Source organism: Variovorax sp. J22P240 (assembly GCF_030316855.1).
Classification (GTDB): domain Bacteria; phylum Pseudomonadota; class Gammaproteobacteria; order Burkholderiales; family Burkholderiaceae_C; genus Variovorax.
The window spans coordinates 55,937-106,140 of the sequence record NZ_JASZYR010000018.1; the positions used below are offsets into that span (position 1 = coordinate 55,937).

Annotated in this window: 43 protein-coding genes and 1 riboswitch (1 of these 44 cut by a window edge); of the genes, 30 read left to right on the top strand and 13 right to left on the bottom strand. The window is 67.3% G+C overall.

Features of this window, described 5'->3' with window-relative positions; all coding sequences use genetic code 11:
* The 7 genes in view from QTI24_RS27565 to QTI24_RS27595 are tightly spaced (at most 55 nt apart) and all read right to left on the bottom strand, a layout consistent with a single transcriptional unit that may run on beyond the window.
* Nucleotides 1-707, bottom strand: the 5' portion of a protein-coding gene (locus tag QTI24_RS27565) for a cyclase family protein (protein WP_286604779.1). It extends 250 nt beyond the left edge of the window; 707 of the gene's 957 nt are visible here — the first part of the coding sequence; the start codon lies at nt 705-707; its stop codon lies beyond the left edge, outside the window.
* Nucleotides 708-762: 55 nt separating this feature from the next.
* Nucleotides 763-2,340, bottom strand: a complete 1,578-nt coding sequence (locus QTI24_RS27570; protein ID WP_286604780.1) for a class I adenylate-forming enzyme family protein — start codon at nt 2,338-2,340, stop codon at nt 763-765.
* The gene (locus tag QTI24_RS27575) at nt 2,337-2,990 is read right to left on the bottom strand and encodes an ABC transporter ATP-binding protein (RefSeq protein WP_286604783.1); all 654 of its coding nucleotides are present in this window, start codon (nt 2,988-2,990) and stop codon (nt 2,337-2,339) included. The genes QTI24_RS27570 and QTI24_RS27575 overlap by 4 nt, the downstream gene beginning before the upstream one ends.
* Before the next feature lie 7 nt (nt 2,991-2,997).
* The gene (locus tag QTI24_RS27580; RefSeq protein WP_286604785.1) at nt 2,998-3,750 is read right to left on the bottom strand and encodes an ABC transporter ATP-binding protein; all 753 of its coding nucleotides are present in this window, start codon (nt 3,748-3,750) and stop codon (nt 2,998-3,000) included.
* Complete coding sequence (locus QTI24_RS27585) at nt 3,747-4,733, bottom strand: branched-chain amino acid ABC transporter permease (RefSeq protein WP_286604786.1); 987 nt, start codon at nt 4,731-4,733, stop codon at nt 3,747-3,749. The genes QTI24_RS27580 and QTI24_RS27585 overlap by 4 nt, the downstream gene beginning before the upstream one ends.
* A gap of 4 nt (nt 4,734-4,737) precedes the next feature.
* Nucleotides 4,738-5,634 (bottom strand): branched-chain amino acid ABC transporter permease, encoded by an 897-nt coding sequence (locus QTI24_RS27590; RefSeq protein ID WP_286604788.1) that lies wholly within the window; start codon nt 5,632-5,634, stop codon nt 4,738-4,740.
* Nucleotides 5,635-5,649: 15 nt separating this feature from the next.
* The gene (locus tag QTI24_RS27595) at nt 5,650-6,972 is read right to left on the bottom strand and encodes an ABC transporter substrate-binding protein (protein WP_286604791.1); all 1,323 of its coding nucleotides are present in this window, start codon (nt 6,970-6,972) and stop codon (nt 5,650-5,652) included.
* 373 nt (nt 6,973-7,345) lie between these two features.
* On the opposite strand from QTI24_RS27595, the gene QTI24_RS27600 reads away from it, so the two are divergent.
* From QTI24_RS27600 to QTI24_RS27660, 13 genes are all read left to right on the top strand, one after another.
* Nucleotides 7,346-8,311 (top strand): ABC transporter substrate-binding protein, encoded by a 966-nt coding sequence (locus QTI24_RS27600; protein WP_286604793.1) that lies wholly within the window; start codon nt 7,346-7,348, stop codon nt 8,309-8,311.
* A 27-nt stretch (nt 8,312-8,338) separates the two neighbouring features.
* Nucleotides 8,339-9,184 (top strand): ABC transporter permease, encoded by an 846-nt coding sequence (locus tag QTI24_RS27605; protein WP_286604846.1) that lies wholly within the window; start codon nt 8,339-8,341, stop codon nt 9,182-9,184.
* On the top strand, nt 9,184-9,963 hold the full coding sequence (locus QTI24_RS27610; protein WP_286604794.1) for an ABC transporter ATP-binding protein: 780 nt from the start codon (nt 9,184-9,186) through the stop codon (nt 9,961-9,963). The genes QTI24_RS27605 and QTI24_RS27610 overlap by 1 nt, the downstream gene beginning before the upstream one ends.
* 22 nt (nt 9,964-9,985) lie before the next feature.
* Nucleotides 9,986-10,804, top strand: coding sequence for a histidine utilization transcriptional repressor HutC (hutC, locus tag QTI24_RS27615; RefSeq protein WP_286604795.1), 819 nt, complete (start codon nt 9,986-9,988; stop codon nt 10,802-10,804).
* A 63-nt stretch (nt 10,805-10,867) separates the two neighbouring features.
* The gene (hutH, locus tag QTI24_RS27620) at nt 10,868-12,424 is read left to right on the top strand and encodes a histidine ammonia-lyase (protein ID WP_286604797.1); all 1,557 of its coding nucleotides are present in this window, start codon (nt 10,868-10,870) and stop codon (nt 12,422-12,424) included.
* A 39-nt stretch (nt 12,425-12,463) separates the two neighbouring features.
* The gene (gene hutU, locus QTI24_RS27625; RefSeq protein ID WP_286604798.1) at nt 12,464-14,185 is read left to right on the top strand and encodes a urocanate hydratase; all 1,722 of its coding nucleotides are present in this window, start codon (nt 12,464-12,466) and stop codon (nt 14,183-14,185) included.
* A 28-nt stretch (nt 14,186-14,213) separates the two neighbouring features.
* Complete coding sequence (locus QTI24_RS27630) at nt 14,214-14,786, top strand: HutD/Ves family protein (RefSeq protein ID WP_286604799.1); 573 nt, start codon at nt 14,214-14,216, stop codon at nt 14,784-14,786.
* Nucleotides 14,783-16,036 (top strand): imidazolonepropionase, encoded by a 1,254-nt coding sequence (gene hutI, locus QTI24_RS27635; protein WP_286604800.1) that lies wholly within the window; start codon nt 14,783-14,785, stop codon nt 16,034-16,036. The genes QTI24_RS27630 and hutI overlap by 4 nt, the downstream gene beginning before the upstream one ends.
* A 12-nt stretch (nt 16,037-16,048) precedes the next feature.
* Entirely contained in the window at nt 16,049-17,449 is a 1,401-nt protein-coding gene (locus QTI24_RS27640) for a formimidoylglutamate deiminase (protein ID WP_286604801.1), read from the top strand.
* A 5-nt stretch (nt 17,450-17,454) separates the two neighbouring features.
* Nucleotides 17,455-18,273: an N-formylglutamate deformylase gene (gene hutG, locus QTI24_RS27645; RefSeq protein ID WP_286604803.1), complete on the top strand. Its 819-nt coding sequence runs from the start codon at nt 17,455-17,457 to the stop codon at nt 18,271-18,273.
* 39 nt (nt 18,274-18,312) lie between these two features.
* Complete coding sequence (locus QTI24_RS27650; RefSeq protein ID WP_286604804.1) at nt 18,313-19,449, top strand: histidinol-phosphate transaminase; 1,137 nt, start codon at nt 18,313-18,315, stop codon at nt 19,447-19,449.
* A gap of 58 nt (nt 19,450-19,507) precedes the next feature.
* Nucleotides 19,508-20,554 carry a homocysteine S-methyltransferase family protein gene (locus QTI24_RS27655; RefSeq protein ID WP_286604806.1) on the top strand — a complete coding sequence of 349 codons (1,047 nt, stop codon included), beginning with the start codon at nt 19,508-19,510 and terminating at the stop codon, nt 20,552-20,554.
* A 163-nt stretch (nt 20,555-20,717) separates the two neighbouring features.
* Nucleotides 20,718-21,533, top strand: a complete 816-nt coding sequence (locus QTI24_RS27660) for an SH3 domain-containing protein (RefSeq protein WP_286604807.1) — start codon at nt 20,718-20,720, stop codon at nt 21,531-21,533.
* On the opposite strand, the gene QTI24_RS27665 is transcribed toward QTI24_RS27660, so the two are convergent.
* On the bottom strand, nt 21,534-22,421 hold the full coding sequence (locus QTI24_RS27665) for a LysR family transcriptional regulator (protein ID WP_286604808.1): 888 nt from the start codon (nt 22,419-22,421) through the stop codon (nt 21,534-21,536).
* Nucleotides 22,422-22,521: 100 nt separating this feature from the next.
* On the opposite strand from QTI24_RS27665, the gene QTI24_RS27670 reads away from it, so the two are divergent.
* From QTI24_RS27670 to QTI24_RS27690, 5 genes are all read left to right on the top strand, one after another.
* A complete protein-coding gene (locus tag QTI24_RS27670; protein WP_286604809.1) occupies nt 22,522-22,959 on the top strand; it encodes a PACE efflux transporter in 438 nt (145 codons plus the stop codon).
* Between the two features lie 8 nt (nt 22,960-22,967).
* Nucleotides 22,968-23,063, top strand: a riboswitch (S-adenosyl-L-homocysteine riboswitch).
* A gap of 22 nt (nt 23,064-23,085) precedes the next feature.
* Nucleotides 23,086-25,836, top strand: a complete 2,751-nt coding sequence (metH, locus tag QTI24_RS27675; RefSeq protein WP_286604810.1) for a methionine synthase — start codon at nt 23,086-23,088, stop codon at nt 25,834-25,836.
* Between the two features lie 55 nt (nt 25,837-25,891).
* A complete protein-coding gene (locus QTI24_RS27680; protein WP_286604811.1) occupies nt 25,892-27,661 on the top strand; it encodes an ArnT family glycosyltransferase in 1,770 nt (589 codons plus the stop codon).
* On the top strand, nt 27,645-28,607 hold the full coding sequence (locus QTI24_RS27685) for a glycosyltransferase family 2 protein (protein WP_286604812.1): 963 nt from the start codon (nt 27,645-27,647) through the stop codon (nt 28,605-28,607). Before QTI24_RS27680 ends, QTI24_RS27685 begins: the two co-directional genes overlap by 17 nt.
* Nucleotides 28,604-29,002, top strand: a complete 399-nt coding sequence (locus QTI24_RS27690) for a GtrA family protein (RefSeq protein WP_286604814.1) — start codon at nt 28,604-28,606, stop codon at nt 29,000-29,002. Before QTI24_RS27685 ends, QTI24_RS27690 begins: the two co-directional genes overlap by 4 nt.
* 195 nt (nt 29,003-29,197) lie before the next feature.
* On the opposite strand, the gene QTI24_RS27695 is transcribed toward QTI24_RS27690, so the two are convergent.
* Genes QTI24_RS27695 through QTI24_RS27705 form a run of 3 tightly spaced genes read right to left on the bottom strand, consistent with a single transcriptional unit; the run spans nt 29,198 to nt 31,910 of the window.
* Nucleotides 29,198-30,397, bottom strand: a complete 1,200-nt coding sequence (locus QTI24_RS27695) for an amidohydrolase family protein (protein WP_286604815.1) — start codon at nt 30,395-30,397, stop codon at nt 29,198-29,200.
* The gene (locus QTI24_RS27700; RefSeq protein WP_286604817.1) at nt 30,343-31,122 is read right to left on the bottom strand and encodes a TetR/AcrR family transcriptional regulator; all 780 of its coding nucleotides are present in this window, start codon (nt 31,120-31,122) and stop codon (nt 30,343-30,345) included. Before QTI24_RS27700 ends, QTI24_RS27695 begins: the two co-directional genes overlap by 55 nt.
* Before the next feature lie 14 nt (nt 31,123-31,136).
* Nucleotides 31,137-31,910: a ferredoxin--NADP reductase gene (locus tag QTI24_RS27705; protein WP_286604819.1), complete on the bottom strand. Its 774-nt coding sequence runs from the start codon at nt 31,908-31,910 to the stop codon at nt 31,137-31,139.
* 244 nt (nt 31,911-32,154) lie between these two features.
* Between QTI24_RS27705 and QTI24_RS27710 the strand changes: the two genes are divergently transcribed.
* The 12 genes from QTI24_RS27710 to QTI24_RS27765 all read left to right on the top strand — a co-directional run bounded on the left by QTI24_RS27710 (nt 32,155) and on the right by QTI24_RS27765 (nt 47,019).
* Nucleotides 32,155-33,780 carry a 6-hydroxynicotinate reductase gene (locus QTI24_RS27710; protein ID WP_286604820.1) on the top strand — a complete coding sequence of 542 codons (1,626 nt, stop codon included), beginning with the start codon at nt 32,155-32,157 and terminating at the stop codon, nt 33,778-33,780.
* Between the two features lie 15 nt (nt 33,781-33,795).
* The gene (locus QTI24_RS27715) at nt 33,796-34,719 is read left to right on the top strand and encodes a UPF0280 family protein (RefSeq protein WP_286604822.1); all 924 of its coding nucleotides are present in this window, start codon (nt 33,796-33,798) and stop codon (nt 34,717-34,719) included.
* 21 nt (nt 34,720-34,740) lie between these two features.
* Nucleotides 34,741-35,382 carry an amino acid synthesis family protein gene (locus tag QTI24_RS27720; RefSeq protein WP_286604823.1) on the top strand — a complete coding sequence of 214 codons (642 nt, stop codon included), beginning with the start codon at nt 34,741-34,743 and terminating at the stop codon, nt 35,380-35,382.
* A gap of 136 nt (nt 35,383-35,518) precedes the next feature.
* Entirely contained in the window at nt 35,519-36,103 is a 585-nt protein-coding gene (locus QTI24_RS27725; RefSeq protein ID WP_286604824.1) for an amino acid synthesis family protein, read from the top strand.
* Nucleotides 36,104-36,146: 43 nt separating this feature from the next.
* Nucleotides 36,147-37,358 carry an ABC transporter substrate-binding protein gene (locus QTI24_RS27730; RefSeq protein ID WP_286604826.1) on the top strand — a complete coding sequence of 404 codons (1,212 nt, stop codon included), beginning with the start codon at nt 36,147-36,149 and terminating at the stop codon, nt 37,356-37,358.
* A 17-nt stretch (nt 37,359-37,375) separates the two neighbouring features.
* A complete protein-coding gene (locus QTI24_RS27735; RefSeq protein ID WP_286604827.1) occupies nt 37,376-39,295 on the top strand; it encodes an ABC transporter permease in 1,920 nt (639 codons plus the stop codon).
* Nucleotides 39,292-40,095 (top strand): ABC transporter ATP-binding protein, encoded by an 804-nt coding sequence (locus QTI24_RS27740; RefSeq protein WP_286604828.1) that lies wholly within the window; start codon nt 39,292-39,294, stop codon nt 40,093-40,095. Before QTI24_RS27735 ends, QTI24_RS27740 begins: the two co-directional genes overlap by 4 nt.
* Complete coding sequence (locus QTI24_RS27745; protein WP_286604830.1) at nt 40,092-40,826, top strand: ABC transporter ATP-binding protein; 735 nt, start codon at nt 40,092-40,094, stop codon at nt 40,824-40,826. Before QTI24_RS27740 ends, QTI24_RS27745 begins: the two co-directional genes overlap by 4 nt.
* Before the next feature lie 37 nt (nt 40,827-40,863).
* Nucleotides 40,864-41,589, top strand: coding sequence for a bifunctional nicotinamidase/pyrazinamidase (gene pncA, locus QTI24_RS27750; protein ID WP_286604832.1), 726 nt, complete (start codon nt 40,864-40,866; stop codon nt 41,587-41,589).
* Nucleotides 41,589-42,074 (top strand): (2Fe-2S)-binding protein, encoded by a 486-nt coding sequence (locus tag QTI24_RS27755; RefSeq protein WP_286604834.1) that lies wholly within the window; start codon nt 41,589-41,591, stop codon nt 42,072-42,074. Before pncA ends, QTI24_RS27755 begins: the two co-directional genes overlap by 1 nt.
* On the top strand, nt 42,071-45,775 hold the full coding sequence (locus tag QTI24_RS27760; RefSeq protein ID WP_286604835.1) for a molybdopterin cofactor-binding domain-containing protein: 3,705 nt from the start codon (nt 42,071-42,073) through the stop codon (nt 45,773-45,775). The genes QTI24_RS27755 and QTI24_RS27760 overlap by 4 nt, the downstream gene beginning before the upstream one ends.
* 59 nt (nt 45,776-45,834) lie before the next feature.
* Nucleotides 45,835-47,019 carry a fumarylacetoacetate hydrolase family protein gene (locus QTI24_RS27765; protein WP_286604837.1) on the top strand — a complete coding sequence of 395 codons (1,185 nt, stop codon included), beginning with the start codon at nt 45,835-45,837 and terminating at the stop codon, nt 47,017-47,019.
* A gap of 97 nt (nt 47,020-47,116) precedes the next feature.
* On the opposite strand, the gene QTI24_RS27770 is transcribed toward QTI24_RS27765, so the two are convergent.
* Both QTI24_RS27770 and QTI24_RS27775 read right to left on the bottom strand, forming a co-directional pair.
* Entirely contained in the window at nt 47,117-48,349 is a 1,233-nt protein-coding gene (locus QTI24_RS27770) for an MFS transporter (RefSeq protein ID WP_286604838.1), read from the bottom strand.
* A 25-nt stretch (nt 48,350-48,374) separates the two neighbouring features.
* A complete protein-coding gene (locus tag QTI24_RS27775; RefSeq protein WP_286604840.1) occupies nt 48,375-49,916 on the bottom strand; it encodes a YifB family Mg chelatase-like AAA ATPase in 1,542 nt (513 codons plus the stop codon).
* Nucleotides 49,917-50,204: the final 288 nt, after the last annotated feature.

The following is a 50,204-nucleotide window of genomic DNA, read 5'->3' on the forward strand; positions in this document are numbered from 1 at the left end:
TTGGACACGAGGTAGCGTGCGCCTTCGCGACCGAGGCCCGGTTCCACCGAGCCGAAGCGCTTGGGGTCCTTGTCGATCAGGCTGAGCCAGCCGGTGTGGAAGATCACCACGTCGCCCTGCCGGATATCGACACCCTGCTTCTTCGCGACGGCATCGATCTCCGCCTGATTGAACGCCGTGCCTTCCTTGACAACCTCGACGCCGTAGTGCGCCGCCATGTCGAGCATCACGCCGCGCGCGACCATGGGCGGGATCTTCTCGATACCGAGCTTCTTCAGGCCGCCGATGGTCGCGAACTCGCCCCACTTCGCGCCGTTGTAGTAGCGGTCGCCCACGCCGATGTGGCCCAGTCCGTCCAGCTGTGTGCCGATGCCGGTCCAGCAATTGAGGATGTCGTCGTTGTAGGTGGTGTGCGTGGGGCCGAGGCCGTCCGCCGTGCCGGTCTGGCCCGGCTGCACGATGTAGATGGAGCAGGTGCGCGGCGGAAAGGCCGGCGTCGTCGTGCTCACCGTGATGCCGAGCGAGTAGACCTTGCCCGTCTTGACCAGTTTCGCGGCCTGCAAGGCCGTGGCCGCCGTCATGTAGTTGGCCGCCCCGATCTCGTCGTTCGGCCCCCATTTGCTGGGATACCAACTCGTCTGCGCCGTGGCAGCAAGACCCAAGCCCAGCGCCGCCGCGCTGATCAATCCCATCCGTATCCGCTTCATGCTCTTCTCCTGGTAGGTGTGAAAACCACTCCCTGATCAAGCAAAGCCGTGAAATTCAGATCCTCGCGCGCAGCAAGCGCTTCAGCAGCTTGCCGTTGGGGTTGCGCGGCAGTGGCTCGGGGCTCCATGTGAAGCTCTCGGGCACCTTGTAGTCGGCCAACCGTTGCGCGCAGTGCTGCCGCAGCGCAGCCTCGTCGATGGTGATGCCGGGCGCATGGACGAATGCGTGAACCCGCTCGCCGAGCACCGGGCAGGGCTTGCCGATGACCGCGGCCTCGACCACGCCGGGCCAGGCCATGAGCACGTTTTCCACCTCGACCGAATAGACCTTGTAGCCGCCCCGATTGAGCATGTCCTTCTTGCGATCGAAGATGCGCACGAAGCCTTCCGCATCCACCGATCCGAGGTCGCCCGAATGCCAGAAGCCGGCGGTGAACGAATCGGCCGTGGCCTGCGGATTGGCCCAGTAGCCAGGCACCACCATCGGGCCGCCGATCCAGAGTTCGCCGGTTTCGCCGGGCGCGACTTCGCGGCCCTCTTCGTCCATCACGCGGATCTCCGCCGCTGGCAGCGCCACGCCCACCGAATCGATGTGCGCGCGGGTCAGGCCGGCCGGCATCATCGTCACCGGCGAGGTGGTTTCGGTGGCGCCGTAGGCATTGAGCAGCGTGAGGCCGGGCAAGCGCGCGGCGAGCGCGTCGATCGTCGCCACCGGCATCGGCGCGCCGCCGAACCCTCCGATGCGCCAGCTCGACAGATCCTCGCGGTCGAAGCCTTCGCTCAGCAGGCACAGCTTGTACATGGCCGGCACCATCAGCGTGTGGCTGACACGCTCGCGCGCCACCAGTTGCACGAAGGCATTGGCCTTGAACTCGGGCACGACGATCACCGCCCCGCCGACTTGCCACATCGACGCGATGATCGCGATCAGCCCCGTCACGTGGCTGGCCGGCACCGCCAGCGCCGAGCGGTCGTCGGGCCGCAGGTCCATGCACGACTGGAAATGCAGCGCGGAGTGCGCGATCGACAAGTGCGTGAGGAGGGCGCCCTTGGGATGGCCCGTGGTGCCGGAGGTGTAGAGGATTACCGCGACGTCGGTTTCGCGCGTTGCCGCCGCGGGTGGTGGCGTTGGCGCGGATGCGGCCAGCGCCGCCAAGCCCGATGCAGCAAGGCGCAAGGTCAGTGCCGGCGCCTCGACAGCATCGGGTAGCCGTTCGCCGAGTTCGTCATCGAAGGCAATGGCCTTTGCACCGCACTGCACGGCGATGTAGGCCAGGCCGGGCCGCTGTTCGCGAATACCCACCGGCACCGTGATGGCGCCCAGCCGCTGCAGGGCCAGCAGCACCAGCAGGAATTCCGGGCGGTTGCCCATGAGCATCAGCACCCGCTCGCCGGCTTCGATGCCTTGTGCCGCGAAGGCTGCCGCCAAGCGGTCGGCTGCGTCGCCTGTCTCGGCATAGCTCCATCGGCGGCCCTCGAAGACCATCGCGTCGTGCTGCGGTCGCATGGCGCGTGCGCGCTCGAACATCGCATGCAGCCTGGCCGGTCGCTCGGCGAAGCAACGCACGATGCGGTCGCCGTACAGCGCCTCATGCCGCATCGCCGGCACCGGGAAGTCGCGCCAGTGGTTCATGCCGCCACCTTCGCCAGATTGGCGCCGCGCTCGATGACGACTTCGCTGTCGACGATGCGCCGCGAGTGGTTGAGGTCGCTCTGGGCCATCAGCACGGAAATCTCGCTGCCCTTCAGCCCGGCGATCACTTCGCCCAGCCGCCTGGAAAGCACGGGCGCCACGCCCTCGAAAGGCTCGTCGAGCAACAGCAGGCGTGTGCCCACCGCGAGCGCGCGTGCCAGGGCCACCAGCTTCTGCTGGCCGCCGGACAGCAGCAGCGCGCGGCGCGTCCGCATTTCGAGCAATTCCGGCAACACGCGGTAGACGAGGGCCAGCCGCTCGGATTCAACCAGGGACTTGTTCACCCACACCGGCACCAGGATGTTTTCTTCCACCGTCAATTCCGGCACCAGGCCGCGGTCCTCCGGCATGTAGCCGATGCCGAGCGCGGCGCGCGCGTGAGGCGGGAGTTCCGTCAGGTCGCGGCCGTGAAAGAGGATGCGGCCGCGCGACGGCTTGAGATGGCCCATCACGGCGCGCATCAGCGTCGTCTTGCCCGCGCCGTTGCGCCCGACCAGCCCGACCATGCGGCCGCTGCCGACGGCAAGCGACAGTCCGCGCAAGGCCTCGACCGCCTGGATCGAGACATGCAGGGATTCGATCTGCAGCATCGCTTGCCTACTCCTGCAACAGTTCGCCGGTGACATAGCGGCGCACGTCGTCGGTGGCCAGCGCCGCCAGCGGCGTGTCGTCCGCAATGATGCGGCCGCTGTAGAAGGCCACCACGCGGCTCGCGTAGCGCTCGACGATGTCCATGTCGTGCTCGACGAAAAGCACCGTCATCGCTTCCTGGCCGAGCGCCGCCATGATGGTTTCCATCATCGGGAACTTCTCTTCGGCCGACACGCCGCTCGTGGGCTCGTCGAGCAGCAGCAGCTTCGGCGCAGCCGTCAGCGCCATCGCGATGTCCAGCAGCTTGCGCACGCCGCCCGGCAACTCCGCGACACGGCGCTGCCGGTGCTCCGTGAGCCGGAAGCGCTCCAGCAGCGCATCCGCGCGGTCGAGTGCTTCGCTGCGGCGTGCCGGCTGCCAGAAGCTCAGCCGCTGGTCGTGGCAGGCGTTGGCGACAAGCATGTTGTCCAGCGTCGTGAGATCGCCGTAGAGCTGCGGAATCTGAAAGGAGCGCGCCACGCCCAGCCGGGTGATCGCGCGCGGCGCCAGCGCCGTGACGTCCTGGCCGTCGAGCGTGATGCGTCCCTCGTCGGGCTTCAGGTAGCCGGTGATCATGTTGACGAAGGTGGTCTTGCCGGCCCCATTGCTGCCGATCAGGCTCACGCGCTCGCCCGCGGCGATCGCGATGCGGATGTCCGCCGCGGCCACCACCGCGCCGAAGCGCTTGCTGACGCCGTGTGCCTCCAGCATCGCGCTCATCGGCCGGCACCCTTCGTCCACAGCGAACCGAGGCCCCTCGGCAGGAAGCGGATCACGAACAGCAGGAACAGGCCCAGCGCGAGCTGCCAGGTGTTGGGGAAGTAGGCGCTGGAGAAGGAGCGCACCACTTCGAGCACCGTGCTCGCCAGGAACACTGCGGCCACGCTCTGCCAGCCGGCCAGGATGGCGACGAAGACGAACTCGCCCGAGGTGGTCCAGTAGCTGAAGTTCGGCTCGACGTGGCCCAGCGACATCACCGCTAGCGCACCGCCCAGCCCGCCGCAGAAGGCCGCGAGGATGAAGTTGATGGTCATCGCCTGGCGCACCGAGCCGCCCAGGTACTCGACGCGCAACTCGTTCTCGCGCACGGCGAGCGTCACCAGTCCGCGCGTGCTGTCGAAGAACACCCGCGCCAGCAGCGCCATCGCGGTGGCGATGCCGATGGTCACGAGATAGAGGATGTAGCCCACGCGCGCATCGGGCAGCTTCCGGCCCAGCAGCGTAGGGCGGCCCATGTTGAAACCGTCGGAGCCGCCCAGCGCGTCGAGTTTCATCAGCAGGCCGTAGGTCACCATCGACAGGGCCAGCGTCAGCATCGCGAAGAAGATGCCGCGATAGCGCGACAGCAGCGGCGCGAAGGGCGCCGCGATGACCACTGCCGCGACCCCTCCGGCCAGCGCCAGACCGAGCGCATCGGTGAACCCGAGCTTGTTATAGGCCAGCGCCGCCGTGTAGCCGCCGGCCGCGAAGAGCATGCCTTGGCCGAAGGGCACCACGCCGCCGCGCATCAGGCAGACGATGCCCAGGGAGACCAGCCCGTTGGCGGCCGACATGGTGACGAGGAAGGTCAGCCAACGCGGGCTGAACCATCCCGCGACGGCCAGCAGTGCGAAAGCGCCGAGGCCGAGCGCGGCGCCACGCCAGGCGCTTGCCGGGGCGCGGCGCATCTGGGCGGTGGCGGACGGTTTCAGGATCGCTGCCATCCGCTCAGATCCTGCGCGCTTGCGTGCGCTGGAACAAGCCTTCGGGCCGGAACATCAGCACCACGGCCATGACGATGTAGATGGAGAACAGCTCGGCCACCGGCACCACGTGCACCGCGAAGGACCGGGCCAGCCCGACGATCAGCGCGCCGATCGCTGCGCCCTCGATGCTGCCCAGGCCGCCGATGATGACCACCGCGAAGGACACGATGATCACTCCCACCGACACGCCCGGCTGCACCGAGATCATCGGCGCGGTGAAGGCGCCGCCGAGCGCCGCGAGGAAGATCCCGACCGTGAAGGCGAGCATGTACACGCGCGACACGTTCACGCCCATGCTCGATGCCACCTCGGCGCTGTGGATCACCGCCAGCATGATCTTGCCCTGCCGGGTGCGGTTCAGCCCCCACCACACCGCCATGCCCACCACGACCGCCAGCGCCACCAGTGCGAAGTCATAGCCGACCCAGCTCTGTACGCCCAGGTCGAGATTGCCGAACAGGCCGTAGGGCTCCGAGACGTAGTACGGATTCGCGCCCCAGATCAGCTTGGTCAGGTCCTCCATGATCAGGAACATCGCGTAGGTCACCAGCACCAGCAGCACCTCGTCGCGGCCGTAGAAGAAGCGCAGCAGCCCGCGCTCGGTGAGCGGCGCCAGCACCACGGCCACCGCCACTGCGGCCAGCAGCATCGCCACCAGCGACAGTGCTGGCGCCCACTTCAGGCTGGCACCCCAGCCGACGAAACTGGCCGCCGCATAGGCGCCCACCGCGTAGAAGCTCCCGTGCGCGATGTTGAGGATCTTGAGCACGCCGAACACCAGCGTGAGCCCGAGCGCGACGATGAACAGCCATGACGCGTAGGTCAGGCCGTCGATCAGGATCGTGGCGGCGGTGTGCACGTCAGGCGCCGCGTGTCAGGGGCAGCCCTTGGCGCCGGGGAAGCCGGCCTTGATCCATTCCTCCGCCTTCATGTTCGCCGGCGGATTCACGCACTCGGCCGGGAAGCGTTGGATGTCCTCGAGCACCACCATCTTCTTGGCCGCGTCGTAGCGTGTCTTGCCGATCGCGGTCTCCTGCACGGCCTGGTGCCCGTCGCCCAGCGCCATGCGGATGCGGCCCGCGGGCGAATCCCACTCCAGCCCCTTGAGCGCGGCGGCGAGTTGCTCGGGGGAGGGCTTCTTGCCGCCGTTCGCCGCGATCGCCCTCTCGGCCGCGAGCTTCAGGCCCAGCAGCGACTGCGCCATGCGGTACGGAGCCTGCACCGGGTAGGTGTTGTAGGCCTTGGAATACAGATCCCACCACCAGTCATTGAGCGCCGACTTCGGCGACATCAGGCCGTAGGCGCCGCGCGCGCCGAGGATGGTGCCGTCGGGCACCTTCTCGCCCAGGCCCGGCAGCACGTGGTCGGCCGCAGACAGCACCACCTGCGTGCGTTTGAAGAGGCCACGCGGACCGGCCTGCAGGATGAAGGCCTGCAGATCGCCGCCCCACAGGCTGGAGTGCGTGACGTCGGCCGGCTTGGCCATCAGCGCCGAGATCTCGGTGCCGTACTGGCCCGCGCCGAACTTCGGCAACTGGTCTTCACCCACCTTGGCGTTGGGGTAGAGCTTTTCCATCGACAAGGTGAAATCCTTCTTCGAGTCCTGGCCCCAGGCGTAGTCCTGGTTGATCAGGTTGAAGGAGTCGGCCTTCACGTTGCGCGCCTTCAGGTAGCGCGCCAGCGCGACGTTGTCCATGGCCCCGTGCGAGGCGGTGCGGAACACGTACTCGAACTTGTTGTCCTCGAAGATGCGCGGCGTGCCGCAGTCGTAGAGCACGAGGAACTTCTTCATCTCCTCCGCTGCCGGCGCCACTGCGAGGCAGTCGCCGGAGCCCACGTAGCCCACCACCGCATCGACCTTCTCGCGGTCATACAGATTGCGCAGTTCCTGCACCTGCTTGGTGGCGCCGCCGTTCTCGTCGACGTACACCGCCTCGATCTTCATGCCGCCGAAGCCGGTCTTGTTGTAGGGCGCCGGTGCCGCGCCCTTGTTGAAGGCATCCACCAGCACCTTCGCGCCATTGACCGCCGGAATGCCGAAACTCTCGGCCGCCTGGCCGGACAGGAAGCTGACGATGCCGATCTTGAAGGTCTCCTGTGCCTGCGCGCCCGAGGCACAAAGAATGCCGGCCATGCCCACTGCGGACAACGCCGCCGCACGATGCAGATACCGCTTCACTCGGATGGCCTGGGTCATGTCGTGTCTCCTGTTGAAGGAACGCGATCTTTGACCGGGCAGCGGGCCGACGAATCCTCGATAACCCGCAGGGCGAGGCGAGATCGCCTGGACGCTGCATGGCGTCCGCCACGGCGTCGTCTTCATGCTGGCACGTCGCTTGCAAACTTCCCTGGCATTCGCTGCTTTGAATCCTGTCTAGACAGCTTTTGGTGCGTGAAACCGCTTCCACGCACTGAGCAAGTGCAGAGCGGCACTTGATTCCGGCAGCGGTTTCGGGTTAACCTGTATATACAGGTGCATCGCAGCGAATGAAACTCGGCGTCCCTGCTGGCATCCGCCCCTTTGCGGGCCCAGCGAGCCGAACTTTTTGAAACGCAACAGGAGAACCTTGATGGTCATGACGGTCGGAAAAATCGCCTCGCTGGTGGCGGCAGGTGCGTGCATCGCGGGCATGGCGGCGAGCGCCCATGCCGAGGAAACCAAGATCACCCTCGGCATGTCCGGCTGGACTGGCTTCGCGCCGCTCACGCTGGCCGACAAGGCAGGCATCTTCAAGAAGAACGGACTGGACGTCGAACTGCGCATGATCCCGCAGAAGGACCGTCACCTCGCGCTGGCATCGGGCGCCATCCAGTGCGCGGCTACCACCGTCGAGACGCACGTGGCCTGGAACGCCAACGGCGTGCCGATCGTGCAGATCTTCCAGATGGACAAGTCCTACGGCGCCGACGGCCTGGCCGTGCGCAACGACGTCAAGAGCTTCGCCGATCTCAAGGGCAAGGCGATCGGCGTGAGCGCACCGGGCACCGCGCCTTACTTCGGCCTCGCCTGGATGCTCAACAAGAACGGCATGACCATGAAGGACGTGAAGCTGGTCTCGCTGGAGCCGCAGCCCGCCGCCCAAGCCTTCGTCTCCGGCCAGAACGACGCCGCGATGACCTACGAGCCCTACCTCTCGACCGTGCGCGCCAACCCGGCCGCCGGCAAGATCCTCGCGACCACGCTCGACTACCCGATGGTGATGGACACGGTCGGTTGTGCGCCGACCTGGCTCAAGTCCAACGCCAAGGCCGCGCAGGCGCTGGCCAATTCGTACTTCGAAGCCATCGAGATGATCAAGGCCGACCCGGCCAAGTCCAACGAGATCATGGGCACGGCCGTCAAGCAGACCGGCGAGCAGTTCGCCAAGTCCTCGGCCTACCTGCGCTGGTCGGACAAGGCGGCCAACCAGAAGTTCTTCGCCACCGACATCGTGCCCTTCATGAAGGACGCGCAAGCCATCCTGCTGGAGGCCGGCGTGATCCGCAAGGTGCCGGACGACCTCGCGGCCACCTTCGATACCAGCTACATCAAGTAAGAGACCGCCATGGACGCGACGCCTGTCATGAACTCTCCCAAGCCGGTGATCTCCGCCGGGCCGGTCGCGTCGTCATCGGCGCCGCGCCGGCGCCGCGCGCTGGCCCCGCTCGAACCCGTCAGCGCGCGTGCGCGCTGGCTGCTCGGGCTTGGCTTTTTCGTGCTCTTCGTGGTGGTCTGGGCCTTCTTCACGCTCGGCGGCTTCGTGTCGCCGACCTTCCTGGCCAGCCCGATCACGATGGTGAAGGAGGGCGTGCTCCTCTTCACCCAATACAACTTCATCCACGACATCGGCATGACGGTGTGGCGCGTGTTCGGCGGCTTCGTGCTGGCGACAGTGATCGCCGTGCCGCTGGGCATCGCGATGGGTACATGGAAGAGCGTCGAAGCCTTCTTCGAGCCCTTCGTCTCCTTCTGCCGCTACCTGCCGGCCTCGGCCTTCATTCCGCTGCTGATCCTGTGGGCCGGCATCGGCGAGGCGCAGAAGCTGCTGGTGATCTTCATCGGCTCGGTGTTCCAGATCACGTTGATGGTGGCCGTCACCGTCGGCAGCGCGCGCCGCGACCTGGTCGAGGCCGCCTACACGCTGGGCGCGAACAGCCGCGGCATCGTCATGCGGGTGCTGATTCCGGGCGCCGCCCCGGGCATCGCCGAGACGCTGCGCCTCGTGCTGGGCTGGGCGTGGACCTACGTCATCGTGGCCGAGCTGATCGGCTCGTCCTCCGGCATCGGCCACATGATCACGGACAGCCAGGCGCTGCTGAACACCGGGCAGATCATCTTCGGGATCATCGTCATCGGCGTGATCGGGCTCATCTCCGACTTCGCCTTCAAAGCCCTGAACCGCCGCCTCTTCGCCTGGAGCGCCCTGTGATGAACCAGCTTTCCGTTCGCGGCGTGTCCCGCACCTTCACCGGCACGCGCGGCCAGACCACGCAGGCGCTGCTGCCGATCGACTTCGAAGTGCGCGAGAACGACTTCGTCACCATCCTCGGCCCCTCGGGCTGCGGCAAGTCCACCTTGCTGCGCATCGTCGCCGGCCTCGACTACCCGACCGAAGGCCGCGTGCTGCTCGACGGCCAGACCATCGAAGGTCCCGGCGCCGACCGCGGCGTGGTGTTCCAGAGCTACACGCTCTTCCCCTGGCTGACGATTGCGCAGAACATCCGCTTCGGCCTGCGCGAGCGCGGCATGAGCGAGGTCGAGCAGAAGGAGCGCAGCGATTTCTTCATCGCCAAGGTGGGGCTGCGCGGCTTCGAGAACCACTTTCCCAAGCAGCTTTCGGGCGGCATGCAGCAGCGCACCGCGATCGCGCGTGCACTGGCCAACGACCCCAAGATCCTGCTGCTCGACGAGCCCTTCGGCGCCCTCGACAACCAGACCCGCGTGCTGATGCAGGAACTGCTGCTCGGCATCTGGGAGTCGGCCCGCAAGACGGTGCTCTTCGTCACCCACGACATCGACGAGGCGATCTTCATGGCGAACCGCGTCGCGGTGTTCAGCGCGCGGCCCGGCCGCATCAAGACCGAGATCGCAGTGGACTTCCCGCATCCGCGCCACTACACGATCAAGACCTCGCCCGAGTTCATGGAAATCAAGGCCCGCCTCACCGAAGAGATCCGGGCCGAATCCATGGCCGCAGCCGAACACTGAACCGCCTCGCCAGAAAGATCGCATGACCGCAGCCAGCCTTCGCAAAGCCAACGACGGACGCCAGCCCGCGCGCAAAGCCGCAGGTGCGGAATCGCGCGAGGCGGCCAATTCGGCGTTGCCAGCGCTGGCGCTGTACGAGCAGGTCAAGGCTTTCATCACGCACAAGATCCAGGACGGCTCCTGGCAGGCCGGTCATCGCCTGCCCTCGGAGAGCGAACTGGTTGCGCAGTTCGGCGTCGCGCGCATGACGGTCAACCGCGCGCTGCGCGAGCTGGTGGAGCAGGGTCGAATCGTGCGGGTCGCGGGCGTGGGCAGCTTCGTGGCCGAAGACAAGCCGCAATCGACGCTGCTGCAGATCGCCAACATCGCGAGCGAGATTCGCGCACGCGGCCACGACTACCGCTGCGAATTCCTCGTGGCCGAGCGCATCGCCGCGTCGCCCGACGTCGCGGTGTGGCTCGACCTGCGGCCCGGCGAGTCGGTGTTCCATACCGTGTGCCTGCATCTGGAGAACGACATCCCGGTGCAGCTCGAAGACCGCCATGTCAATCCGCGCGTGGTGCCGAACTTCCTCGAACAGGATTTCTCGGTCATTCCGCCGAGCGAATACCTGGTCCGCAACGTGCCCTTCGACCAGATCGAGCACGTGGTCGATGCCGTGCTGCCGACGCCCGAACAAGCGGAGCGCCTCGACATGCCAGTGACGGACCCGTGCCTGCTGCTCACGCGACGCACCTGGACGCGCACCACGCCGGTGACGATGGTGCGCTGCCTGCATCCCGCGTCGCGCTACCGGCTCGGCAGCCGGTTTCGCGCCGACGGCAATCCTTCCTTCGGCTGACCGGGGACGAACACACTTTCTTGGCCTCGTGCCGCAACCACTTGTATAGACAGGGAGCCCTTCATGAACAACAACGCATCTCGCACCGCGCCCGTGTCGATCGTCCTCACGCCCGGCGATGTCGACCTGGCCACGCTGCGCCGAGTGCATGCCGGTGGCGTGCAGCTCGCGCTCGACCCGTCCGCGCGTACGGGCCTGTTGGCCGCGCAAGCCACGGTGCGCAAGATCGTCGAGTCCGGTGACGTGGTCTACGGCATCAACACCGGCTTCGGAAAACTCGCGCAGACCATCATCCCGGCCGAGCGCCTCGCCGAACTGCAGCGCAACCTCGTGCTCTCGCACAGCGCCGGCACCGGCGAGCCGCTGGCGGCGGGCGTGGTTCGGTTGGTGCTTGCGACCAAGGCCGTGAGCCTCGCGCGCGGCCACTCCGGCGTGCGGCCCGAGATCGTCGACGCGCTGATCGGCCTGTGCAATGCGGGACTGCTGCCGCGCATCCCGTCCAAAGGATCGGTGGGCGCATCGGGCGACCTCGCCCCGCTCGCACACTTGGCTTGCGTGCTGATCGGCGAGGGTGAAGTCACGACGCCGCAAGGCGAGGTGATCGGCGGTGCCGATGCCCTGCGCCTCATCGGCATGACGCCCTTTGTGCTCGGCCCCAAGGAAGGTCTCGCACTGCTCAACGGCACGCAGGTGTCGACGGCGCTCGCACTGGCCGGACTCTTCGGCGCCGAAGACGTGTTCGCAGCAGGCCTGATGGCCGGCGCGCTGTCGCTCGAAGCCATCCAGGGTTCGATCAAGCCCTTCGACGCCCGCATCCACGCCGCGCGCGGACAGCCGGGGCAGATCGCCGTGGCCGGCGCGGTGCGCGCGCTGCTCGACGGCAGCGAGATCGTGCCGTCGCACGCCGACTGCGGCCGCGTGCAGGACCCGTATTCGATCCGCTGCGTGCCCCAGGTGATGGGCGCCTGTCTCGACAACCTCGCCCATGCGGCACGCGTGCTGCGCACCGAAGCCAATGCGGCATCGGACAACCCGCTGGTCTTCGACAACGGCGACGTGATCTCCGGTGGCAACTTCCACGCCGAGCCGGTGGCCTTCGCGGCCGACATCATCGCGCTGTCGATCAGCGAGATCGGTGCGATCTCCGAACGCCGCATGGCGCTGCTGCTCGACAGCGGCCTCTCGGGCCTGCCGCCTTTCCTGGTGCGCGACGGTGGCGTCAACTCCGGCTTCATGATCGCGCAGGTCACGGCGGCGGCGCTGGCGTCGGAGAACAAGTCGCTCGCGCACCCGGCCAGCGTCGACAGCCTGCCGACTTCCGCCAATCAGGAAGACCACGTCTCGATGGCGACCTTCGCGGGTCGTCGTCTGGCCGACATGGTCGAGAACACGGCCGTCGTAGTGGGCATCGAAGCGATGGCCGCGGCGCAGGGCATCGAACTCAAGCGTGGCCCCAAGAGCTCGCCGCTCGTCGAAGCCGAATTCGCCGCCATCCGCGAGCGCGTTCCCTTCATCGACCAGGACATCTTCTTCGCCCCGACCATCGAAGCCATGCGCACATGGGCGCGCCAGGACAGCTGGCCCGAAGCCGTGCGCTCCATCCTCCCCAGCCACGCCTGAATCAACGATCACGTTCCGCCATCGAAAGGACACTCCGCCATGAACGCACCCGACAAATTTCTCGCCGCCAAGGCCGCCGATCCCCGCCATGACGCGAGCCGCGTGATCCGTTCGCCGCGCGGCAGCGCGCTCACCTGCAAGAGCTGGCTGACCGAGGCGCCGTTCCGCATGCTGCAGAACAACCTCGACCCCGAGGTGGCGGAGCGTCCGCAGGATCTCGTGGTCTACGGCGGCATCGGCCGTGCGGCGCGCGACTGGGCCTGCTTCGACCAGATCCTCGAGTCGCTCAAGGAACTGAACGACGACGAGACGCTGCTCATCCAGTCGGGCAAGCCGGTGGGCGTGTTCAAGACGCACGAGAACGCACCGCGCGTGCTGCTCGCCAATTCGAACCTCGTGCCCAAGTGGGCGACCTGGGAACACTTCAGCGAACTGGACCGCAAGGGCCTGATGATGTACGGCCAAATGACTGCTGGCAGCTGGATCTACATCGGCAGCCAGGGCATCGTGCAGGGCACCTTCGAGACCTTCGTCGAAGCGGGGCGCCAGCACTACAACGACGACCTCTCGGGCAAGTGGATCCTGACTGCCGGCCTCGGCGGCATGGGCGGCGCGCAGCCGCTGGCCGCGACGCTTGCCGGCGCGGTGTCGCTCAACATCGAATGCCAGCAGGCCAGCATCGACTTCCGCCTGCGCACGCGCTACCTCGACAAGCAGGCGAAGGACATCGACGACGCGATCGCGCTCATCCAGCAGCACACGGCCGCGAAGGAAGCGGTGTCGATCGGCCTGCTCGGCAACGCGGCCGAGATCCTGCCGGAGCTGGTGAAGCGCGCGAAGGCCGGCGGCACCAAGCCCGATCTCGTGACTGACCAGACCTCCGCGCATGACCTCGCGAGCGGCTACCTGCCGATCGGTTGGACGCTCGCGCAATGGGAAGCCGCCAAGGCTGACACGACGCAGCACCCGACCCTGCGCAAGGCGGCCGCAAAGTCCTGTGCGATGCACGTGCAGGCCATGCTGGACTTCCAGGCCATGGGCATTCCGACCGTCGACTACGGCAACAACATCCGCCAGGTCGCGTTCGACGAAGGCGTGACGAACGCCTTCGACTTCCCCGGCTTCGTGCCGGCCTACATCCGCCCGCTGTTCTGCGAAGGCAAGGGCCCGTTCCGCTGGGTGGCGCTCTCCGGCGATCCGGAAGACATCTACAAGACCGACGCCAAGATCAAGGAGCTGTTCCCCGAGAACAAGCACACGCATCGCTGGCTCGACATGGCGCGCGAGCGCATCGCCTTCCAGGGCCTGCCGGCGCGCATCTGCTGGCTCGGCCTCGGCGAGCGCCACAAGGCCGGTCTCGCGTTCAACGAGATGGTGAAGAACGGCGAGCTGAAGGGCCCGATCGTGATCGGCCGCGACCATCTGGACACCGGCTCGGTCGCCAGCCCCAACCGCGAGACCGAATCGATGAAGGACGGCAGCGATGCCGTCTCCGACTGGCCACTGCTCAACGCACTGCTCAACACCGCGGGCGGCGCGACCTGGGTCAGCCTGCACCACGGCGGCGGCGTCGGCATGGGCTACTCGCAGCACTCCGGCGTGGTGATCGTCTGCGACGGCACCGATGCGGCGGCCAAGCGCGTCGAGCGCGTGCTCTGGAACGACCCGGCCACCGGCGTGATGCGCCATGCCGATGCCGGTTACGACATCGCGATCGAGACCGCGAAGAAGCAGGGCCTGAACCTGCCGATGATCAAGTAAGCATTGCGAGGCGCCGAAGAGAGTGACAGTGCATCGCTTCGACATCGCCTCGCTGTCCGCGGCCCCGTGGAAGAACGGTGGCGGCGTGACGCGCGAGATCGTCTGCTCGCCGGCGGGTGCGGGCATGGAGGGCTTCGACTGGCGCGCGAGCATCGCGACCATTGACAAGCCCGGGCCGTTCTCGGCTTTTGCCGGGGTGGATCGCGTGATCATGCTGCTGGACGGCGCGGGCGTTCGGCTTCGCTCGCAGGATGGCCGTGTCGACCATCGACTGGAAGTGCCCCATGCGTCCTTCGCCTTCGCAGGCGATGTGGCGGTGCATTGCGAACTCTTGGGCGGTGCGTCGACGGACTTCAACGTGATGTCGCGTCAAGGCCGCCTGAAAGCGGATGTCCGCGTGCTGCGCGAGAGCGGGGACGTGGAACCCGTCGAACGTGGTCTCCTGCTGGCGCTGGCCGGGCGGTGGCGATTCAACGATATCGATTGCGAGTCGGGCTCGGGCGTCTGGTGGGACGGCGAGATCCTGCAATGGCAAGCAACAACAAGCGACGCCGCCGCCGCCATGGTCGCGGTACGGCTCGAACCCACGGCAACACCATGACCCATTCCGAATTGCCTTCCGCCGACGGCGTCTGGGACCACATCCGGATCGCTCCCGGTGCGCTGGCAGAAGAGCAGGAGATCGATGCCGATGCGGCCATGGTCGTGTTCGGCGGAAAGATCGCCTGGATCGGCGCCAGCGCCGCCGTGCCTGGCGAGTTCGCCAAACTGCCGCGTTTCAACGGCCACGATGCGCTGGTGACACCCGGTCTCATCGATTGCCACACGCATCTGGTCTACGGCGGTCAACGCGCGAACGAGTTCGCGATGCGCCTGGCCGGGGCGACGTATGAAGAAGTCGCGAAGGCCGGCGGCGGCATCGTCTCCTCGGTGCGCGCGACGCGCGAAGCCGACGAGGACACGCTGTATGCGCAGGCGGCGAAGCGGCTGGAACAGTTGCTCGCCGATGGCGTGTGCGCCATCGAGATCAAGTCGGGCTATGGACTCGCGCTGGAACACGAGCGCAAGCAACTGCGCGTGGCGCGGCGGCTGGGTGAAGCCCATGGCGTCACCGTGCGAACGACCTTCCTCGGCGCGCACGCGCTGCCGCCCGAATACGCGGGCCGTAGCGGCGACTACATCGATCTCGTCTGCAACGAGATGTTGCCCGCGCTGGCCGCCGAAGGGCTGGTCGATGCGGTGGACGTGTTCTGCGAGCGCATCGCCTTTTCGCTGGCGGAGACGGAACGTGTGTTCCAGGCAGCCAAGGCATTGGGCCTGCCGGTCAAGCTGCACGCCGAGCAACTTTCCGACATGGGTGGCGCCGCGCTGGCGGCACGCTACGGCGCGCTGTCCTGCGACCACATCGAGCACCTCTCGGCCGAAGGCATCGCCGCGATGCGCGCGGCTGGCACAGTGGCTGTGCTGCTGCCCGGCGCCTACTACACGCTGCGCGACACGCACCTGCCGCCCATCGAGGCGCTGCGCGCAGCGGGCGTGCCGATGGCCGTCTCCACCGACCACAACCCCGGCACCTCGCCGGCGCTGAGCCTGCTGCTGATGGTCAACATGGCCTGCACCCTGTTCCGCCTGACCGTGCCCGAGGCGCTGGCCGGCGTGACGCGCCATGCCGCACGCGCGCTGGGCTTGCAGGACACGCACGGCGCGCTGGCCGTCGGCCGGCCTGCGAACTTCGTGCTCTGGCAGCTTCGCGAGAGTGCCGAACTGGCCTACTGGTTCGGCCAGCGGCCGGCGCGCACCATCGTGCGGCAAGGACGCGTCGCGTCCGTGTCTCAAGTGACCCAACGTTGAGCCGCGACCGCCATGCCCTTGCCTGAAGCCCAACGCTCTCTCTTCGCTGCCGATACCTTGTTACCCACTGGCTGGGCGCGCAACGTGCTGCTCGAATGGAATGCGAGCGGCCAACTGTTGGCCGTCACACCCGACAGCACCCCGGCAGCAAACGCGTCGCGCGCGGCCGGGCCGGTGCTGCCCGGCATGCCCAACCTGCATTCGCACGCCTTCCAGCGCGCCTTCGGCGGACTGACGGAATTCCGCGGCGCGGCACAGGACAGCTTCTGGAGCTGGCGCACGCTGATGTACCGCTTCGCCGCGAAGATATCCCCCGAGCAGGTCGAAGCGATCGCAACCTGGCTCTACATCGAGATGCTCGAAGCGGGCTACACCTCGGTGTGCGAGTTCCACTACCTGCACCACGACGCCGACGGCAAGGCGTATGCCGATGACGCGGAACTCGCGTTGGCGCTGCTGCGCGCGGCACGTCGGGCGGGCATCGGGATGACGCTGCTGCCGGTGCTCTACCAGACGAGCGGCTTCGGCGCGTTGCCGCCCAGTGAAGGCCAGCGGCGCTTCATCCGCTCGACCGATTCGATGCTGCGCCTGCTGGAGCGGCTGCATCCGTTGTGCAAGGCGCAGGGCGCGGGGCTCGGGCTCGCGCCGCACTCGCTGCGGGCGGTGCCGCCCGCAGCGCTTCGCGATGCACTCGCGGGCCTGGACGCCATCGACGCGACCGCGCCCATCCACATCCACATCGCGGAGCAGACGGGCGAGGTCGAAGCGTGCCTCGCATGGAGCGGCCAGCGGCCGGTCGCATGGCTGCTCGACCACGCGGCGGTCGATGCGCGCTGGTGCCTTGTTCATGCCACCCACATGGATGCGGACGAATACCGGCGGGCAGCGGCCAGCGGGGCCATTGCCGGCCTGTGCCCGACGACCGAGGCCAACCTGGGCGACGGCATCTTCGATTTCAGCGCCTGGCGCGCGGCCGGCGGGCGCTGGGGCATCGGCTCCGACAGCCACGCCTGCGTCAATGCCGCAGAGGAACTGCTGGTGCTGGAGTACGGCCAGCGTCTCGCCACGCGGCAGCGCAACGTGGGCGCCGACACCGCGCACCGCGAGGTCGCGACCGCGCTCACGCTGGGCGCCGCGGAAGGCGGTGCACAGGCCGCAGGTCGCGCCATCGCCGGTCTCGCCGCGGGCCAGCAGGCCGACTTCGTCGTGCTCGACTCCGCGCACGTCGCGCTGCAAGGCCTTGCAGCGCCGGAGATGCTCTCGTCGCACGTGTTCGCGAGCCACCGCACCTCCGCCATCGATGGCGTGCGGGTCGCCGGCCAGGCGCGCGTCTCATGCACCCGCCACGATCTGCACGACGAGGCCGCAGCAGCCTTCGTCGCCGCGCGCAGCCAACTTCTATCCAAGGACTGAGCCCCATGCCTTTCACGACCACCGAGCCCCCTTTCCGCTTTCGCCGCGGCACGCGTCCGTTGCTGATCTCGATGCCGCACGTCGGCACCCACGTGCCGCCGCAGTTGGCAGCACGCCTGAGCGACGAGGCACGCCACGTGCCCGACACCGACTGGCATCTGGAGCGGCTGTACGACTTCGCCGATGAACTCGGCGTCTCGGTGCTGGTCGCGACGCACTCGCGCTATGTGGTCGACCTCAACCGTCCGCCCGATGGCGCCAGCCTCTATCCGGGGCAGAGCGTCACCGGCCTGTGCCCGGTCGACACCTTCGACGACACGCCGCTCTATCCGGCCGGCGACGTGCCCGACGATGCCGAGATCGCCGAGCGCCGCGAGGCCATCTGGCAGCCCTACCACCAGCAACTCGCCGAAGAGCTCGCGCGCATCAAGGCGCAGCATGGCATTGCCGCGCTGTGGGACGCGCACTCGATCCGCTCGGTGCTGCCGCGCTTCTTCGAGGGCAGGCTGACCGACCTCAACCTGGGCACGGCCCAGGGCGCGAGTTGCGATCCGGCGCTCGCGCAGACCCTGCTGGGCATCGCCAAGGAAGCGACCGGCTTCACCAGCGTGCTCAACGGCCGCTTCACTGGCGGCTACATCACGCGTCACCATGGGCAGCCCGCGCAGGGCGTGCATGCCGTGCAGCTCGAAATGACGCAGTGCAGCTACATGCAGGAGGCGTTGCCCTTCGACTACCTGCCTGAAGTCGCGGCGCGCGTGCAGCCGCACGTGCGGCGCATGCTCACTTCGGTACTGGACTTCGTCGAATCTCGCCGCGGCTGAGCTTCATCGTCTCTGAATCCACGGGAAAGAATTCAATCCATGAACGCAGCCGCCATCCGCGAACTCGTGCGCCCCGAGGTGCCCGGCCTGCCGCCCTACAACGCGGGCCTGTCATCGGACGCAGTGCGCTCGCGCTACGGTGTCGATCGGATCGCGCGCCTAGCGAGCAATGAGAACCCCTTCGGCGCGAGCCCGGCCGTTGCGCGCTCGCTGGCGGGCCTGGCCATGCGCGTCGGGACATACCCCGATGCGAACTGCACCGCGCTGCGGGCCGCCATTGCCGAACGCACCGGCGCCAGCGCCGAGCAGGTCGTGATCGGCAACGGCTCCGAGTCCATCCTCCAGATGCTGTGCCAGGCCTTTCTGTCGCCCGGCGACCGCGTGCTGACGCAACGTCCCGCTTTCGGTCTGCACGAGATCTATCCGCGCATGATGGGCGCCCGGGTCGAACTGCTGGCGCTGACGCCCGCGCTGGAATTCGATGTCGATGCGTGGTGCGAAGCTCTGGCGCGCGGGCCGAAGATCGCAATGCTCGCCAATCCGTCCAACCCGGTCGGTTGCATGTTCGATGCGCAAGCCTTCGGGCGACTGCTCGACGCTACGCCGGCCGGAACGCTGCTGGTGATCGACGAGGCCTACTACGAGTACGCGCAGCGCGCGCGCGGCTTCCCCGATGCGCTGGCGGCGTTGCGTGCGCAACGGCGTCCCTGGATCGTGCTGCGCACCTTCTCGAAGGCCTGGGGACTGGCGGGACTGCGCGTCGGCTACGGCATTGCGTCGGATGCCTCGCTGATCCAGTGGCTGGACCGGGTGCGTACGCCGTTCAATGTCAACGAGGCCGCGCAGGCCGCTGCGCTGGCCGCGTGGGGTGACGAGGTCTTCATGACACAGACGGTCGCAGAGACCGTGAAGCTGCGCGACGCGCTCGCGCGGCAGTTGCGCGCCATGGCGCTGCCGGGCCTGCGCATCGCGCCATCGGCAGCCAACTTCCTGTTCATCGACCTGGGCCGGCCGAACGGCCCGGTCAACGAGGCGCTGCTGGCGCGCGGCATCATCGTCAAGCCGTGGAAGGAGCCCGGCTTCGAGAACTTCATCCGCGTGTCGATCGGCACGGCCGAAGACAACGCGCGCTTCCTGCGCGCGCTGGGCGAGATCGTCGGGGCGTCGCAAGCGTAGGGCGCCGACAAGACCCGACACTGCGGCGGGACGGGAGGCGCTTTCTACAATCGGCGCCATGAAGCCCATCGCCTATACCCGCGCGCAGCAGCTGCCCGCCATCCTCGCCCAACGCATCGCCATCCTCGACGGCGCGATGGGCACGATGATCCAGCGCTTCAAGCTCACCGAAGCGCAGTACCGCGGCGAGCGGTTCAAGGACTTCCCGCGCGACGTCAAGGGCAACAACGAACTGCTCTCGCTGACCCGGCCCGACGTGATCCGCGACATCCACGAAGGCTATCTCGCCGCCGGCGCCGACCTGATCGAGACCAACACTTTCGGCGCGACCCGCATCGCGCAGGAGGACTACAAGATGGCCGATCTCGCGCGCGAGATGAACCTCGAATCCGCCAAGCTCGCCCGCGCGGCCTGCGACAAGTTCAGCACTCCCGACAAGCCCCGCTTCGTCGCCGGCGCCCTCGGCCCGACGCCCAAGACCGCGAGCATCAGCCCGGACGTGAACGATCCCGGCGCGCGCAACGTGAACTTCGAGGAACTGCGCGCTTCCTATTACGAGCAGGTCGAGGCGCTGGTCGAAGGCGGGGCCGACGTGATCCTGGTCGAGACCATCTTCGACACGCTGAACGCGAAGGCCGCCCTGTTCGCGGTCGACGAATACTTCGAAGCCAGCGGCGAGCGCCTGCCGCTGATCATCAGCGGCACCGTGACCGACGCTTCGGGCCGCATCCTCAGCGGCCAGACCGTCACGGCCTTCTGGCACAGCGTGCGGCATGCACAACCGCTGGCCATCGGCCTCAACTGCGCGCTCGGCGCCGCACTGATGCGGCCCTACATCCAGGAACTGGCGCGCGTGGCGGACGACACCTTCATCAGCTGCTACCCCAACGCCGGCCTGCCCAACCCCATGAGCGAGACCGGCTTCGACGAAACGCCCGACGTCACCTCGCGGCTGCTGCACGAATTCGCGGCCGAGGGGCTGGTCAACATCGTGGGCGGCTGCTGCGGCACCACGCCGGAGCACATCGCGGCCATCGGCCAGGCGGTCGCGCCGATCGCGGGCCGCAGCCTGCATCGCGCCGCCTTCTACAGCGAAGCGGCCTGAGCGCCGAGCATCCCCGGGCGCGCACGTGAAGCCGGGGTGAAGAAGCTCTCCAAACGTTGGACCGGTCCTCGCGGCGGTGCGCTTTGCCGTTATCAGGGAAGGCCGTGGCTGATTGACAACGGCTCAGCAGCCCTCCTACCCTGATCCGCAAAGGAATTCCTACATGCACACACTCACCCGGCGATGGATCGGCATCGGCACCATCGCCCTGGCGCTTCCGTTGGCTGCAACGGCCCAGCAGGCTTTCACCCGGGGGGGCGTCAACCTGCGCGCCGGCCCCGGCGACAACTATCCGCTGGTCGCCTCGCTGCCACCCGGACAGCCGCTGCAGGTGATGGGCTGCACTTCGGGCTACGGCTGGTGCGACGTGGTGCTGCCGGACGGTCTTCGCGGCTGGTCCTACGCGTCGAGCCTCGACTACGCCTACCAGGATCAGCGGGTGCCGCTGGCGACCTACGGGGCGGTGATCGGCGTGCCCCTCGTGACCTTCGCGATCGGCAGCTATTGGGGCAACTATTACCGCGACCGCCCCTGGTACAACCAGCCGCGCTGGTGGGGCGGACGTCCGCCGCCGCCCCCGGGGCCCGGTTGGCGCCCGCCGCCACCGCCGGTCCCGGGCTGGCGTCCCAATCCGTGGCCGGGCTATTCGCCGCATCCGCCTGGGTTCAGGCCGCCGCCCGCGCCGGGGTTCCGCCCGCCCCCGAACAATGGCATCCGCCCGCCGCCGCCTTCAGGTGTTCGTCCTCCGCACGGCGGCGGTCCCCGGCCTCCCGGTCCACCGCCAGGTGTGCGGCCGCCGGGGCAGGGCTTCCAGACCGACGGAAGGCCGCCGGGGCAGGGGGGCGGTGGTGGAGGACGCGGCGGTGGGCACGGTGGGGGACACGGCGGCGGCCAGGGCGGTGGGAACCACGGAGGGGGTCATGGCGGGGGCCATGGGGGTGGCCATGGGGGTGGTCAGGGCGGTGGCCGCGGGGGCTAGTCAGTCCTTCTTGCGGGCGATCAGCGCGACGAAGCGCTGCGCGCCCAGGCCCAGCGGCCGTTCGCGCGACCACACCACGTCGACCCACAGGTCCAGCCCGTTCGAGAGGTTCTCGAACGGGATCTCGACCAGCGCGCCCGCCGCCACGTGCGGCCGCGCGAAATTGCGCGGCAGCCAGCCCCAGCCGAGGCCGGCGGTGATCAGGCTCAGCGCGGCGAGCGCGTTGTCGGTGCGCCAGACGTGCCGCGCGAAGACGAAACGTGGATCGCTGGTCGCGAGATCGCGCCCCGCGACCACGATCTGCCGCGTGGTCGTCAGGTGCTCTTCGCGCAGGCGGCCGCCTGCCGCGGCCAGCACGGGATGGTCGGGCGCCATCACGGCCACCATGGTGTCGCTCGCTACTTCCTGAAAGCCTTCGCGTCCGTCGAGGCTGGGCCGTTCGAACACCAGCGCCAGTTGGGCCCGCCCGCTGTGCAGCAGCGTCAGCGCATCGGCCTGCGGCGCGGCGAGTACTTCCACCTCCAACAACGGGTATTCCTGCGCCAGCGCGGCCAGCGGACCGCTCCAGGGCGCTGCGAGAAGCTCGGGCGCAATGGCGAGGGTGAGCCGGTTTTCCAGTCCTTGGGTGAGCGCGAGCGCCTGCACCTGAAGCTGCTTGAGTTGCGCCGCTAGTAAGCGCGCCTGCGGTTCCAGCGAGCGCGCAGCGGCTGTCGGCTGTGGCTCGCGACCGCTGCGGTCGAAGAGTTGCAAGGCGAGTTCGGCCTCGAGGTTGGCGATCGCCATGCTCACGGCCGAGGGCACCCGGCCCAAGGCGCGTGCGGCCGCTGAAAAAGAGCCATGGTCGATCACGGCAAGCAAAACCTCCACGTTGTCGCTGGAAAGGCTCATGGCGGCACCAACCTGTCAATTGAATTGATAGAAGATGACTTTATATATCAGCATGACAAACATAAAGTACGGCCCTCAGCAACCTCTCCGGATTGATTTCATGCAAGGGCTCAAGCGCCGCGTCGTCTACATCACGCTCTACGAAGGCATCGCCATCGTCGCGGCAAGCGCAGGCCTGGCGGTGATGTCGGGCCAAGGGCTCGGTCACTCGGGTGTGCTGGCCGTCATCGCATCTGTCATCGCGGTGCTCTGGAACCTGAGCTTCAACGCCCTGTTCGAGCGCTGGGAATCCCGTCAGCCGGTGCGTGGCCGCAGCGTGAAGCGCCGGATCGCCCATGCCATCGGCTTCGAGGGCGGCCTCGTCGCCTTCCTCGTGCCGGTCTTCGCCTGGTGGCTGGACGTGAGCCTGTGGGAAGCGCTCGTGATGGATCTGGGGCTGGTCGTGTTCTTCCTGATCTACACCTTCGTCTTCAACTGGGCTTTCGACATGCTGTTCGGCCTGCCTGCATCGGCCACGGGCGCGGCGCAGCCGGCGTAAAATCCGCGGCTCCCAAGGAGCGTTGCAGCGCCGCCGTTCTCACCCGAGACGGCCGCGTCAGGCTTGGGCTTCCAGCCATTGGATTGCAACGACGCTCGCCTGATCCGACGTTCCGCAGGTGAGCCCATGTCCTCCGATTCCTCTCCAGTCCTCGTTCCCCCGATGAAGCTGTCCGGCCTCGAGCCGGTGCAGATCGGCGAGGGCGCCCTGTTCGTCAACATCGGCGAGCGCACCAACGTCACCGGCTCCAAGGCCTTCGCGCGGATGATCCTCAACGGGCAGTTCGAGGAAGCGCTCGCGGTCGCGCGCCAGCAGGTCGAGAACGGTGCGCAGGTCATCGACATCAACATGGACGAGGCCATGCTCGACAGCAAGGCCGCGATGGTGCGCTTCCTGAACCTGATCGCCAGCGAACCCGACATCGCGCGCGTGCCGATCATGGTCGACAGCTCCAAGTGGGAAGTGATCGAGGCCGGCCTGCGCTGCATCCAGGGCAAGGGCATCGTCAACTCGATCAGCATGAAGGAAGGCGAGGACCAGTTCCGCCACCATGCCCGGCTGCTGCGCCGCTACGGCGCGGCGGCGGTCGTCATGGCCTTCGACGAAAAGGGCCAGGCCGACACCTACGAACGCAAGATCGAGATCTGCGAACGGGCCTATCGCATCCTGGTCGACGAGATCGACTTTCCGCCCGAGGACATCATCTTCGATCCGAACATCTTCGCGATCGCCACCGGCATCGAGGAGCACAACAATTACGCGGTCGACTTCATCAACGCCACGCGCTGGATCAAGGAGAACCTGCCGGGCGCGAAGGTGTCGGGTGGCGTCTCGAACGTGAGCTTCAGCTTCCGCGGCAACGACCCGGTGCGCGAGGCGATCCACACCGTGTTCCTATACCACGCGATCAAGGCCGGCATGGACATGGGCATCGTCAACGCCGGCATGGTGGGCGTCTACGACGACCTCGAACCCGAGCTGCGCGAACGCGTCGAAGACGTGGTGCTGAACCGTCGCCCCGATGCCGGCGAGCGCTTGGTCGAAGTGGCAGAGACCGCGAAGAGCGGCGCCAAGGACGAGAGCAAGAAGCTCGAATGGCGCGGCACGCCGGAGCAGCCGGTGACGGTCGAGCAGCGGCTGTCGCATGCCATGGTGCACGGCATCACCGACTTCATCGTCGATGACACCGAGGAGGCCTACCAGGCCATCCTGGCCAAGGGCGGCCGGCCGCTGCACGTGATCGAAGGCCCGCTGATGGACGGCATGAACATCGTGGGTGACCTGTTCGGCCAGGGCAAGATGTTCCTGCCGCAGGTGGTGAAGTCGGCGCGCGTGATGAAGTCGGCCGTGGCCCACCTCATCCCCTACATCGAGGAAGAAAAGCGCCAGGACGAGGCCGCGGGCCGCGACGTGCGGACCAAGGGCAAGATCGTCATCGCCACCGTCAAGGGCGACGTGCACGACATCGGCAAGAACATCGTCACCGTCGTGCTCCAGTGCAACAACTTCGAAGTCGTGAACATGGGCGTGATGGTCCCGTGCCACGAGATCCTGGCGCGTGCCAAGGTGGAAGGGGCGGACATCGTGGGGCTCTCTGGCCTGATCACGCCGAGCCTGGAAGAGATGCAGTACGTCGCTGGCGAGATGCAGAAGGACGAGCACTTCCGCATCAAGAAGATTCCGTTGCTGATCGGCGGCGCCACCACCAGCCGCGTGCACACGGCCGTCAAGATTGCACCGCACTACGAAGGCCCGGTGGTCTACGTGCCCGATGCCTCGCGCAGCGTGAGCGTGGCGCAGTCGCTGCTGTCGGAGCAGGCGACCAACTACATCAACGAGATCAACGCCGACTACGACAAGGTGCGCCACCAGCACGCCAACAAGAAGCAGGTGCCGTTGTGGCCGCTCGCCAAGGCACGCGCCAACAAGACCCCGGTCGACTGGTCTAACTACCTGCCGCCGGTGCCGAAGTTCATCGGCCGCCGCGTGTTCCGCAACTTCGACCTGACCGAACTCGCGAAGTACATCGACTGGGGCCCGTTCTTCCAGACCTGGGACCTGGCGGGGCCGTTCCCTGCGATCCTGAAGGACGAGGTCGTGGGCACCGAGGCCGTGCGCGTGTATGCCGATGGCCAGCGCATGCTCAAGCGGCTGATCGAAGGCCGCTGGCTCTCGGCCAGCGGCGTCATCGGCTTCTGGCCGGCCAATACGGTGAACGACGACGACATCGTGCTGTACACCGACGAGTCGCGCACCCAAGCCGCGCTCACCTGGTTCGGCATGCGCCAGCAGACCGAGAAGCAGATGATCGAAGGCGTGATGCGGCCCAGCCGCTGCCTCGCCGACTTCGTCGCGCCGCGCGAGACGGGGCTGAAGGACTACGTCGGCATGTTCGCCGTCACCGCGGGACTCGGCGTCGAGAAGAAGGAGAAGTACTTCATCGACGACCTCGACGACTACTCGGCCATCATGCTCAAGGCGCTGGCCGACCGGCTGGCCGAGGCCTTCGCCGAGGCACTGCACCACCGAGTGCGCACCGACCTCTGGGGCTACGCGCATGAGGAGACGCTGAGCAACGAGGACATGATCGGCGAGAAGTACCGCGGCATCCGTCCGGCGCCCGGCTACCCGGCCTGCCCGGACCACAGCGTCAAGCGGCCGATGTTCGACCTCTTGAATTGCACGGACATTGGCATGACCCTGACGGAAAGCCTCGCTATGATGCCCGCCGCCAGTGTGAGCGGCTTCTATCTGAGCCATCCCGACTCGACCTACTTCAACGTCGGCAAGATCGGGCACGACCAGTTGCAGGATCAGGCCGCGCGCCGCCATGAGAGAGAAGCGGATCTCGAGCGGCTGCTGGCGCCGAATCTTTGACACGACCGGCCGGCGCAACCATGACCGGCGCAGGGGACTTTTTATTCAGAAATTGATGTTTGCTGCCGCGCACTACGCGGCGCTGGCGGTGTTTGTCGCCAGCTGTTGGGGCATCGGACGGATGCTGCTGACGCGCATCGGCGTGCCGATGCGACGCGATGTCTGGCTCGAGACGGCCATGGCCATCGCGACCGGCATCGGGCTCGTCATTTGCGTCTTCCAGGCCTTCGCGATCGCCGGCAGGTTCGCCGTGGTCGTCGTGTGGGCGGTGTTCGCCATCGGCATCGCAGCGGCGCTGCTGCAAGCGCCTGCGTGGTTGCGGGAGGTGCGCATGCGCGAAGTGCCGGCGGCACTCTCCTGGCTCGAGAAGCTGGGGATGGTCGTGCTCGCGGTGCTCGCCGTGCCGACGCTGGTGGCGCCGATGGGTCCGCCCGTCGCGTTCGACGAGCTGATGTATCACCTGCCCTATGCGCGCGAGGTGGCGCTCACCGGCTCGCTCGGCATCTACGACTGGCTTCGCTACCCCTGGTTCCCGTACAACTACAACCTGCTCTACGCCGCGGCGCTGATGGTTGGCGACGACGTGCTGCCGCACTTCGCGAACGCGCTCGCAGGATGGCTGTCCGTCTGGATCGTCTATCGCCTGGGCGTGGTGCATGTGAACCGCGTGGTGGCGTGCATCGGGGCCGCGATCTGGCTCGGGCTGGGCGACTACTCCGGCGCGCTGATCGATACCAGCGTCGCGCTGTTCGTGCTCGCCGCATGCACGGCCTTGTGGTGGTGGCGCGAATCGCCGCGAACCGGCGTGCGCTGGCTGGCGCTCGCGGCCTTCTTTCTCGGCGTCGCGGTCGGCTCGAAGTACCAGGCCCTGACCGTCACGCCGCTGGTGGCCGTCTTCGTGCTCCTGCACGAGCGCCGTCCGCGCGTGCTGGGCGTGGCGCTGGCCTGCTTCCTGGTCCCGTGCGTGTACTGGTACGCACGCAACGCCATCATGACCGGCGACCCGTTCAATCCGATCGGCGCGCGGGTATTCGGCTTCACCAACTGGAACATGCAGGACTACCGCATGCAGTTCCAGGATGTGCAGGACCACGCGGGCCTGCCGAACCCGCTCATCTGGGCCGTGCTGGCCGTGCCCTTCAGCGCCTACTGGAAGCGTTCCGCCGTGTTGCGCGCCGCCTTCGTGTTCTGCGTCTATTCGCTGTTCGTCTGGAGCCTCACCTCGCGCTATCCGCGCTACCTGACGGCGTCCCTTCCGATCCTGGCGCTGACCGCCGCCGTGGGATGGCAGACCATCTTCGGCGCCATCGCACTCAGGCTGCGCAGGGCGATGCCGGAACGCGATCTCATCGGCGCGCTCGACCGGGCAGGGCGCTGGCTCGGCGTGGCGCTGCTGGTGGTCGTGGCGACTTTCTCCGTCCACCAGGCGCGAAGGAAGGTGGCGCTGTTCGCCACCACACCTGTGGAGCGTGAAGCCGTCTTGCGCAAGCGGGTGCCCGGCTACGCGGTCATGGACTACCTGCGCCAGCACGCGACCGGCCGCGTCTACCAGATCGCACTGATCGAGGCCACCTACTACGGACCCAATCCGGTCTGGGGCGACGCGCTCGGGCCCTGGCGGTACTCGGACTTCATCGTCCTGCCGCCCCTCGAATTCGCGCGCAAACTCGCCGGACTGGGATTCGAGGCGATCGCCGTCGACGTGGCCAATGCGCCATTGCTCGAGGCGCAACCCGGCTTCCTTGACCAATTCGCCTTGATGTACGAAAAAGACGGCGCCAAGGCCTATCGCAACCTCCAATATAAGAATGACCGGAAGCCCTGACCCACGCGCCCTGCGCGTAGCCGCCGTGATTCCGTGCTTCAACGAGGCACTGTCGATTGCCCAGGTGGTGGACGAATTCCGCGCGGCGCTGCCCGAGGCGGAGATCCACGTTTTCGACAACAACTCGACCGACGGCACCGCCGAGGTCGCCAGGGCGACCGGCGCCACAGTCACGCACGTGGCATTGCGCGGCAAGGGCAACGTGGCGCGCCGCATGTTCGCGGACGTCGAGGCCGACGTCTACGTGATGGTCGACGGCGATGCCACCTACGACGTGCGCGACATCCGCCAGCACATCGACCTGCTGGTGCGGGACAACCTCGACATGATCGTCGGCTCGCGCATCGACGATGGCGCGGATGCGCAGACCTACCGGCGCGGGCATCGCTTCGGCAATCGGCTGCTCACCGGCGCGGTGGCGAGCCTCTTCGGCGGACGGCTGACCGATATGCTGTCGGGCTATCGCGTGTTCTCCAGGCGCTATGCGAAGTCGTTTCCGGCCGTGTCGGAGGGTTTCGAGATCGAGACCGAGCTGACGGTCCATGCGCTGGAGTTGCGCATGCCCTTCGCCGAAGTGCCGGTGCTCTACCGTTCGCGGCCCGAAGGCTCGGAGAGCAAGCTGTCGACCTACCGCGACGGCTGGCGCATCCTGAAGACCATCTGCAAGCTCTTCGTCAGTGAGCGGCCCTTGCTGTTTTTCAGCAGCGTCGCCGGCGTGCTGGCACTGCTGTCGGTGATCCTGGCCGAGCCGCTGCTCACCACCTACCTGCGCACCGGACTGGTTCCCCGACTGCCGACCGCCGTGTTCGTGACCGGCACCATGCTGGTCGCGATGCTGGCTTTCGTCTGCGGCGTGGTGCTGCACACGGTGACGATCGGCCGGCAGGAAGCCAAGCGGCTGCGCTACCTGGCCATTCCGGGCGTGCGGCATCGCGGCTCGCCATGAAGGCGGGGCGAGAGTTCCTGTACTTCGCGGCCGTCGGGGTGGTCGGCTTCGGGGTCGATCTCGGCGTGCTCTACCTCGTCGCACCGTTTCTGGGGTGGTACGGCGCGCGCGTGGTGTCCTTCATCGCGGCGGCCACCGCGACCTGGGCGCTGAACCGGCGCTACACCTTCACCGCCCGGCGCTCGGACTCGTCCCTTGTGCGCGAGTACGCGCACTACCTGCTGACCATGCTGGCCGGCGCGATGGTGAACTACACGGTCTACGTGCTGACGCTGCATTGGGTCGGCGGCCCGCTGGCGCCAGCGCTCGGCGTGGCGCTCGGAAGCTGCGCGGGGCTGGCGGTCAACTTCCTGTCGGCGCGGCACCTGGTCTTCAAGTCCGCGCGCAAGAGATGAGATCTCTCCCCCAGGCTTGCCCACTTCGTGTGGCCGCCTCCCCCCTTCCGGGGGCAACCCCTGCGGGCCGGCAAAGCCGGTTCCGCGGGGTTCTTGGTCTCGGCCGCGCCGGTTTCATGAGTCACGTGTCACGCGACAGCGTGGTGAAACGCTGATGTGCGCGGCATGACTCCCTCTCCGAGAGGGAGGGGGCTGTCAGTGGGCGCCTGAAACAACCACGGGGATCTCGGTCGCCGGCGGCGTATTGCGGCTGCGGCCGCAGCGCACGATGCCGTCGATCATCACCATCCCGACGCCGGGAATGTCGCCGAACTGCACGCTCTCGAGCAGGGTCTTGCCAGCGGTGTGCTGTGCACGGTCCATGAACACGAAGTCCGCCGCGCGGCCGATCTCGATCAACCCGCAGTTGAGCTTGCGGATGCGCGCCGTGTTGCCCGTCGCGAAGCAGAACACCAGCTCGGCCGGAATGCCCGCGATCGACGACAGCATCGCCACCATGCGCAGGATGCCCAGCGGCTGCACGCCCGAGCCGGCCGGCCCGTCGGTGCCCAGGATCACGCGGTGCGGGCATTTGAGATCGAGCGCCGCCTTCGCCGCCGCGATCGCGACGCGCTCGTTGCCGTTGTGCACGATCTCGATCGCGCGCGAGGACTTCTCGCACAGCTCGCACACATGCGCCTCGGGCAGCGAGGTATGGCCGCCGTTGATGTGGCCGATGATGTCGGCGTCGGCTTCGAGCACCACGTCCTTGTCGATCAGGCCCGAGCCCGGGATCGAGGGGCCGCCTGTGTGGATCGTGCTCTGGATGCCGTACTTGCGCGCCCAGGCCACCATCTCCTTGGCCTCGTAGCCGGCCTTGACCGAGCCCAGGCCCACTTCGCCGAGCAGGCCCACGCCGGCTTCGGCCAGTTCCTTGAAGTCGCTCTCGACCATGCCCTTCTCGATGACCGGCGCACCGGCGAGCACCTTCACGCCACCGGGGCGAAAGTTGTCGAAGGCGCGTTGCGCGGTGATGGCCAGCGCCTTCAGGCCCACGATGTCCTTGGGGCGGCCGGGCAGGTGCACCTCGCCGGCGGAGATCATGGTGGTCACGCCCCCGTTCATCGTCGAGTCGATCCAGCCGATCTGGCCCTGGCGCGGTGTCCAATCGCCGAAGACGGGGTGCACGTGGCTGTCGATCAGGCCGGGCGCGACGCAGGTCTTCTTGCAGTCGATGACGGTCTGCGCGCCTTCGAGGTCGCAGTCCTTTTCCTTGGCGACCGCGACGATGAGTCCATCATTCACCACGATGGTGTCGGCGTCGAGGATGGGCTTGTCGATGTCGCCCGAGAGCAGCAGACCTATGTTCCGGATGACGACCTTGCCCGACTTTGCGCCGGTTGCGACTTCTGCCATGTCTTAGCCTCTTCGTGGAGTGGAGTTGTTGCCTCGTCGGAAGCCCCCGCGTCGACCGTGCGCAGCACCGTCTCGATCACGAAGTCTTCCCAGTGCGCGACGGCCTCCGGCGTTTCCAGCGGCTCGCCGAGGAATGCGGTCAGCGTGTGGCGGTTCGACGTGTAGAAATAGCCGGTCGACGCGATCAGCAGGTAAAGGTCGCGCGCCGCCACGTCGTTGCGGAACAGGCCTTGCGCGACGCCGCTCGCGACGATCTCCCGGATGATCGAGATTGCTCGCGACGAATACTCGCGCGCCCGCAGCGACTTCGCGATGTGCCGGCCCTTGTGCAGGTTCTCGGTGTTGAGCAGCGTGACGAACTCGGGGTTCTTGCGGTAGTAGCCGAGCACGAAGCGGATCAACGCCGTGAGCGATTCGACCGGGCGCGTCGCGTCGAGATCGATCGCGGCTTCCGCGTCGTCCATGCGCCGGTAGATGCCTTCGAGCACCGCGATGAAGAGGCCTTCCTTGCTGCCGAAGTAGTAATAGATCATGCGGTCGTACGACTTCGCGGCCTTCGAGATCTTCTCGACGCTGCCGCCGTCGTAGCCGTACTTCGCGAACACCTTGGTCGCCGCGCGCAGGATGCTCTCGCGCGTGGCTTGCGCGGCAGCTTCACGCACGCCGGTGCGGCGCGTCGCGGCCTTGGGTGCGCCCATGCGGGCGGCTGCCTTCGCTTCGGCCATCGCAGACTTCGCTTCTACTTTTCCGCGAAGGCGCGTTCGACGACGAAGTCGCCAGGGGTGGAAGTGTTGCCTTCCTTGAACCCGCGCGCTTCGAGGATGTGCTTGAGGTCGACCAGCAGACCGGGGCTGCCGCACAGCATCACGCGGTCTTCGGCGGCGTTGAGCGGCGGGAGGCCGAGGTCGTCGGTGAGCTTGTTGGCTTCGATCAGCTCGGTGATGCGGCCCATGTTGCGGAACTCCTCGCGCGTCACGGTCGGGTAGTAGAGCAGTTGCTTCTCGATCATCTCGCCCAGGATTTCGTGCCTGGGCAGGTGATCGGTCACGAGGTCGTGATAGGCCAGCTCGTCGATCTGGCGCACGCCGTGCACCAGGATGACCTGCTCGAACTTCTCATAGGTGTCGGGGTCGCGGATGATGCTCATGAACGGTGCCAGGCCGGTGCCGGTGCCGAACAGATAGAGCCGCTTGCCTGGGAGCGTGTAGTCGATCAGCAGCGTGCCCGTGGGCTTGCGGCCCACGATGATGGTGTCGCCCACCTGGATGTGCTGGAGCTTCGAGGTCAGGGGGCCTTCTTCCACCTTGATGCTCAGGAACTCCAGGTGTTCCTCGTAATTGGGGCTGACGATGCTGTAGGCACGCAGGAGCGGCTTGTTGTTGACCTTCAGGCCGATCATCGTGAAGTGGCCGTTCGAGAAACGAAGGGCCGGATCGCGCGTGGTGGTAAAGGTGAACAGGCGGTCGGTCCAGTGGTGGACGCTCAACACACGTTCTTCGCTGAATGCACTCATAAGGGTCAGGAATGGTTATGAACGAAAAAGGGAACCCCCGATTGTCGGCGACTCGGTTGTGCCCGCGAAAACACCATTGCAAGCATCGGGCCTGTTTGCTACATTGATCTTCAATGTAGTGTTTGCCACATGAAAGTGTAGGGAATGCTACACAAACGTCACTTCCAGCACAAGCGCCAGCGCAAGAGGGCCTTCGGCACAGATGTTGCACGGCCCGCTGCCTGATTCCCACGAGACGCCCGCGATGACCGAACACACGAAGACAGACGGATTGCCCGGCATGGACATGCCGGTAATGCCCGAGGCCACGGGCCGCGCGCCGTTGCGCAACGAGAAAATGAGCGCCAGCAAGGTGGAATGCAACGCCTGCCCGGTGCTGTGCCAGATCTCCGACGGGCGCACCGGCGCCTGCGACCGCTATGCCAACCGCGACGGCGTGCTGGTGCGCGTCGATCCGGTGGTGCTGCTGCGTCGCGAACTGTCGAGCGAATCGCCTGCCCTCGTGCCCTTCGCCCGGGTGAACGCCGAGCTCGATGAGGTCGAACGCACCGTCGAGCCGGTCGCCGACCCCGACTGGAACGGCGATCTCCTTCGTGCCGACGAGGTTTTTGTGACGGGCGTGGGCTCGTCCACCACCTACCCCGACTACAAGCCCGCGCCCTTCATCGTGGCCTCGAAAGCGCAGGGCGTCGACATGGTGACGGTGGTGACCGAAGGCATCTTCAGCTACTGCAGCTTCAAGGTGAAGATCGACACCGACCGCTTCCTGGGCGCCGAGCAGGCCAATGTGCGCTACCGCGGTGAGGTGGTGGGCCACGTCACCACCGCCGAATACGGCTCTCAGATGCTGTCGCTCGGCGGTGTGCACCACCTCACCGGCGGCAGCAAGAAGGAAGGGCGCATGACGGTCGAACTGATGCAGCTGCTCGGCAACAAGAAGCCGGTCGAATGCGTGATCGATGGCGGCGCCAGCATGGTGATCCAGGCAGGCAAGGCGCCGATCGTCAATGGCGTGGAGGAGCATCGCATGCGCGTGGGCTGCGGCTCCGCAGCCGTAGGCATCTTCGCGCGCCAGCTGTTCGGCCATGCCGACGAGGTGGTGGTGGTCGACGACCACATCACCGGCGTGTTGACCGAGCACCAGGCGGGGCGCTGCCTCGACATGCCGGCCTCGGGCATCCAGATGCGCGGCCGCAAGTCGACGCCGGGGCGGTACTTCCAGGTCGCGAACCCGGGCAACGGCTGGGGCGGCACGGACATCGACGATCCGCTCTCCATCATCGAAGGATGGGAAGAGGGTGTGGCCCGACCCGGCTTGCGCCTGCTGATGACTTCGACCACCGGCGAGCATGCGCAGTGGTACGTGCTCGACGAGCAATTGCGCCCCGTCGAGCAGGAGATGCCGGCCGAGGTGCGCCGCATCGTGGAGCGCATCGGCGAGAACTGCGAACCCTCGCTGTGCACGGTGCTGTTCCTCGGTGGTGCGGGTGGCAGCCTGCGCGCCGGGGTGACGGAGAACCCGGTGCTGCTCACCCGCGCAATCAAGCGCGCGCTGGTCAACGTGACCTGCGGTGGCGCACCGGCCTACGTGTGGCCCGGTGGCGGCATCACGGTGATGGCCGATGTGCTGCGCATGCCGGACAACAGCTTCGGCACGGTGCCCACCCCGGCGATCGTTGCGCCCATCGAATTCAGCATGCGGCGCGAGGACTACGCCGCACTGGGCGGCCACATGGAGCATGTGTTCTCGCTCGAACAGGCGCTTGCTCGGGGCGCCTGGCAGGACGACGGTGCGCCGCTGGCACGCCAATGGCTGCGCATGGATGCAGCCAACCCCTGGCCCTTGGGCCAGCCGCCGATGCTCGGCTGACCGGACCGCATTGCCATGACTGCTCAACGCACAGCGATCGGCGACGGCCGCTGGCATCTCAACCACGGCCCGATCGACATCGTCGCCGAAGCGCATGGCGATGCGGTGGAGGTCGCGGTGGCGCATGAGCACGTGTGGCGGCGCTTCAGTACCTTGCTCGACGAGCTGGTGGCGGAGCTGCCTTTGCTGCGTCAGCCAGTGGGCGGTGACTGCGTCTTGCGCGGCCCCATCGCGCAGCGCATGTGGAACGCGTGCGTGCCGTTCCGTGCGGGCTTCATCACGCCAATGGCCGCCGTCGCCGGTGCCGTGGCGCAGGAACTCATCGCCTGCTACCACCGGCCCGGCATCGAGCGCGCGTGGATCAACAACGGCGGCGACATCGCGCTGCACCTCGCGCCCGGCCACTCCGCGCGGGTCGGGCTCTTCGCGGATCTCGCCCGCTTCGATCTGCGCGACAGGGGACCACTCGCGACCGATGGCCAATTCGAGGTTACCGCGGACCTTCCGGTGCGAGGCGTCGCCACCAGCGGCTGGCGCGGCCGGAGTTTTTCGCTCGGTATCGCGGACAGCGTCACCGTGCTCGCGGCGACAGCGGCCGAAGCGGATGCCGCAGCCACCGTGATCGCCAATGCAGTCGACGTCGATGACCCCGGAATTCATCGCCTTCCCGCGAGCGAGTGCAAGGACGACAGCGACCTCGGCGACATCCCCGTGACGAGGAGCGTCGAGCAACTCGCGCCTGCACAGGTGCGTCGCGCACTGGATGCGGGCGTCGCGCGCGCCGAAGAACTCCAGCCTATGGGACTCGTATGGTCGGCGGTGCTCGTTTGCCAGGGGCAATGGCGGGTGGTTCAACCCTTAAGCTTGCAGGCCTCGACGGCATCGCAGCAGATCGCTGGCAGCGGCGTTCCGAGTGCAGTTGGTTCAGTATTTGCTTAACGAAAAGCAGGACTTCTTTTCATGATCGATATACGCCGTGTCTTCACCCAGGTCGAGCACATTCACCACGAGTTCGGACCGCGCGCCGCAACGCCGCTGGTGCGCGGCGCCATCGGCGCGGTGCTGACCAATCCCTTCGCGGGCCGCTACGAGCCCGACATCCTGCCGATGATGAAGCTGCTCGATCCCGTCGGCGTCGACATGGCGCACCGGTTGCGCGCCGCGATGGATGTGCCCGTCGAGCGCATCGCCACCTACGGCAAGGGCGCCATCGTCGGCGCCGCTGGCGAACTGGAGCATGGCGCGCTGTGGCACGTGCCCGGCGGCTACGCGATGCGCGAGCTGCTTGGATGGAAGGGCGACCGCGACGCCTACCGGCAAGGCAAGGCCGAGGAGAAGACGGGTCAGCCCGGCAATGCGTTGTCGATCGTGCCGTCGACCAAGAAAGTCGGGCCGCCCGGCGCGACGCTCGACGTGCCGCTCACCAACATCAATGCGAGCTATGTGCGCGGCCAGTTCGACGCGATCGAGGTTCGAGTGCCCGGTGCGCCGGCGGCCGACGAGATCGTTTTCATCCTCGCAATGACCACGGGCTATCGAATCCACGATCGCGTCGGCGGCCTGCGTGCCGAAGACATCAGCAAATGGGATGGCTTGAGATGACTACCCCCCAGTCTTCGCGCACTTCGTGTCGCTTCGCCAACCCCCCTGCAGGGGGGCAACACCAGCGGCACGGCCAAGCCGGTTCCGCGGTGTTTCCCGAAAGACGGCCGGACCTCGCCAACACAAAGGACAAGCAATGACAGCAAATATCCGCAAGCTCGTGATCCAGGTCGACGAAACCCGCAAGGAAATGGGAAAGACCATCGAGCCGCCCACGCGCCGTGCCGTTGCCATCGCCGTCATCGAGAACCCCTACGCGGGCCGCTACAGCGAATCGCTCGATGACCTGATCGCCATCGGCGAAGAACTCGGCGCGCTGCTCGGGCAGAAGGCCGTGGCTGCTCTCGGCATAGAGCCGGGACAGGCTCAGAGCTACGGCAAGGCCGCGATCGTCGGCGAGGCCGGCGAGCTCGAACACGCTGCTGCCATCCTGCATCCCAAGCTCGGCGCGCCGCTGCGTGTGGCGGTCGAGAAGGGCGCGGCACTGGTGCCCTCCGCCAAGAAGCGCGGCACGCTCGGCACTGCCATCGACGTGCCGCTCGGCCACAAGGACGCGGCCTTCGTGCGCAGCCACTTCGACGCCGTCGAGGCCCGCGTGTCGGACGCGCCCCGTGCGAACGAGATCGTCGTCGCCGTCGCCGTGACCGACAGTGGCCGCCCGCTGCCGCGCATCGGCGGCCTGAAGGTCTCCGAAATCAAGGGCGAAGACGGCCTTCGCTGAGCCACGCCGCATCATTTTTGTGTTCGAACCCAAGGAGCTCTCGATGAATCCCCTGCGTCTTGCTTTCAGCGCGGCCGCCGTCGCCACGCTGGTCACTGCACTCGTCCCCGCGCACGCCCAAGGCGTGATCAAGATCGGCGAGATCAACAGCTACAAGGCGCAGCCCGCCTTCCTCGAGCCCTACAAGAAGGGCATGGAACTCGCCGTCGATGAGATCAACGCCGCCGGCGGCGTCAACGGCAAGAAGATCGAACTCATCAGCCGCGACGACAACGCCAATCCCGGCGATGCCGTGCGCGTGGCCGAGGAACTGGTGTCGCGCGAAAAGGTCGATATCCTGGCGGGCACCTTCCTTTCCAACACCGGCCTGGCCGTCACCGATTTCGCGAAGCAGAAGAAGTTTTTCTTCCTTGCCGGCGAACCGCTGACCGACAAGATCACCTGGCAGGGCGGCAACCAGTACACCTTCCGCCTGCGCCCAGGCACCTACATGCAAGCCGCCATGCTGGTGCCCGAAGCGGCCAAGCTCAAGAAGAAGCGTTGGGCGGTGGTCTACCCCAACTACGAATACGGCCAGTCGGCGGTCGCTGCGTTCAAGCAGTTGCTTAAGGCGGCGCAGCCCGACGTGGAGTTCGTCGCCGAGCAGGCCACGCCGCTGGGCAAGGTCGACGCCGGCAGCGTGGTGCAGGCGCTGGCCGATGCCAAGCCCGATGCGATCTTCAACGTGCTCTTCGGCGCGGACCTCTCGAAGTTCGTGCGCGAAGGCAACACGCGCGGCCTGTTCAAGGACCGTGAAGTCGTGAGCGTGCTGACCGGCGAGCCCGAGTACATGGACCCATTGAAGGACGAAGCACCCACCGGCTGGATCGTGACCGGCTACCCGTGGTACGGCATCACCACGCCCGAGCACAAGAAGTTCGAACAGGCCTACCAGGCCAAGTTCAAGGACTATCCGCGTCTCGGATCGGTGGTGGGCTACAGCATGATCAAGTCGGCCGCGGCTGGCATCGCCAAGGCGAAGAGCACCGATCCCGAGAAGCTGGTCGCCGCCTTCAAGGGGCTGCAGGTCGACACGCCCTTCGGCAAGATCACCTACCGCCCCGAGGACAACCAGTCCACCATGGGCGCGTTCGTGGGCCGCACCAAGAACGACGGCGGCAAGGGCGTGATGGTCGACTACGTGTACCTCGACGGCGCCGACGCAAAGTACCAGCCGTCGGCCGCAGAGGTGAAGAAGTCCCGCGCTGCTGATTGAGTGGAGTCGAACGGGCCATGAGCTTCTCCGGTTTCATCGTCCAGCTCCTCAACGGGCTGGCGAGCGCGTCGTCGCTGTTTCTCGTGGCGGCAGGTCTGTCGCTGATCTTCGGCGTCACGCGGATCGTGAATTTCGCGCATGGCTCGTTCTTCATGGTGGGCATCTACGTTGCCTACACCCTGGTCGAACGACTGGGCACCGGCATGGGCTTCTGGCCCGCGCTGGTGATGGCGGCACTGGCGGTCGGCGTGCTCGGCGCGCTGATCGAAGTCGTGCTGCTGCGGCGCATTTACAAGGCGCCCGAACTCTTCCAGCTCCTCGCGACCTTCGCGCTGGTGCTCGTCATCAAGGATGCGGTGCTGTGGTTGTGGGGGCCCGACGAATTGCTGGGACCGCGCGCGCCGGGGCTCTCGGGTTCCGTCACCATCCTCGGACGGCAGTTTCCTTCGTATGACCTCTTCCTGATCGTCGTCGGCCCCGTGGTGCTCGGCCTGGTCTGGATGCTGCTCACCCGCACGCGCTTCGGCACGCTGGTGCGCGCAGCCACGCAGGACCGCGAGATGGTGAGCGCGCTCGGCGTCAACCAGGCGTGGCTCTTCACGGCGGTGTTCGCGCTCGGTGCGCTGCTGGCGGGGCTGGGCGGCGCATTGCAGTTGCCGCGTGAGCCCGCGACGCTGGAGATGGACCTCAACACGATTGGCGCCGCCTTCGTGGTCGTGGTGGTGGGCGGCATGGGCTCGATTCCCGGTGCCTACGCCGCTGCATTGCTGATCGCCGAGATCAAGGCCATCTGCATCTGGCTCGGCGTGGTCGACATCTTCGGCATCAGCGTCTCGTTTTCCAAGCTCACCCTGGTGGTCGACTTCCTGGTGATGGCCGTCGTGCTCGTGTGGCGGCCGTGGGGCCTCTTCGGCCGGCCACAGGCGCCGAGCCGCTACGTGGGCATGCAGGAAGAGCCGTTGCGCCGTCCCAGCAAGGTCTACCTGATTGCGGCGGCGGTGTTCGGCCTGGTGCTGGCGGCCATGCCATTCCTCACCGCCGGCTCACCCTATACGACGGTGCTGATGATCGACCTCATGATCGCCGCGCTGTTCGCGACCAGCCTGCACTTCATCATGGGGCCGGCGGGGATGCACTCCTTCGGCCATGCCGCTTACTTCGGGCTCGGGGCCTACGGCGCCGCACTGCTGGTGCGTGCGAGCGGCATGCCGATGGAACTTGCATTGATCGTCGCGCCGCTGGTCGCCGCGGCCGGTGCCTTCGTGTACGGATGGTTCGCGGTACGGCTGTCGGGCGTGTACCTCGCGATGCTCACGCTGGCCTTCGCTCAGATCACCTGGGCCATCACTTATCAGTGGGACAGCTTCACCGGCGGCAGCAACGGTCTCACCGGCGTCTGGCCTTCCGCATGGCTTTCCGACAAGCGCGCCTACTACTGGCTCACGCTCGTGCTCGTTGCCTTCGGCGTGCTGTGGCTGCGCCGCGTGCTGTTCTCGCCCTTCGGCTATGCGCTGCGCGCGGGCCGCGATTCGGCGCTGCGCGCGGACGCCATCGGGATCGACGTCAAGCGCATGCAATGGGCTGCCTTCGTGATCGCGGGCACCGCGGCGGGTCTGGCCGGTGCGCTCTATGCGTTCTCGAAGGGCAGCATCTCGCCGGAATCGCTGAGCGTCGGCAAGTCGGTCGACGGGTTGGTGATGGTGCTGCTCGGCGGCATCCAGACGCTCGCCGGGCCGGTGGTCGGTGCCGTCACCTTCACCTGGCTCCACGACACAGTGGCGCGCAATACCGACTACTGGAGAGCCATGCTCGGCGGAATCATCCTGTTGCTCGTGCTGCTGTTTCCGCAGGGGATTGCTGGCTTCGCCAAGCAGCTCTTCGATCGCAGGCGGCATGCCGCCGGAGCCAATGCGGACCTTCAGGAGGCGAAGGCATGAGCCTTCTCAAAGTCAACGAACTCGGCAAATCCTTCGGCGGCGTGAAGGCCGTCGACGGCATCAGCTTCGAACTGGCGCCCGGCGAACTGCTGGCGCTGATCGGCCCCAACGGTGCCGGCAAGTCCACCACCTTCAACATGGTGAACGGCCAGTTGAAGGCCGACCGCGGTTCGATCCTGCTCGACGGCGAGGAACTCGTCGGCCGCAAGCCGCGCGAGATCTGGCGCATGGGCGTCGGCCGGACCTTCCAGATCGCCGAGACCTTCGCATCGCTCACGGTGGTCGAGAACGTGCAGATGGCCCTGCTGTCGCACGACCACAAGCTGTTCTCGACGTGGCGGCGCGCGGCGGACCACAAGCGCGACGAGGCGCTGACCCTTCTGGACCAGGTCGGCATGAAGGCTCAGGCCGACCGCCCCTGCAGCGTGCTGGCCTATGGCGACGTGAAGCGTGTGGAACTCGCGATCGCGATGGCCAATAGTCCCAAGCTGTTGCTGATGGACGAGCCCACCGCCGGCATGGCGCCGAAGGAACGCAATTCGCTCATGGCATTGACCAAGCAGCTCGTCATCGAGCGCGGCATGGCGGTGCTCTTCACCGAGCACAGCATGGACGTGGTGTTCGCCTATGCAGACCGCATGATCGTGCTCGCCCGCGGGCGGCTGATCGCGCAGGGCAAGCCGCTGGAGATTCGCGACCATCCCAAAGTGCAGGAGGTCTATTTCGGCAGTGGCAAGACCTTCGAGAAGATCGCGGAGAAAGCAGCCGCTGTGAATGCGGCGGTGGGAGAGCATGCATGAGTTCACACGAAGTGTTGCTCGAAGCCAAGGCCCTGTGCGCCTGGTACGGCGCCGCGCAGATCCTCTATGACGTCGATCTCGACGTGCGTCGCGGCGAGGTCGTCGCGCTCATGGGGCGCAACGGCGCTGGCAAGTCGACCACGCTCAAGGCGCTGATCGGCATGCTCGGCAAGCGCCGCGGCGCGGTGCGTTTTTTGGGCCACGACATCTCGAAGAGCGAGCCGCATCACGCCGCGCGCATGGGCCTGGGGTTCGTCCCCGAGGACCGCCGCGTCTTCACTGATCTCAGCGTGATGGAGAACCTCGAAGTCGGCAAGCAGCCCGCACGCCGCTGGAGCGACGGCACCGATGCGCCGCTGTGGACGCCCGAGCGCCTGTTCAAGCTGTTTCCCAATCTCGGCGAGATGCCGAACCGGCCCGGTGGCCGCATGAGCGGCGGCGAGCAGCAGATGCTGACCGTGGCGCGCACGCTGATGGGCAATCCGTACCTGGTGCTGCTGGACGAGCCCTCCGAAGGCGTCGCGCCGGTGATCGTCGAGCAGATGGCGAACATGATCCTGGAACTCAAGGCGCAGGGCGTGAGCATCCTGCTGTCGGAGCAGAACATGCACTTTGCAGAACTGGTGTCCGACCGCGCGTACGTGCTCGAGAAGGGCCAGATCCGCTATCAGGCGTCGATGGCTGAACTGGCCGCGAACGACGAGGTGCGCCGCGCGTACTTGAGTGTGTGAGCCGTAAAACAGTTTCCTAAACCGAGGAGTGACCACCATGCACGACACGCAACGCAGATCCCTCTTGAAAGCGGCCGCAGCCTTCGGGCTCGTCGGCGGGCTCGGCGCCACGGCGCCGCTCTTCGCTGCCTCGAAGATCAAACCGGCCGCCAACTCGGCGCTCATCGTGGTCGACGTGCAGAACTGCTTCATCGATGGGGGCACGCTGCCGGTGAAGGGCGGTGCGGAGGTGGTGCCCGTCATCAACAAGCTTGCGGGCGCGTTCGAGAACATCGTCGTCACGCAGGACTGGCACACGGCCGGCCACGCGTCGTTCGCGAGCACGCATTCCGGCAAGAAGCCCTTCGAGAGCACCAAGCTCAGCTACGGCACGCAGGTGCTGTGGCCCGATCACTGCGTGCAGGGCACGGAGGACGCGGCGCTCAACAAGGACCTGAAGCTGCCAACGGCGCAGCTCATCATCCGCAAGGGCCACCACAAGGACATGGACAGCTACTCCGCATTCGAGGAGGCCGATCACAAGACGGTGACCGGGCTGGGCGGCTACCTGAAGGCGCGGGGCATCAAGACGGTGTTCGTCACCGGCCTCGCCACCGACTTCTGCGTGGCATGGACCGCGATGGACGCGCGCAAGGCGGGCTTCGAGGTCTACGTGATCGAGGACGCGACGCGCGCCATCGATCTCAACGGATCGCTCGCGGCGGCGTGGAAGCAGATGGCTGGCAAGGGCGTCAAGCGTATCCAGTCTTCCGACATCGTGTGATGCGCCTCGCTGGGTTCGAACTGAAGGTCAACGGACGCAGTGTCGAACTCGCAGCGTCGCACGAAGCGACGCTGCTTCACGTCTTGCGCAACGACCTGGGCCTGAACGGACCCAAGTTCGGCTGCGGGCTCGGGCAGTGCGGCGCCTGCACGGTGTGGGTCGATGGCGTGGCGGCACGTGCCTGCGTGATTCCGGCGCACGGAGTGGCTGGCCGAGAGATCACGACGCTCGAAGGCCTGGGCTCGCGGGAGCGCTGGCATCCGGTGCAGCAGGGCTTCGAAGACGCACAGGGCGCGCAGTGCGGCTACTGCCTCAACGGCATGGTGATGCAGGCGGCGGCCTTGCTCGCACGCGAGCCGAATCCGAGCGAGGCGCGCATCCGCAGCGAACTCTCCGGCAATCTCTGCCGTTGCGGCACGCACGTCGAGATCGTGGCTGCCGTGCGGCGCGCCGCGATGCGGATGGCGAAGGGCGCCGACACGTGACACGGCGCGCCGACCTGCCTCGCACGCGCAGCGAATTCCTCCATGCCGACGGCGTGCTCGTCATCGTGCGTGAGACGCCGCCCGCGCCGCCGCCGGCCAAGGGCCAGCCAGCGCTGGTGGCGGGCAATCCGGCGGAAGGGCCGGAGGTGCTGCTCGCGATCTGGGACGACGGCAGCGCCACGGCGCTGAACGGCCACGTCGATCTCGGCACGGGCATCCAGACGGCGCTGTCGCAGATCGTGGCGGAAGAGCTGGACCTGCCGATGGCGCAAGTCCGCATGATGCTGGGCGACACGGCGCGTGTGCCGAACCAGGGCGCGACGATCGCGAGTGCGTCGATCCAGATTCACGCTGGTCCGTTGCGCCATGCCGCCGCACAGGCGCGGGCCTGGCTGGTGGCTCAAGCCTCCGAGCACTTCGGCGTGCAGGCCGAGCTGCTCCAGGTGCGCGATGGGCGCATCCATGCCGGCGACGATCCCGCCTTCAGTGTCGGATTCGGCGAACTGGTAGCGGGTGGGCGCACGGTGCTGCAGCTCGACACGGTCTCGCGCGTGAAGAATCCGTCGGACTACCGCATCGTCGGCAGCTCGATGCCGCGCGTCGACATCCCGGCCAAGCTCTCGGGCGAGCTAGTCTTCGTGCACGACATGCGCGTGCCCGGCATGCTGCATGGCCGCATGGTGCGGCCGCCATACGCGGGCGCGGACCACGGCGACTACATCGGCAACACGCTGGAGTCGGTCGACGAATCCTCCGTTGCGCACATTCCCGGCATTCGCGCCGTGGTCGTGATCCGTGATTTCGTCGGCGTCGTGGCGGAACGCGAGGAGCATGCCGAGCAGGCGTTGCGCGAACTGCGCGTGACGTGGAAAGCGTGGCCCGGCCTGGCGTCGCTCGACGACCTCGAGGGTGCATTGCGCGCCAATCCCGCCACGCAGCGGCTGCTGGTGGATGAAGGCGATGTGGACGGCGCGCTTGCGGCGGCTGCCGAGCCGATGCCGCGCACCTATGTGTGGCCGTACCAGATGCATGCGTCCATCGGGCCTTCGTGCGCGCTCGCGCATTGGGAGCCCGTTGGCGACGATGGATTCAGGTTGCGCGTGTGGGCCGGATCGCAGAACCCGCATGTACTGCGCGCCGATCTTGCGAAGCTGATGAGCCTCGACGACCTGGAGGTCGATGTCGTGCGGATGGAAGCGGCCGGCTGCTACGGGCGCAACGGCGCGGATGACGTCGCGGCCGATGCGGCGCTGCTCGCACGCGCAGTCGGCGCGCCGGTGCGCGTGCAGCTCACGCGCGAGCAGGAGCATGCGTGGGAGCCCAAGGGCGCCGCGCAGCTCATGCAGATCCGCGGCGGACTCGACGCGGACGGCAGCGTCGCGGCCTACGACTTCGAGACCTCGTATCCGTCGAACGGCGCGCCCACGCTCGCGTTGCTGCTCACGCGCACCATCGAACCCGTGGCGCAGGCTTTCGAGATGGGTGACCGCACGGCGCGGCCGCCCTATGCCTACGGGAACCTGCGCGTGAAGGTCAACGACATGGCGCCGATCGTCCGCGCCTCGTGGCTGCGCGGCGTGTCGGCGCTGCCGAGTTCGTTCGCCCACGAGTCCTATGTCGATGAACTCGCGACGGCGGCGGGTGTCGATCCGGTGGCGTTCCGGCTGCGGCATCTCCACGATCCGCGCGCGGCCGAGCTGGTGCGCGAGACAGCGCAGAAGGCCGGCTGGCGCTTGCGCGCCGGGCCGCAGGAAAACTCGGAGGGTGGCCTCGGGCCGGGTGGCGACATCCTGTTCGGCCAGGGCTTTGCGTATGCGCGCTACGTGCACAGCAAGTGGCCGGGTTTTGGCGCGGCGTGGTCGGCATGGGTGGCGGATGTGGAGGTGAATCGCAAGACGGGCGAGGTGCACGTTCGCCGCGTGGTCGTGGGGCACGATGCGGGCCTGATGGTCAACCCGGCAGGGGTCGAGCATCAAATCCACGGCAACGTGATCCAGACGACCAGTCGCGCTCTGAAGGAACGCGTGCAGTTCGCGCCGCAGTCGGGGTCGGGAGGCGAGTTGCTTCCTGGCGTGCGGCCGCCGGGGGTGGTCGCGAGCCGCGAGTGGGGCAGCTATCCGATCATCAACTTCCGCGAAGTGCCGGTGATCGAGGTGATGCACATGCAGCGGCCCGGCGAGCCGCCGCTCGGCGCGGGGGAGTCGTCGTCGGTGCCGGGGACGGCGGCGATTGCGAATGCGATCTTCGATGCGACGGGGGTGCGCTTCCGGGCGCCGCCGTTCACGCCCGAAGTCGTCCGTGCGGCGTTGAATCCTCTCCCTGCCGCCGTCCCGCCCCCATCCCAGCCTTCCCCCAGAGAGGGAAGGAGCGAGCCGCCCGCCTCCGCACCCTGGCCGCGTCGCAAGGCGCTTTGGGTCAGCGCAGGCGCACTGGTCGTCGGCGCCGTAGGCGTGATCCTAGGCCTGCTCGGCTGGCGCTCCACGATCGCGCCTGTCTCCCTCAGCGCCCCCGTCTACAGCGAAGCCACCATCGAACGCGGCCGCACGCTCGCGGCTCTCGGCGACTGCGCCGTCTGCCACACCGCATCCGGCGGTACGTCCAACGCCGGCGGCCGTCCGATGGAAACTCCCTTCGGCACCATCTACACGACCAACCTCACGCCCGATGCCGACACCGGCCTCGGCCGCTGGTCCTTCAGCGCCTTCCAGCGCGCGATGCGTGAGGGCATCTCGCGCGACGGCCATCACCTCTACCCCGCCTTCCCCTACACCGCCTTCGCGAAGACCAGCGACGACGACCTGCAGGCGCTCTACGCGTACTTCATGTCGCTGCCGGCCGTGAGCGCCGAAACGCCGAAGGCGCAACTGAAGTTCCCTTTCGGCCTGCGTCCGCTCATGGCGGGATGGAACGCTCTCTTCCATGACCCGTCGCCGCTTCAACCCGTGGCCGCGCAGAGCGCCGAATGGAACCGCGGCGCCTATCTGGTCAACGGTCTCGGCCATTGCGGCGCCTGCCACACGCCGCGCAACGCGCTGGGCGCGGAGCAGAGCGGCAAGGCCTTCCTGTCGGGCGCGATGGTCGATGGCTGGGAGGCGCCGGCGCTGACTTCGCTGTCGACGGCGGCGGTGCCCTGGAACGCGGAGGCACTCTACGGCTACCTGCGCAACGGCCATGCCCAGGACCACGGCGTCGCCGGTGGCCCGATGGCGGAGGTGGTGCGCGAACTCGCCGCCGTGCCGGACGCGGACATCCGCGCCATGGCGACCTACCTGGCTTCCTTCCAGCCGAACGTCGCCGAAGAAGCGGCGGCCGCAGAGGCCCGGCGCGTCGTCGCCACCGCGGCCGGCAACGCGGGCCAACTGCTGGGCCCCGCCCAGCGCATGTTCGACGGCGCCTGCGCAGCCTGCCATCACGACGGCGACGGCCCCACGCTGCTCGGCGTGAACACGCCGCTCGCACTCAACAGCAACCTGACGAGCGCACTGCCGGACAACCTGCTGCGCACGATCCTCGATGGCGTGCGCGAGCCGGCTTCGCGCGACATCGGCTTCATGCCCGCTTTCCGTGAGGCGCTGGACGATGCGCAGATCGCCGAGCTCGCCGGCTACATGCGTGCGCGTTTCGCGCCTCATGAACCGCCGTGGGCCGATCTGCCGCAAAGCGTCGCCCGCGTACGCGCGACCGCCGCCGCTGCGCGTTGACAAGTACGATCCGCGATGCAGAGGCCGAATCAGCGGCCCGTTCACCTGGAGACCCTCGCATGACATCGATGCTTTCGCCCGCCCAGTCCCTGCCTCGCGATGCAGATCGCGCCACCCTGATCGGCCGGCTCTGGCTGCCGGATGTCGGTCCGGTGCTGGTCGCGGTGCACGAGGGCGGCCTGCACGATCTCTCGCACATCGCCGCGACGGCCAGCCAGCTGCTCGAACTCGATGACCCCGTGGGCGCGGTTCGGCAGGGCCTGCGCGACGACAGGACCGCGCGCGTCGCCTCGCTCGAAGCGGCGCTCGCCAACAGCGACGAATCCCGCCGCGACGCGCAGCACCCGTGGCTGCTCGCGCCCTGCGATCTCCAGGCCGTCAAGGCCAGTGGCGTGACCTTCATCTCCAGCCTGCTCGAAAGAGTGATCGAGGAGCAGGCTCGCGGCGACGCCTCCAAGGCCGAATCCATCCGTGCCGCGCTCGGCGGCGTGCTGGGCGACAACCTGGCCGGCATCGTGCCCGGTTCGCCGCAGGCCCAGAAGGTGAAGGAAGTGCTGATCGCGCAGGGTGCGTGGTCGCAGTACCTGGAGGTGGGCATCGGCCCCGACGCCGAGATCTTCACCAAGGCGCCCGTGCTGTCCGCGGTCGGTGCCGGCGCCGACGTGGGCATCCATTCACGGTCGGTCTGGAACAACCCTGAGCCCGAGGTCGTGCTCGCCGTCAACAGCCGCGGCCAGACGCTCGGCGCGGCGCTGGGCAACGACGTCAACCTGCGCGACTTCGAAGGCCGCAGTGCGCTGCTGCTCGGCAAGGCGAAAGACAACAACGCGTCCTGTGCGATCGGGCCTTTCATCCGCCTCTTCGACGAGCATTTCGGCATCGACGACGTGCGCCGCATCACCGTGGCGCTGCGCGTGGTCGGGCCGGAAGGCTTCACGCTCGAAGGATCGAGCTCGCTGTCGAAGATCAGCCGCGACCCGCTCGATATCGTGTCGCAGGCGATCGGTCCGCACCACGCCTATCCCGACGGCCTGATGCTGTTCCTCGGCACCATGTTCGCTCCCACGCAGGACCGTCACGGCCCGGGCCAGGGGTTCACGCACGTGGTGGGCGACAGGGTGACCATCTCGGCGCCCGAACTCGGCGCGCTCGAAAACAGGGTCGTGCACTCCGACCAGGCGGCGCGCTGGTCCTTCGGCATCGGCGCGCTGATGCGCAATCTCGCCGGACGCGGAGTCATTTGATCTCCCCCAGGCTCGCGCACTTCGTGTCGCTCTCCACCCCCCTCTCCGGGGGCAAACCCGGTGGCCCGGCGGAGCCGGTTCCACGGGTTTTCTCGCATCAGGTCTGGGCCAGCCGCGCGTGCTGGGCACCGAGCAGGGCGAAGACGGCCACGACGCTCGCCGCCAGCAGGATCCACAGCCCGGTCGTGTAGCCACCCGTTGGCGTCCACAGCAGTCCGAGCAGCAGCGGGGCGACGGCGCGCGCGATGGCGCTCGGCAGGCCGAGCGCGCCATTGAGCGTGGCGACGTGCTCGCGATCGACGTACTGCGCGATGGCGGTGCCCTTGACGATGGTCAGCATCCCGTTGCCCATGCCGTAGAACAGTACGAACCACAAGGCAGCCACCGGATGGCCGGCGCCCGCCAGCAGCATGACGAGGCCGAGCGGAATCAGGCAGGGGATCAGCCGATTCGCCAAGTGCAGGTCGAAGTGGTGTTCGAAGAAGTAGAGCAGGGCGCGCCCGAACACCTGCATGATGCCGATGCTCGCCGGCACCGCGATGGCCCAGGCTTCCGGCAAGCCCGCGCCGCGCAGCAGGCTGACCATGTGGGGTGGCAGGGCGGCGGTCACCGCCATGAGCAGTACGGTGAAGACGCCGATCAGCAGGAAGGGCGCGCTGCGCAGGTGGTGCGCGACGGAAGGACGATCGGACGGGCGTCCGCCTGCCGCCAACTCGGTGCGACGCCCCGGCGCGTTTCGCAGGATGCGGAAGTGCAGCGGCACGCACACGCAAAGGTGGACGGCCGCGAGCACCCACAGCGCATGCCGCCAGCCGAGCTGCGCGATCAACCATGCATCCAGCGGAATGAAGACGGTGCTCGCCAGGCCGCCCAGAAAAGTCAAGGTAATGATCGCGCGCCGGAAGTCATTCGGAAAGCGGCGCGTGACGATCGAGAAGGCCGGGCTGTAGAGCGTCGCCGACAACCCGGCGCCGAGCAGGAGCCACACGGCATAGAAGCCTGCCGCACCGTTCACGAAGCTGTGGAGCAGCAGACCGGCCGCAATGACGAGCGAGCCGCCCGTCATCACCGCGCGCTCGTGACCGCGATCGATCCAGCGGCCCACGGACCACGCCATCGCGCCTTCGGCCAGCAGGGCGAGGCTGAAGGCGAGCGACGACTGCGCGCGGCTCAGGCCGAGTTCGCGTTCCACCGGCTCCATCAGCAAGGCGAAGGTGTAGAAGACGCTGCCCCAGGTGATGAGCTGGCCGACGGAGAGCCAGGCGACGAGGCGGCGGTCGTAGGGCGAAGAGGGGGACAGTGGCGTGTGCGACGTTGCGGTAGAGCCCATGGCCTCGAACTCTACCGGCCGCCCGTCAACCAGCCGCGCGCAGCGCCCGCCGGTACTGCACGGCCTCCGCGACATGTGCCACCTCCACCGCGGCCGCGCCGGCCAGATCGGCGATCGTCCGGGCCACTTTCAACGCCCGGTGCGTGCTGCGTGCCGACCAGCCCAGCTTGGCAGCCGCCGTGTGCATGAACTTCAGGGCATCCGGTGCCAGTGACGCGTGCCGGTCGATCTCGGCGCCTTGCAACCCCTGATTGGTCTTTCCCTGCCGCGCCAACGCCCGCTCGCGCGCCTCGCCCGCGCGGTCGCGGATCGCGTCGGTCGCTTCACCGGCCGGTGCGTCCAGCAATTGCTCGGCCGACACCGCGGGCACCTCGATGTGGATATCGATGCGGTCCAGCAGCGGGCCGCTGATCTTGCCCTGGTAGCGCGACACCTGATCGGGCGTGCACCGGCAGGCCTTGAGCGTCGACCCGAGATAACCGCACGGGCACGGATTCATCGCCGCAATCATTTGGAAGCGCGCGGGGAATTCCGCACGCCGCGCAGCACGGGCGATCGTGATGGTCCCCGTCTCCAGCGGCTCGCGCAGCGCCTCCAGCGAGGCCCGTGCGAACTCGGGGAATTCATCCAGAAAGAGCACGCCGTGATGCGCCAGCGAAATCTCGCCCGGCCGTGGCGGCGAACCGCCGCCGACCATCGCCACGGCACTGGCCGTGTGATGTGGGCTCGAAGTCGGCCGGCGCATCCAGCGTTCAACCGCGAAGCGGCCGCCGAGGCTGGCGACGGCCGCGCTTTCGAGCGCTTCCTGCACGCTCATCGCGGGCAGCAGTCCGGCGAAACGCTGCGCCAGCATCGACTTGCCCGAGCCGGGCGGCCCGACCATCAAAAGGCTGTGGCCGCCAGCCGCCGCGATCTCCAGGGCGCGCTTCGCGCCGGCATGGCCCTTCACGTCGGCGAGGTCGGCATGGCGCAGGGCCGGCCCCTGTGGCGCGGCCATCACTCTGGCCCAGCCGTCATCGCCGGGTTCGGTTGGCAATGGGCTTTCGCTTGGAGGAAGAAACTGCCGCACGACATCGAGCAGGTGCCGCGCGCCGTAGACCTCGGCGCCAGGCACCAGTGAAGCCTCCTGCGCGCTGTCGGCCGGGAGCACGAGCCGCGTCGCGATCCCGCTGATATGTAACGCGAGCGCCATGGCAAGCGCACCACGCACGGGCCTCAGCTGCCCCGAGAGCGAGAGCTCGCCGGCGAACTCGTGGCCCGCCAGCCGGGCCGCCTCGATCTGGCCGCTGGCCGCCAGGATGCCCAGCGCGATCGGCAAGTCGAAGCGCCCGGAGTCCTTGGGCAGGTCCGCCGGCGCGAGGTTGACCGTGATCCGCTTGTTGTTCGGGAATTCGAGACCGGCGTTCTGGATGGCCGATCGCACGCGTTCCCGTGCTTCCTTGACTTCCACATCTGCCAGGCCGACCAGTGTGAAGCTGGGCAACCCGTTGGCCAGATGCACCTCGACCGTGACGCTGGCCGCTTCAAGACCCAGCAAGGCGCGGCTTTGCACCAAAGACAGACTCATTTCGCTCCCTATCCCCAAGATGGTGCGCCATCTCTTGTTTCATGTTACGACGTGCATCCTTGGTCGCTACCCGGCTCCGCAGGCTTGTTGACAGTTTGGCACGCTCCCTGCTTTGACATGGTTTCCACACCACTTCAAAACACTCCGAGGAGTCACTCGATGATGCACCGTAAATCCGTTCTGGTCCTGGCCGTGAGCGCCCTTGCCGCCATGCCGATGCTCGCTGGCGCGCAGACTGCCGAGCCGCCGAACCTCACGGGCAACGTGGCGCTGACCACCAATTACAAA

What these genes read in the sequence shown, in the direction of transcription:
- QTI24_RS27570 (WP_286604780.1), bottom strand. Translation starts at nt 2,340, where the DNA reads ATGAACCACTGGCGCGACTTCCCGGTGCCGGCGATGCGGCATGAGGCG.
- QTI24_RS27575 (WP_286604783.1), bottom strand. Translation starts at nt 2,990, where the DNA reads ATGCTGCAGATCGAATCCCTGCATGTCTCGATCCAGGCGGTCGAGGCC.
- QTI24_RS27580 (WP_286604785.1), bottom strand. Translation starts at nt 3,750, where the DNA reads ATGAGCGCGATGCTGGAGGCACACGGCGTCAGCAAGCGCTTCGGCGCG.
- QTI24_RS27585 (WP_286604786.1), bottom strand. Translation starts at nt 4,733, where the DNA reads ATGGCAGCGATCCTGAAACCGTCCGCCACCGCCCAGATGCGCCGCGCC.
- QTI24_RS27595 (WP_286604791.1), bottom strand. Translation starts at nt 6,972, where the DNA reads ATGACCCAGGCCATCCGAGTGAAGCGGTATCTGCATCGTGCGGCGGCG.
- QTI24_RS27600 (WP_286604793.1), top strand. Translation starts at nt 7,346, where the DNA reads ATGGTCATGACGGTCGGAAAAATCGCCTCGCTGGTGGCGGCAGGTGCG.
- QTI24_RS27605 (WP_286604846.1), top strand. Translation starts at nt 8,339, where the DNA reads ATGAACTCTCCCAAGCCGGTGATCTCCGCCGGGCCGGTCGCGTCGTCA.
- QTI24_RS27610 (WP_286604794.1), top strand. Translation starts at nt 9,184, where the DNA reads ATGAACCAGCTTTCCGTTCGCGGCGTGTCCCGCACCTTCACCGGCACG.
- hutC (WP_286604795.1), top strand. Translation starts at nt 9,986, where the DNA reads ATGACCGCAGCCAGCCTTCGCAAAGCCAACGACGGACGCCAGCCCGCG.
- hutH (WP_286604797.1), top strand. Translation starts at nt 10,868, where the DNA reads ATGAACAACAACGCATCTCGCACCGCGCCCGTGTCGATCGTCCTCACG.
- hutU (WP_286604798.1), top strand. Translation starts at nt 12,464, where the DNA reads ATGAACGCACCCGACAAATTTCTCGCCGCCAAGGCCGCCGATCCCCGC.
- hutI (WP_286604800.1), top strand. Translation starts at nt 14,783, where the DNA reads ATGACCCATTCCGAATTGCCTTCCGCCGACGGCGTCTGGGACCACATC.
- QTI24_RS27640 (WP_286604801.1), top strand. Translation starts at nt 16,049, where the DNA reads ATGCCCTTGCCTGAAGCCCAACGCTCTCTCTTCGCTGCCGATACCTTG.
- hutG (WP_286604803.1), top strand. Translation starts at nt 17,455, where the DNA reads ATGCCTTTCACGACCACCGAGCCCCCTTTCCGCTTTCGCCGCGGCACG.
- QTI24_RS27650 (WP_286604804.1), top strand. Translation starts at nt 18,313, where the DNA reads ATGAACGCAGCCGCCATCCGCGAACTCGTGCGCCCCGAGGTGCCCGGC.
- QTI24_RS27655 (WP_286604806.1), top strand. Translation starts at nt 19,508, where the DNA reads ATGAAGCCCATCGCCTATACCCGCGCGCAGCAGCTGCCCGCCATCCTC.
- QTI24_RS27660 (WP_286604807.1), top strand. Translation starts at nt 20,718, where the DNA reads ATGCACACACTCACCCGGCGATGGATCGGCATCGGCACCATCGCCCTG.
- QTI24_RS27665 (WP_286604808.1), bottom strand. Translation starts at nt 22,421, where the DNA reads ATGAGCCTTTCCAGCGACAACGTGGAGGTTTTGCTTGCCGTGATCGAC.
- QTI24_RS27670 (WP_286604809.1), top strand. Translation starts at nt 22,522, where the DNA reads ATGCAAGGGCTCAAGCGCCGCGTCGTCTACATCACGCTCTACGAAGGC.
- metH (WP_286604810.1), top strand. Translation starts at nt 23,086, where the DNA reads ATGTCCTCCGATTCCTCTCCAGTCCTCGTTCCCCCGATGAAGCTGTCC.
- QTI24_RS27680 (WP_286604811.1), top strand. Translation starts at nt 25,892, where the DNA reads ATGTTTGCTGCCGCGCACTACGCGGCGCTGGCGGTGTTTGTCGCCAGC.
- QTI24_RS27685 (WP_286604812.1), top strand. Translation starts at nt 27,645, where the DNA reads ATGACCGGAAGCCCTGACCCACGCGCCCTGCGCGTAGCCGCCGTGATT.
- QTI24_RS27690 (WP_286604814.1), top strand. Translation starts at nt 28,604, where the DNA reads ATGAAGGCGGGGCGAGAGTTCCTGTACTTCGCGGCCGTCGGGGTGGTC.
- QTI24_RS27695 (WP_286604815.1), bottom strand. Translation starts at nt 30,397, where the DNA reads ATGGCAGAAGTCGCAACCGGCGCAAAGTCGGGCAAGGTCGTCATCCGG.
- QTI24_RS27700 (WP_286604817.1), bottom strand. Translation starts at nt 31,122, where the DNA reads ATGGCCGAAGCGAAGGCAGCCGCCCGCATGGGCGCACCCAAGGCCGCG.
- QTI24_RS27705 (WP_286604819.1), bottom strand. Translation starts at nt 31,910, where the DNA reads ATGAGTGCATTCAGCGAAGAACGTGTGTTGAGCGTCCACCACTGGACC.
- QTI24_RS27710 (WP_286604820.1), top strand. Translation starts at nt 32,155, where the DNA reads ATGACCGAACACACGAAGACAGACGGATTGCCCGGCATGGACATGCCG.
- QTI24_RS27715 (WP_286604822.1), top strand. Translation starts at nt 33,796, where the DNA reads ATGACTGCTCAACGCACAGCGATCGGCGACGGCCGCTGGCATCTCAAC.
- QTI24_RS27720 (WP_286604823.1), top strand. Translation starts at nt 34,741, where the DNA reads ATGATCGATATACGCCGTGTCTTCACCCAGGTCGAGCACATTCACCAC.
- QTI24_RS27725 (WP_286604824.1), top strand. Translation starts at nt 35,519, where the DNA reads ATGACAGCAAATATCCGCAAGCTCGTGATCCAGGTCGACGAAACCCGC.
- QTI24_RS27730 (WP_286604826.1), top strand. Translation starts at nt 36,147, where the DNA reads ATGAATCCCCTGCGTCTTGCTTTCAGCGCGGCCGCCGTCGCCACGCTG.
- QTI24_RS27735 (WP_286604827.1), top strand. Translation starts at nt 37,376, where the DNA reads ATGAGCTTCTCCGGTTTCATCGTCCAGCTCCTCAACGGGCTGGCGAGC.
- QTI24_RS27740 (WP_286604828.1), top strand. Translation starts at nt 39,292, where the DNA reads ATGAGCCTTCTCAAAGTCAACGAACTCGGCAAATCCTTCGGCGGCGTG.
- QTI24_RS27745 (WP_286604830.1), top strand. Translation starts at nt 40,092, where the DNA reads ATGAGTTCACACGAAGTGTTGCTCGAAGCCAAGGCCCTGTGCGCCTGG.
- pncA (WP_286604832.1), top strand. Translation starts at nt 40,864, where the DNA reads ATGCACGACACGCAACGCAGATCCCTCTTGAAAGCGGCCGCAGCCTTC.
- QTI24_RS27755 (WP_286604834.1), top strand. Translation starts at nt 41,589, where the DNA reads ATGCGCCTCGCTGGGTTCGAACTGAAGGTCAACGGACGCAGTGTCGAA.
- QTI24_RS27765 (WP_286604837.1), top strand. Translation starts at nt 45,835, where the DNA reads ATGACATCGATGCTTTCGCCCGCCCAGTCCCTGCCTCGCGATGCAGAT.
- QTI24_RS27770 (WP_286604838.1), bottom strand. Translation starts at nt 48,349, where the DNA reads ATGGGCTCTACCGCAACGTCGCACACGCCACTGTCCCCCTCTTCGCCC.
- QTI24_RS27775 (WP_286604840.1), bottom strand. Translation starts at nt 49,916, where the DNA reads ATGAGTCTGTCTTTGGTGCAAAGCCGCGCCTTGCTGGGTCTTGAAGCG.